This window comes from Fluviicola sp. (genome assembly GCF_039596395.1).
GTDB lineage: Bacteria > Bacteroidota > Bacteroidia > Flavobacteriales_D > Crocinitomicaceae > Fluviicola.
Genome location: NZ_JBCNJT010000001.1, coordinates 288,357 through 346,027 on the forward strand (window position 1 = coordinate 288,357; position 57,671 = coordinate 346,027).

34 protein-coding genes (2 of these 34 cut by a window edge) are annotated in these 57,671 nt (G+C 43.9%); 9 read left to right on the plus strand and 25 right to left on the minus strand.

The genetic code is table 11. The features are described from left to right. A protein-coding gene (locus ABDW02_RS01170; protein ID WP_343631312.1) for a DUF262 domain-containing HNH endonuclease family protein crosses the window boundary here: on the minus strand, window positions 1-403 show its beginning. Its footprint begins 1,298 nt before the window's first position; the window shows 403 of its 1,701 coding nt (coding positions 1-403); the start codon lies at window positions 401-403; its stop codon lies beyond the left edge, outside the window. 3 nt (window positions 404-406) lie between these two features. Beyond that, a complete protein-coding gene (locus tag ABDW02_RS01175) occupies window positions 407-1,654 on the minus strand; it encodes a hypothetical protein (RefSeq protein ID WP_343631314.1) in 1,248 nt (415 codons plus the stop codon). A gap of 849 nt (window positions 1,655-2,503) precedes the next feature. Between ABDW02_RS01175 and ABDW02_RS01180 the strand changes: the two genes are divergently transcribed. After that, window positions 2,504-5,389: an outer membrane beta-barrel protein gene (locus tag ABDW02_RS01180; RefSeq protein ID WP_343631316.1), complete on the plus strand. Its 2,886-nt coding sequence runs from the start codon at window positions 2,504-2,506 to the stop codon at window positions 5,387-5,389. Window positions 5,390-5,436: 47 nt separating this feature from the next. On the opposite strand, the gene ABDW02_RS01185 is transcribed toward ABDW02_RS01180, so the two are convergent. From ABDW02_RS01185 to fumC, 7 genes are all read right to left on the minus strand, one after another. Beyond that, the gene (locus tag ABDW02_RS01185; protein WP_343631318.1) at window positions 5,437-5,649 is read right to left on the minus strand and encodes a helix-turn-helix transcriptional regulator; all 213 of its coding nucleotides are present in this window, start codon (window positions 5,647-5,649) and stop codon (window positions 5,437-5,439) included. Further along, window positions 5,649-6,638 carry a zinc-binding dehydrogenase gene (locus ABDW02_RS01190; protein WP_343631320.1) on the minus strand — a complete coding sequence of 330 codons (990 nt, stop codon included), beginning with the start codon at window positions 6,636-6,638 and terminating at the stop codon, window positions 5,649-5,651. The genes ABDW02_RS01185 and ABDW02_RS01190 overlap by 1 nt, the downstream gene beginning before the upstream one ends. 24 nt (window positions 6,639-6,662) lie before the next feature. Next, window positions 6,663-7,274, minus strand: a complete 612-nt coding sequence (locus ABDW02_RS01195) for a cupin domain-containing protein (protein WP_343631321.1) — start codon at window positions 7,272-7,274, stop codon at window positions 6,663-6,665. Window positions 7,275-7,389: 115 nt separating this feature from the next. After that, window positions 7,390-8,334, minus strand: coding sequence for an NADP-dependent oxidoreductase (locus ABDW02_RS01200; protein ID WP_343631323.1), 945 nt, complete (start codon window positions 8,332-8,334; stop codon window positions 7,390-7,392). Window positions 8,335-8,378: 44 nt separating this feature from the next. After that, window positions 8,379-9,116: an AraC family transcriptional regulator gene (locus tag ABDW02_RS01205; protein WP_343631325.1), complete on the minus strand. Its 738-nt coding sequence runs from the start codon at window positions 9,114-9,116 to the stop codon at window positions 8,379-8,381. A gap of 100 nt (window positions 9,117-9,216) precedes the next feature. Then, window positions 9,217-9,807 (minus strand): hypothetical protein, encoded by a 591-nt coding sequence (locus ABDW02_RS01210; RefSeq protein ID WP_343631327.1) that lies wholly within the window; start codon window positions 9,805-9,807, stop codon window positions 9,217-9,219. A gap of 125 nt (window positions 9,808-9,932) precedes the next feature. Next, window positions 9,933-11,321, minus strand: coding sequence for a class II fumarate hydratase (gene fumC, locus ABDW02_RS01215; protein ID WP_343631329.1), 1,389 nt, complete (start codon window positions 11,319-11,321; stop codon window positions 9,933-9,935). 269 nt (window positions 11,322-11,590) lie between these two features. Between fumC and ABDW02_RS01220 the strand changes: the two genes are divergently transcribed. Beyond that, window positions 11,591-12,514 carry a lipid A deacylase LpxR family protein gene (locus ABDW02_RS01220; RefSeq protein WP_343631331.1) on the plus strand — a complete coding sequence of 308 codons (924 nt, stop codon included), beginning with the start codon at window positions 11,591-11,593 and terminating at the stop codon, window positions 12,512-12,514. A gap of 33 nt (window positions 12,515-12,547) precedes the next feature. On the opposite strand, the gene ABDW02_RS01225 is transcribed toward ABDW02_RS01220, so the two are convergent. The 9 genes from ABDW02_RS01225 to ABDW02_RS01265 form a co-directional block, all read right to left on the minus strand. Further along, window positions 12,548-18,805, minus strand: a complete 6,258-nt coding sequence (locus ABDW02_RS01225; RefSeq protein ID WP_343631333.1) for a hypothetical protein — start codon at window positions 18,803-18,805, stop codon at window positions 12,548-12,550. Window positions 18,806-18,815: 10 nt separating this feature from the next. Then, a complete protein-coding gene (locus ABDW02_RS01230) occupies window positions 18,816-24,650 on the minus strand; it encodes a hypothetical protein (protein ID WP_343631335.1) in 5,835 nt (1,944 codons plus the stop codon). 489 nt (window positions 24,651-25,139) lie between these two features. Further along, the gene (locus ABDW02_RS01235; RefSeq protein WP_343631337.1) at window positions 25,140-29,546 is read right to left on the minus strand and encodes a hypothetical protein; all 4,407 of its coding nucleotides are present in this window, start codon (window positions 29,544-29,546) and stop codon (window positions 25,140-25,142) included. Window positions 29,547-30,032: 486 nt separating this feature from the next. Further along, window positions 30,033-31,421 (minus strand): SUMF1/EgtB/PvdO family nonheme iron enzyme, encoded by a 1,389-nt coding sequence (locus tag ABDW02_RS01240; protein WP_343631339.1) that lies wholly within the window; start codon window positions 31,419-31,421, stop codon window positions 30,033-30,035. Beyond that, window positions 31,414-31,935, minus strand: coding sequence for an RNA polymerase sigma factor (locus ABDW02_RS01245; RefSeq protein WP_343631341.1), 522 nt, complete (start codon window positions 31,933-31,935; stop codon window positions 31,414-31,416). Before ABDW02_RS01245 ends, ABDW02_RS01240 begins: the two co-directional genes overlap by 8 nt. Window positions 31,936-32,072: 137 nt before the next feature. Beyond that, window positions 32,073-34,019, minus strand: coding sequence for a T9SS type A sorting domain-containing protein (locus tag ABDW02_RS01250; RefSeq protein WP_343631343.1), 1,947 nt, complete (start codon window positions 34,017-34,019; stop codon window positions 32,073-32,075). Window positions 34,020-34,136: 117 nt separating this feature from the next. Further along, window positions 34,137-34,802, minus strand: a complete 666-nt coding sequence (locus ABDW02_RS01255) for a MarC family protein (protein ID WP_343631346.1) — start codon at window positions 34,800-34,802, stop codon at window positions 34,137-34,139. A gap of 196 nt (window positions 34,803-34,998) precedes the next feature. Further along, complete coding sequence (locus ABDW02_RS01260) at window positions 34,999-37,677, minus strand: AsmA-like C-terminal region-containing protein (RefSeq protein WP_343631348.1); 2,679 nt, start codon at window positions 37,675-37,677, stop codon at window positions 34,999-35,001. 579 nt (window positions 37,678-38,256) lie between these two features. Then, a complete protein-coding gene (locus ABDW02_RS01265) occupies window positions 38,257-40,086 on the minus strand; it encodes a VWD domain-containing protein (protein WP_343631350.1) in 1,830 nt (609 codons plus the stop codon). 213 nt (window positions 40,087-40,299) lie between these two features. Between ABDW02_RS01265 and ABDW02_RS01270 the strand changes: the two genes are divergently transcribed. The 5 genes from ABDW02_RS01270 to ABDW02_RS01290 are packed head-to-tail and all read left to right on the plus strand — an operon-like array spanning window position 40,300 to window position 44,869. Then, window positions 40,300-41,229: a PfkB family carbohydrate kinase gene (locus ABDW02_RS01270; RefSeq protein WP_343631352.1), complete on the plus strand. Its 930-nt coding sequence runs from the start codon at window positions 40,300-40,302 to the stop codon at window positions 41,227-41,229. Between the two features lie 37 nt (window positions 41,230-41,266). Further along, a complete protein-coding gene (locus ABDW02_RS01275; protein WP_343631354.1) occupies window positions 41,267-42,964 on the plus strand; it encodes a DUF349 domain-containing protein in 1,698 nt (565 codons plus the stop codon). 3 nt (window positions 42,965-42,967) lie between these two features. Further along, a complete protein-coding gene (locus tag ABDW02_RS01280; RefSeq protein WP_343631356.1) occupies window positions 42,968-43,633 on the plus strand; it encodes a hypothetical protein in 666 nt (221 codons plus the stop codon). A gap of 2 nt (window positions 43,634-43,635) precedes the next feature. Next, on the plus strand, window positions 43,636-43,977 hold the full coding sequence (locus ABDW02_RS01285) for a hypothetical protein (RefSeq protein WP_343631358.1): 342 nt from the start codon (window positions 43,636-43,638) through the stop codon (window positions 43,975-43,977). After that, window positions 43,970-44,869, plus strand: coding sequence for a DMT family transporter (locus ABDW02_RS01290; RefSeq protein WP_343631360.1), 900 nt, complete (start codon window positions 43,970-43,972; stop codon window positions 44,867-44,869). Before ABDW02_RS01285 ends, ABDW02_RS01290 begins: the two co-directional genes overlap by 8 nt. Window positions 44,870-44,906: 37 nt before the next feature. Here the strand turns inward: ABDW02_RS01290 and ABDW02_RS01295 are convergent, their stop codons facing one another. The 6 genes from ABDW02_RS01295 to ABDW02_RS01320 form a co-directional block, all read right to left on the minus strand. Next, complete coding sequence (locus ABDW02_RS01295; RefSeq protein WP_343631363.1) at window positions 44,907-47,270, minus strand: TonB-dependent receptor; 2,364 nt, start codon at window positions 47,268-47,270, stop codon at window positions 44,907-44,909. 95 nt (window positions 47,271-47,365) lie between these two features. Further along, window positions 47,366-48,091: a head GIN domain-containing protein gene (locus ABDW02_RS01300; protein ID WP_343631365.1), complete on the minus strand. Its 726-nt coding sequence runs from the start codon at window positions 48,089-48,091 to the stop codon at window positions 47,366-47,368. 173 nt (window positions 48,092-48,264) lie between these two features. Continuing rightward, window positions 48,265-50,145, minus strand: a complete 1,881-nt coding sequence (locus tag ABDW02_RS01305; RefSeq protein ID WP_343631367.1) for a hypothetical protein — start codon at window positions 50,143-50,145, stop codon at window positions 48,265-48,267. Further along, the gene (locus ABDW02_RS01310; protein ID WP_343631369.1) at window positions 50,133-51,083 is read right to left on the minus strand and encodes a FecR domain-containing protein; all 951 of its coding nucleotides are present in this window, start codon (window positions 51,081-51,083) and stop codon (window positions 50,133-50,135) included. The genes ABDW02_RS01305 and ABDW02_RS01310 overlap by 13 nt, the downstream gene beginning before the upstream one ends. After that, window positions 51,080-51,649 carry an RNA polymerase sigma-70 factor gene (locus ABDW02_RS01315; protein WP_343631371.1) on the minus strand — a complete coding sequence of 190 codons (570 nt, stop codon included), beginning with the start codon at window positions 51,647-51,649 and terminating at the stop codon, window positions 51,080-51,082. The genes ABDW02_RS01310 and ABDW02_RS01315 overlap by 4 nt, the downstream gene beginning before the upstream one ends. 81 nt (window positions 51,650-51,730) lie before the next feature. Continuing rightward, a complete protein-coding gene (locus tag ABDW02_RS01320; protein ID WP_343631373.1) occupies window positions 51,731-54,211 on the minus strand; it encodes a DUF5916 domain-containing protein in 2,481 nt (826 codons plus the stop codon). A 14-nt stretch (window positions 54,212-54,225) separates the two neighbouring features. Between ABDW02_RS01320 and ABDW02_RS01325 the strand changes: the two genes are divergently transcribed. Next, complete coding sequence (locus ABDW02_RS01325) at window positions 54,226-55,113, plus strand: hypothetical protein (protein WP_343631375.1); 888 nt, start codon at window positions 54,226-54,228, stop codon at window positions 55,111-55,113. 95 nt (window positions 55,114-55,208) lie between these two features. Here the strand turns inward: ABDW02_RS01325 and ABDW02_RS01330 are convergent, their stop codons facing one another. Then, entirely contained in the window at window positions 55,209-57,155 is a 1,947-nt protein-coding gene (locus ABDW02_RS01330; RefSeq protein ID WP_343631377.1) for a ComEC/Rec2 family competence protein, read from the minus strand. Between the two features lie 112 nt (window positions 57,156-57,267). Here ABDW02_RS01330 and ABDW02_RS01335 point away from each other — a divergent pair, with 112 nt between their 5' ends. Then, window positions 57,268-57,671: the 5' end (the start) of a hypothetical protein gene (locus ABDW02_RS01335; RefSeq protein ID WP_343631379.1), read on the plus strand. It continues 451 nt past the right edge of the window; the window shows 404 of its 855 coding nt (coding positions 1-404); it begins with the start codon at window positions 57,268-57,270; its stop codon lies off the right edge, out of view.

Below are 57,671 nucleotides of genomic sequence, written 5' to 3' on the forward strand. Positions count from 1 at the left end.
TCTTTTTGTCTTCTACCAATTGAGAAATGGAATCTACATCCCAAATGCAAGGTGCAATTTGTCCCATTAATCCATTCACTCTTGGGTCGGATGTCATTTGTTCTAATCGGGTGTAGAATGCTCTTAATAGTAGAAAAAAAGAGGTTATCCGTTGTTGTCCGTCAATAATGTCGACCTCTTTATCATTGTCCTCACTTTTATAGGAAACAATTGTACCTAAATAGTATTCTTGTTTTTGAGAAGTGTCTGATTCATAAAAATCAAGAATATCCTGCCAAAGAGTTTCACACTTTTCAATGTTCCATTTGTAAGGGCGCTGGTATTCCGGAATAATGAATTTCTTTCCTTGCATATCAGTAAATAGTTTTCTGATATCCTTTCTGCTTACGTTAAGTTCTGCCATGATTTATATTATTTTTATATAATGATTGTTAATTGAGGTATCGTGAACAACAGGAAATAAATTAGTGAAGTGTTGAACAATTCCTATTAAAGGATGTCCGTATCTTCCACCAGCTGAAATAACCGCATCCGAAGCTCCAGGGATATCAATAGTATTAATTAATTGATAAGTTCCTGCATTTCCGCCATGATGAGGAACTACAAAATTGAATTTAGTGTTAGTGCAATTTGGAAGTACATAATTCATTAATTGTTCATAATAGTGGTCTCCCGGAAAAATAAAATCATCATTTTGTGAATGAATAGACAAAACCAATCCTCGTTTATTTCTGTTATAACATTTGGTTCCTTTGTATATTTTTAATACACTGCTGTCGTAGATATTCGTTAATCTATGGGCTTGACCATTACCAACAACTTGTTCGCTCATGGTTATCGGAATAACCTGGGAATGTTGTACTAATCGATTGTATACGCGTCGCGTAGTTTCATTCTCGATTCTTGCAGGAACAATACAATACTCAAATAACTGTATTTGTTTATCTGTTAATGAATTTATACCAATATAGTGGTCGGTGTCCCAATGACTGATAATTAGTATTTTTCTGATTTCTGCTTTGTCTATTCTTTCTAATATTTCTCTTACCCGCCGTGCTCTGATAATGCTTTTTAATAATCTTCCAAATACCTGGGAAGAGGATGAGCCGAAATCATAGGTGATAATAAGTTGATCGTCAAACGAAATCTCATTCCAATTTCCCTGCCCCACATTATAAACACCAATATGGATGTTATTGTTCGTTAGTTTATCAAACAAATTTGAAAGAAAACTATTTAATGCTAAATTATTTGGAGAATCTGTATTTTGAACATAACGTGAATAATTCAGGGCACGATTAAAGTACAAAGGGCTTTGATACGTTGCCTTGAAAGCAAGATATGTCGCTCCAAATTCTTCATCTTCTTCAACTGTAATCCAATTAACGTTCGTCATTAATGCATCGGGTAGCTCGTAAAAGCTACCTTCCCTGGGCGTTCCATATTTTTCAAATGAAATATAACTTATTTCTATCATTGACTTATTCTCAGGAAAAGTCAGTTCTGTTCGACGGATAAAATTTTCCTTTGATTGTGGATCAATGGTGAAGTCGAAAATCATGGTATAAATAAATCTACCTGCTTCCTTTCCAATTTTCTCCAATCTTTCGATAAAGACAACAACTTCTCTATCTATTCCTGTTAGGTTATTCATCTTAAATAGTGGTTAATTCGGTAATAGGGAAGATGCCATAGTTCAATTCAGTTTTATCCCCCAAACATGCAAATTCCCCTTCAACCCACAATCATTTTTAGTTGAAATCTTCCCGGGTAACCATCATTTTCAGTATTTACCACATTTTAAACTTCTCAAAAATGTGGTTTTCCGAATCTAAAATCCCTTCCTTTTCCTTTTCAATCCGAAACGATAGGAACCTCACTTTAACTTCCCACACCTGTAACCATTCTAACCCTCCAAAAACCCATCCTCCAACCCCAAAATTCCCTCCGCCGACCCTCCCGTATGGGTCAAGTACGGGTCAAGTATAGGTCAAGTACGGGTATAGTATCAAAACGTTATTCCTCTAACAAATCACACTATTCTTAACAAGTTAACTGGTCGGCCCAGGAAAACCCGCCAGGACTGGGCTTACTAGAGATGACTGCTCGTTACAAACATCGCTCACCGAAGAGATAGGAAAGTCAAAAAGACTTCAACAAACGGGGCAAATTCCCGCAGCCAATTCCTTTTCAAAACCTGAATTCATTACACATAAATGCGTATTAGATAAACCGAATTTATATGCCGAAGTGCTCCTCTGCCGGAAATTAAACATTTGTCTGCCGAAGGCGGACACTTAATTACTCTTGAACATCCCCGAAATCTGTGAAATCTGCGTGAAATAAAATGAGTTCACCGAAATCTGTTCCTCCGTAACCAATACCGGCCCTGAATCTTCTCGAACCCGCAGGGCACGATTTTTGCTACCACCCACAGATTTTTTTGCTGTCCCGGTAAACCTTTCGGTCGCAAAACAATCCAAGCAGTAAACAAACCCATTTTATGCAAATTCGCTTCATACTAGTTACACTTCTCACATTGCTTTTTGCCCTCGGTGGCTACTCACAAACACAACTTTCCGGGAAGGTGCTCGACTCCAAAACCTCCGAAAAACTCATGGATGCCCGCGTAGCATTGTTATCAGCGGCAGATTCCTCCGTGGTGAAAGCAGCCAATACAGACGAGAACGGGGCCTACACACTTGACAGTCTAAATCCCGGGAATTACATCCTCAAAACAACCCTCTTCGAATACGTCGACCAGTTCCGGAACGTAACGCTTCCCGAAGAAGATACAGTACTCGATGTCATCCTGAAAACCGATACGAAACTCGAAGAAGTAACCGTGGAAGCCAATGCGGTACGCGTCGAGCAAAAAGGCGATACCACGCAGTATAATGCGGATGCCTATAAAACGAATCCCGATGCGACGGTGCAGGACCTCATCACCAAAATGCCCGGAATTACACTCGAAAATGGCGTGGTGAAAGCGCAGGGAGAACAGATCACCAAAGTGATGATCGACGGACAGGAATTCTTCGGCGATGACGCAGCAGCGGCCATGAAGAACCTGCCGGCCGAGATCGTTTCGAAGATCCAGGTCTACGACCAGGCAAGCGACCAGGCAAAGTTTACCGGTATTTCAGACGGGAACGAAGCGAAAGCCCTGAACATCGTCACGAAAGCGGGGAAGAATAACGGCCAGTTCGGGAAGATCTATGCCGGTTACGGAACCCCCAACGATTTGTACATGGCAGGTGCCAATGTGAATTTCTTCAAAGGAACGCGGCGTTTCTCCATCGTGGGAATGTCCAATAACGTGAACCAGCAGAACTTTTCCACCGACGATATCCTGGGAGTAACAGGTTCTACGGCAAGCTCGCAAAGCAGGGGAGGGCCGGGTGGTCCGGGCGGACGAGGTGGTTTCGGTGGTCCGGACAACGAGAACTACCTGGTTTCACAGCAAAACGGGGTGAGCACCACTCACGGACTGGGCCTCAACTTTTCCGATAAATGGGGAAAGAACAAGACAACGAAAGTAACCGGAAGCTATTTCTTCAATGCATCGAACACGAAAAATTCCCAGCAAACAAACCGTACCTATGTGCTCTCTACAACAGCCGGGCAGGTTTACAGCGAAGACTTCCTGTCAACAATGAAAAACGCCAATCACCGCCTGAATTTCAAGTTCGATATAGCACTCGATTCCATGAACTCCTTGGTGATCAACCCGAAAGTGAGCTACCAGGGAAATGAAAAAGCGCAAACCACAGATGGAACTACGGCCGATGCAAGCAATGTGCTGATCAACCAGATCAATAATCGCACGTTCAACGAAACCAAAGGGTTGAATGCGAGTACGAGCGTATTGTGGCGTCACCGGTTCGCAAAGCCAAGACGTACCTTCTCGGCAAATATTACCGGTACATACAACATAAAAGAAGGCGACAACGGACAGCTTTCTTCCTCGCGTTACTACGACGAACTCGGCCAGGATTCACTGGCGGAAATCGATCAGCATACAGACAATAATACCAATGGTTACGGGGTAAACGGACGTTTTTCCTTTACCGAACCGTTGAGCAAAACATGGTCGAGTGAGTTTTACTATGCTCCGGCCTATACGGTGAGCAATGCAGACAAGCGCACCTACGATTTCGACACGGTAACGAATTCCTATTATTTCATGGATACGACCCTTTCGAATGTCTTTGAGAATCAAACGATCGTGAATGAAGGAGGAACGAATTTCCGTTTTCAGAAGAACAAAGTAGGATTGCAGCTGGGACTAAGTTACCAGAATTCACTGTTGATGAACGTGCAGGAATTCCCGACCAATCGCGATGTGAACTTGTCCTTCAATTCCATCCTGCCGAACGTACGTTTCAAGTATGATTTTACCAAATCGCGAAGCCTGATGCTGAACTACCGCGCCGGAACTCGTAACCCCACGATTGATCAGTTGCAGAACGTGATCGATAACTCGAATCCTTTGTCTTTATCTTCCGGAAACCCGGATTTGAAGCAGCAATACAATCACCGCGTATTCGGTCGTTTCAACAACACGAATATTCAGAAAGCTACAAACTTCAACATCTTCTTCGGAGGGGAAATGAACCAGAACTACATTTCGAACGCAACCATCATTGCAACAAGTGATACGGTCGTGAACGGGAATGTCCTGTTGCTGCGCGGAGCACAATTTCGCCAACCGGTAAACCTGCAGGGAAGCTACAACGCCCGCACCACGATCTCGTATGGTTTCTCCTTGACGAAGCTGAAACTGAATCTGAATTTCTACCTGGGAGGAGCGTATACCGTGGCACCGGGATTGATCAACAATGTCGTAAACAAAGCGAAGACTTCCAATGCGAACGGAGGTCTGACCGTTTCCAGCAACATCAGCGAGAACCTGGATTTCACGGTAGGTTATACCCTGAATTACAACAACGTGGTAAACACCCGCCAGAATGTGGCGCAGAACGAATACTTCGTACACAACGTGAATGCCCGTTTCAACTGGATTATCAAAGAGCGTCTGGTGATCAACAGTACTTATTCCGTGAATGCCTATGCCGGTCTGGGATCAGGTTACAACCAAACGATCATGTTGTGGAACGGTGGAATCGGTTACAAACTCCTGAAGAAAAAACAGCTGGAACTGCGCGTTTCCGTATTCGATATCCTGAACAACAACAACAGCATTACGCGTAACGTTACCGAATCCTACATCGAAGACGTGAAATCGAACGTGTTGAACCGTTACTACATGGTAACGCTCACTTACAACCTGCGCAATTTCGGAACGAAAGCTCCCGAAACCAAAGAAACAAAACCGGCACATGAAGGTGGAATGGGAGGCCCGCCGTTCGGCCCGCCAACATATTGATTCATAGTAAAAACGTAGGTCTGCGATTAATCGCAGACCTAAAAATATCAACAGGGCTTAAAAAAATCGTCGTTCGTACATTTCAAACACGAAAGGATTTTATCCAGGTAATCCAGCGTTAAATTGATTTTCCCGGTTTCAATTTTTGAAACATACTGGCGGTCCGTATGTAACAGGTCCGCCAATTGTTGCTGCGTCAATTGCTTTTCCATCCGGTGTTTTTTTACCAGCAGGCCTACGAGTATTTTAGTACTTTGCATCAAACCCGGACGATCGTTTTTCCGGCACCTTCGGAGTGTTGCAATGCCTCGTGAATAGCTTCAAACCGGAACTTTTCACCCATCCTGGTTTTAAAATGAGGCTTGACCAGCAAACGGCTGATATCTCTCAGGGCTTCTTCCAACTTTTCCGGGTCTTGGACGGTTGTCGTTCTGTAATTATTGAAACCTCTGATTGTAAGACCCTTCATCAGAAGGCTGGTATGAAAGGTTAAAGGAATTCCTCCTCCCAGCCACCCGTAGGCAAAGATGGTAGAACCGAATGGCAGCAGGTCAATGATGTTATTCAGAACAGCTCCGCCGACTCCGTCAAATACCGCAGTAGCCTGCAAATCCTGGGCTTTTTGCTGAAATAACTGCTTGAAGTCGGGTTGGTCCTGTACCAGGATATGCGTTGCTCCCAATGCTTCCAGTTCTTTTCTCCCCGCTTCGTTTCTTACGATGGAAATAATCGGGAAATCGGATGCCTGGCAAATCCCCAGTAAAGCAAGCCCGGTAGCTGAAGTTCCTGCCGTAGCGATCAGACCTTGATGGCCTTCTTCGCGTGCCTGTTTGAAAAATCCGTAGGGTGTAATGATATTGACCAGTGAAGCTGCATATTCTTCCGGGTCCAGGCCGTCGGGAATGATGGCACATTGCAGGTAATGCAGGTGTGAATACTCACTCCAGGTCCCGATAGTATCATCGTCGAATTGCAACGAGCGGTAAATGGTGACGTTTCTTCCCTGGTATTCGGCTGGTACTCCTTCACCGGTTTCAACAATGGTTCCCACACCGCTGACTCCTGACAGGTTATACTTACTCTCGGGAATCGTGCCTTTGGGAAACACGCCGTTGATAAAAGCGTGATCTCCGGGGTTGATTCCAAAAGCCAGCATTTTTACAACGACATGCTCCTTGCTGGCTTTAGTGGGTTGCGGAATGTCGGTTATTTCAACGGTGTGATTGCCCGTTACTTGAATTGCTTTCATGTGTATTCTTTTTGAATGATTGGATTATTTGTCTAAATAGTTGGGCGGATATAACACCTGTCCATATTTCCGGGAAATTTCAATAGCTTTTTGAATGCTCTCCTCGTCCGGGTGAGCGGGAGCTAAAAACTCACCGGCTTTCACGGGAGTTCCCACTTCTTCAAAAAACTCGTCAAGGCCGGCCGGAACCACCGTGCAGAGCATGTGAGCCATTTGCTGGCTGGTGTTTTTAAAACAGTGTATGGCTCCGCCTTTCGGAATAGTCACCAGGTCGCCCTTTTTAGCAATGAATTTCCCTTCTTCCGTACTGAATTCCAGTTCCCCTTCCAGGATATAGAACGATTCGTGAATGGAAGCATGTGCATGCGGGGGCGGTCCGCCACCCGGAGGTACCTGCATGTCAATGATGGCATATTCTCCGTTGGTTTGCTTCCCGGAGATAGCGATGCGGTACGTATCACCTACTAAAGAGATGTGATTTCCCTGGTTTTCATGAATGATGTTGACGTTGTTTTTCATAGTTATATGAGTTGGATGAATTTGCTGGATACTGTCTGTCTTGGTTTGGGCATATGCCCCGGGTCCGGTTAATGGAAAAATGATTCCGATGACCCCTAGTTTGAATATTGTTTTCATAATTGGTTGTTTTTTAAATAGATTGGTGTTGTTTCTTGTGTAATGCAAAGATTGGTTACCACGCGGAGAGAAACTTGTATCAGATCACTGTTCTGTAATCTTGGATTGTGCCGTTTTAGTTAAATTCAACGACCACTTTACCCGCAAAACCGCCTTTTTCGGCATACTGGTAGGCTTCTTTGAAGGATTCTAATGGAAATACCTTGTTGATTTCTACCTGCAGCCCGTTCCGGATGGCATCCAGCAACAGCTCCATATTTTTCTGCGAAGGGGCAGAGAGGACTATCACATGTTTCTTGCGGGTAAACAGGTTTTTGAAAAGTGATAAAGGAATTTCGATAGGCTTGGGAGTAGGATTTATAAACAAGGCGCTGGCATTCATAATTTGCTTCGCGTTTTTATATCCCATTTTGCCCGACAGATCGATCACGATATCGTACTTGTTTTTTTGAGTCAGGACATTCACTTTGGAATAGTCGATCAGCGTATCGGCGCCCCATTCTTTTGCATACTTCAGGGTGTTGGAGCCCGCAACGGCACTGACCTGTGCGTTTTGTTGTTTCAGCAGCTGAAGCAGGAACATCCCGAAACCACCGGTTGCACCGTTTACCAAAATCGTGGATTGAGAAGAAATCTTCCCCATTTTCTCCAGGGCGGTCGCGGCTGCGGCACCTACTATCGGAATGGATGCAGCCTGGGTGAAACTGATATCAGCCGGTTTTTTCCAAAGAGTAGCCGGGGTCACAGCCAGGTATTCCGCCGATGCACCGTCTTTCATGGTATTTTTCACCGTACCGAAAACTTCATCTCCTTTTTGAAGACCCGTTACGGAACTTCCAACCTCTTCAACGATCCCGGAAAAATCAGCTCCTGTATGTTTCGGAAATTTAGATCCCGACATGAGCTTCATTTCGCCCTTTCTGATTTTCCAATCCATCGGGTTAATGGAAAATGCCTTTACTTTTATCAAAACCTCATTGGATTGAATAACCGGTTTTGCTTCTTCGATTGTTTGGAGAACATCCGCGTTCCCAAACTGCTTATAAACGATTGCTTTCATCTTTATACTGTTTGAATGACAGTACAAAGTTGAGGATCGCCCGGCTAGAAAACTTGTATCAAATCACTGTTGTGCTTCAATGCCTTGGGTGGCATCCCGAACATTTCATACATGTATTTGTTCAATTGCGGAAGGTCGTAAAACCCGCAATCATAGGCAATATCGGTCAGTGTTTTCTCCTTGTCGGATAAGGTCAGGTAAATAGATTCGCGCAATCTTGTCCAGAGTAAATACTTGGAAAGGCTGCTGCCGGTTTGTTGTTTGAAAAGCGAAGCCAGGCGAGAGGGAGACAGGAAAACAATGTCGGCAAATGTTTGCGGTGTGATATCCTGCTGAAAAGAATTGGCTTTGATGTACTCCACAATTTTGGTAACCCGTTCATCGTATTGAACCGGCTCCTCTTTTGACAGTAAAGCAGACAGGATAGGCTGGATGTCCGGATTTTCTGTACCGGTTTGAAAAAAATCGCTGATTTCAGCTGCAGAACCAAAAACAATGGAATCCTGGTCCTTCTGAAACCGGCTTGCCAGATCCAGACCAACAGTGGAATAAGGTTCGATATTCAAAATGTTCAGGGTTCCTTTTTCGGCAATACAATGGTGCTTAACCTGCGGTTTAATCAGAAATCCATGGATATGTTCACACAAATTCCCGTTAATGGTCGACGTGAAAGGATTATCATTGGACAATACAATCTGGTAAGCCGAATGCCTGTGAATTTCCACCGAAAGATTACGGGCTTTCAGTGCCAGAACAAATGGGTTATGTGTTTGTGTTTTCATAGGCTAATGACTTCGTCCGTCATCAAATATAAGGGCAAAAATCATTCATGTTGTAACCTTGGTATGACTACACCTTGAAACCAGGTCAATAGACAGATGTCTATCCATCTTTGAAAGCTTTACTGTTGGATTTCCCAACTAAATATGTGTGTGTTGTCTGATACTTTTCAATCAGTTCTTTTAGGAAAAGATATTCTTTCTTTACTTCCGGCAGATTCTCCAGCATAATATCCGGATCTTTCATGTTCACGCCCATATTCTGACCAAAGATGCCGCCGGTTGTGATAATGGGTTCGGTCTTACCGATAACGATGTAACCGAAGTTTTTCAGGTTTTCGTGAAAGCTGAATGCCGGGAAGTTCTCGTAAAGCACTTCCTGGAGGATTTTGTGTTTTTTTTGATTGTAAATAACCAATCGGTCGTTATAAAAGAGGTATTGAAGTTGGGAAAGCCGGAGTTTTTTCAAAAGGAAGATGTTTACCAATAGAGAGGAAGACATTGCAAAGACTACGATTCCGAAAATGAAAGTTGAAAGTTCCGGATTATGATCCTTTTGTATACCCATGATGCCTGTAGCTATCATCAGAACAGACATGCAAAAAATCGGGATCAAAACCAGCAGTCGCATGAAAACTGCAAGTGTAAAAGGCATCCGTTTAAGCGGTGAAAGTATTTTAAGCGGTTGTTCCATGATCAGCCAAAATAGTATAAATACCGATCAGTAGAGACATAAAATGTTACGTCCCTACTGATTATGATTCGATAGTATCGTTATAATTCGCAATTGGCAATTGGCAATTGTGAATACGACATTCGTTAAACCATTTTCTCCGGAATCACCCACTGATCAAACTCCTCAGCGGTTAAATAGCCCAGTTTCACAGCCATTTCTTTCAGGGTCGTTCCTTCTGCATGTGCTTTTTGCGCAATCTCAGCTGCTTTGTAATAACCGATCTTCGTGTTCAAAGCCGTTACCAGCATCAGGCTGTTGTCGACATGTTTTTTGATGTTTGCTGTAATCGGTTCGATTCCCACCGCGCACTTATCGTTAAAGGAAACACATCCGTCAGCGATCAGTCTGGCAGAATGCAGGAAATTGGCAATCATGACCGGCTTGAAAACATTCAGTTCGAAATGCCCGTTTGCCCCGCCGATATTGATGGCTACGTCGTTGCCCATCACCTGTGCTGCGATCATTGTCAGGGCTTCACACTGCGTAGGGTTTACTTTTCCCGGCATGATGGAAGACCCAGGTTCGTTGTCCGGAATATGGATTTCCCCGATCCCGCTTCGTGGTCCGGAAGAGAGCATACGCACGTCGTTGGCGATTTTCATCAGGCTCACTGCAACGGTTTTCAATGCTCCGTGTGCCTCAACGATTGCGTCGTGTGCCGCCAGTGCTTCGAATTTGTTTTCCGCAGTGATGAATGGCAAGCCCGTTAAGTTCGCAATGTGTTTCGCTACGTTTTCCGAATAGCCCGGAGGCGTGTTGATCCCTGTTCCTACGGCTGTTCCGCCCAGAGCCAGTTCGCTCAAATGCGCCAGCGTGTTTTTAATAGCTTTCAATCCGTGGTTGAGCTGGCTCACATATCCGCTGATTTCCTGTCCTAACGTAAGCGGAGTTGCGTCCATAAAATGTGTGCGTCCGATCTTCACCACGTGCATGTAGTCCTTGCTTTTTTGAGCCAGGGTGTCGCGCAGTTTTTCAATTCCCGGGATCGTTTTTTCGATCAGGATCTGGTACGCGGCAATGTGCATGGCAGTCGGGAATGTATCGTTGGAAGACTGCGATTTGTTAACATCGTCATTGGGATGCAGAACTTTTTCCTTGTCGGTTAAAGCTCCGCCGTTGATCACATGTGCTCGGTAAGCAATGACTTCGTTTACGTTCATGTTGCTTTGTGTTCCGCTGCCGGTTTGCCAGATAACCAAAGGAAATTGATCATCCAGTTTTCCTGCAAGGATCTCGTCCGCTACCTGGCCGATGAGGTCTGATTTTTCTTTCGAAAGCACACCTGCATCCAGGTTAGTCAAAGCCGCTGCTTTTTTCAGGTAGGCGAATGCGCGGATGATTTCTTTGGGCATCTTGTTGATGTCCTGTGCAATTTGGAAGTTTTCAATACTTCGTTCGGTTTGGGCGCCCCAGTAAGCTTGTGCCGGTACTTTTACTTCGCCCATTGTATCTTTTTCAATGCGGTATTCCATGGTGTTTTAATTGCTGTTTATCGGGCTAAAATTAGCACCCGTTAAATTACGGAATAATCGCTTTTTTGAGTGATTTTTGGGAAAATTTAAACTCAAAGTACACTGAGCGCAGTCGAAGTGTGAACTTTTTAAACCATTTCATTGGTACTGGTTATCTTAAAAATCCCTAAAGCTCTTTTGATACAAACTATTAAGTCCGTATCTTAATAGGTACTTATTTGGTTTACCAGCCAGAGAATCCTGCTTTCAAGACTTAAAAAAGTCAGGACATGGGTATACGCATAAGTTTGGTGTTTTTGTTGGTTCAGTTTGCAGGGTTCGCGCAGTTGGCAGATTCTCTTTATGCATATCAATCTTTTCACCTCACCTGGGAAAACGATATTTTCACGGCAAGCGACCGGTATTACTCCCAGGGAATTTTCTTACAATATGAAAATCACAACCTGGATTTGAAGTGGCTCAATCCGTTTTTCCTGCCGGTTCCAAATTTACACCGGACGCTGAAAACAGGAGTTGATCAAAGGGGATACACACCTTCCACCATTCAGTCGGATACTTTTTTAACCGGCGACCGACCTTACGCAGCAACGATTACTTACGGCGCACAGTTTTTTTCAAGGAGCCTAAGCAGGCACTATACCTTGAACTGGAGCTTTTTTGCAGGCTTTATCGGGAAACCTGCTTTCGGGGAATACACCCAGAAGACCGTCCACAAATGGATCAACAGCCCCAAGCCGAAGGGATGGGAATACCAGCTGAATACAGGGTTTATTCTCGACATGAATATCGGGTACACGAAATTGTTTTTCACCCGGAGCAGATGGCTGCGCATGGAAGTAGGCGATCTGCTAACGATCGGGAACTTAACGAATGACATGCGTATTCGTGGCGGATTGAAACTGGGATACATCGGGAATCGGCGGCAGTTTTACCTGTATTACACCCCCGAATTACGGATCGTCGCATACGACGGAACCTTGCAGGGAGCCATTTTTGTAAAACCGAGTAAAGCGGCCATACCTGCCGGTTCGATCGAGCGATTCGTTTCGGAACAGCAGATCGGGATTTACCTGAGATACAAACCATTTTATGCCACCGCCCATTTCCATTACCAGTCCCGGTTGTTCAAATATGCCATGAATCACATGTGGGGCGGGATATCGATCGGTTATATCCTTTGGGATAATCAGTAAGGGCGTCCCGGCTAAGTCAGGACGCCCGGCGCGTTAATATTTAACGGTAAATGTATAACTTCTTCCGCTGCTGCAAAGGTCCGTGTAAAGAACCAGTGTCACAAAATAGGTTCTGTGCGGATTGCTGTTGTCCAACACCAGGTTTCCGTCTCCCTGGTTAAAGGTGACTGAACCTGCGGCCGTAGAAATGGTTTTTATAAAAGCACCGCCCAAATCGTCCTCCAGGATAACATCCATGTGATCAAACGTATGTCCTGAAGGCAATGCTCCCGAAATCAGGTCTGTCAGGGTAATGCTTCCATTGGGATGAGTAACGGAAGTGATGACGTGGTTAGCAAGCGGGTTGATAGCCGTACCATTATTGTCTCCGAATGCTGCCATACCTGTCAATAATGCCAGATCATCGCATGGAGTGTAGGTGTAACTGATCGAATAACTGGTTTCGTTTCCTGTAGAACATTCGTTGCTAATCAATTTCACATTGACTGTGTAATTTCTGCTCGGATTTGAGTTATCCAGCACCAATCCTCCGTCTCCGTTCTGGAAAATCACGGAACCTGTTGCTGCCTGGATTGTTTGCGTAAAGGTATTCCCCAGGTCGTCCGTAACGGTAATATCCGTGTGATTGAATGTTTGCCCGATTGCCGCTAAATCTGCGATATCGGTAAACTTGAGTTGTGTCGGGTAGGCTACGCCGTTATTGATATTCCCGGAAACCAGCGGAATAACACTGCCGGTCGAATCTTCTAATTTTACCAGGCTGGTTATCTGTTTCAGATCGTAACAAGGACCGGCCAGATAAGCCATCGTAAAACGTTGAACAGCTCCGTTGACCGCAAAATCGGTAAACAATTTGGTCTGAACGGTATAAGTCCTGTTCGGGTTTGATCCGTCCAGTTCCAGGCCACCGTCTCCCTGATAAAAGACCACATGGTCTCCTGCATTGGTAATGGTTTGCATATGACTGTTCCCCAAATCATCCGTTACGGTGATTTCTATTTTCACAAAGCTGTTATGCCCGGCAGGCAATGGCCCGTTTAAATGTGTAAAGGTCATGTAATCCGGCTGGCTGGCCCCCGAAATAAAGGAGGCCGAATTCAATACGGACAAACTATTGCCGTTTCCATCGTCATAGCTGAGAACACTGTCGATTTCCTGCAGGTCGGAAGCTCCCTTGGCCAGGGTCAGTTCAAACTCCGACAAGTTAAAGAGCCCGGAGGAATTTTCTACCTGGACACGGTAACGGTGATAAATCGGATTGCCGTCTGCATCTACCCGTGGTAAAAGTACTGTTTCCGGGTATCCGGTAAAGTCAGGACCTGATAACGGAAAGGTAGGCGGGTACTGCATGTCGGTTGATGTAACCTTGGTACTGTAAAATTCAACCCAGTTTCCGCTTTCGTTGAGCTTTTGTAAACGATACGTACCGTTGTAACAGGTCGGTTTCCACTTCAGGATTACGTGCTGAAGCTCTGTCGGTGTTGAATACCCGTTTTGAGAAGTCAATACCGGTGCCGGTGGATTTACCACATCCACAATGAGTGTTTTTGCCACATTGGAAGGCAGTGAAGGAAGGTCTACAATAACGGTTGGAATAGGAGTTGCCGGATTTAGCTGAGGCGCTAAAATAACATCTTCCACATCCTCTATTTCACGGATGGCTACTAACCGGTAATGCAATTCTTCTCCATAAGGAGGGAATGTCAGGTCGGTAAAATCATCAATGAACGGATCTCCCCAATTCAGGGATTTCGCTTTTTTCATCGTTCGGATACTTAAGGCGTCCGTTTCATTGAATGCCCGGTAAATTTCCATTTTCGAAATTTTTTCGATTTCCGGATAATCATTGAGCTCAATGGCAATGGATGACGGAATGCTTTGAATATCGTCGCGTAAACGGGTAACCAGTTTTTTGATCTGTGGTTTCAGCGGATGCGCTGCATTGACCATCAATACCGGACCAACCGGCAAACTGGAATCACTGAACTTGAATTTGTCATCCATTTCCAGTGCCCGGTAGAAATACAAACTTTTGGATGCGCCGTCAAGCGTGTAATCCGTATATCTCAGATAAGTATCTGAACCATTGGTGTATTTCCGGATCATCGGGAAAATATCATTGGTCTGAGGATCCAAAAGATTTCCGAAGTTGTCACGCATTTTTGCTTTTACGGCAGATGTCTGCTTACCTGTTTTCAGATAATTGTACAAAGGCGGTTGTTCATTCAGCGGGATAAAGGCATCTTGTATTGCGCTCTTTAAAATGGCTTTTGCTGTCAGTGGTTTTCCATAAACGGTAAAAGTTTGGTGCAGCGCAAAATTAAAGGAAGCATCAAAGGGATAAACAAATTTTCCGTTCGGAGGGGGATTGGTAGTCCCGAATGCCTTATTGGATAAGTATGAAAGGTAAAAATCCGGATTATCGGGTAGTGGCCAGGTAAACGAACCTGCGCTGGTGGTATAAGTCACAAATCCGGGGTTCGATCCGCCACCGTTTTCTCCTTTAAACAGGATTTCCCACAATAAAGGATCGTATTTCGCCTTCGGATCGGTTAACGCATCCAGGTCGTTCCAGATCGCTGTTTGCGTGCTCTTGGTGTAAAGAATATCAAGAAGCCGGTCTTCACTGGCTTTGTAAAAGACTACGCTGTAGGGAACTCTTCCGTTGGTGGTGTCCAGTTTCGTATCGAAAGTATAGGTTCCTTTCCCGTAAAAATCCGGACGTGTCGCATACAACGGTCCTGTAGGCTTGGCCGGTGGAAGCGGAACGGAAATTTTTTGAGCCAGCAATACCACCGGACTAGACAGGAATGATTCGTAATCATTTTTAACGTCGTAAGAGCGGATACACATGTATGTTTGCCGGTTTCCTTCATTCGGATCCGTGAATACAGGCAGGATTTCAGAACTGTCAAAATTGATGGTGTTGGGAGCAATCGGCGCTCCGGTAACAGGATTCAATCCGTCATCTGCTGTGATATAGAGTTTATAAGACGGATGATAATTGACTTCCTGGGCAACATTCAGATCCAATGTGTAAATATCTGCTCCGGTGTTGTTGGTCGGTTCACTTTTGGGAACAAAACCGGGATCCTGGATAATGACGGATAAATGACCGGTTCCGGTATTGGCCAAATCTCCGATAAAACTTACCGGATAAACCTGCATGGTGTTCGATACATCTCTTAGTCTCACCGTCCCTTTGTACCAGGATATTTCCGTATCCGGGTGTGGCTGCAGATCGTAATTCTGGAAATCCAGCTGGATGAACCCTGTACCTTCTATAGTTGATGGATTGGGATTGGAAGTCAGCAAAGGAGTAAAGCTTGCCAAATCATAGATTCCGCCTGCAACAAAACGGGAAATACTGCCGTCCGTTTCGGTGTGGTATTCACAATGCGCCAGGTTTATCTCTGCAGTTACATCTCCTGAAATAACAAAGGTATTGGTGAGTTGGTCGATAATGGATATATTTCTCGTTACCACCACTTCAATGATACCATCAACTGTATTACTCGGTATATTAGCCACCACCACTCTGGTTTCGCCAAGTGTAAATATGCTCGACTGGACGGTGTATAACTGATCTTTGAGCTTACTTCCAAATACCCGGAACGTAGTTCCCGGCATGAAATCGGCCAGGGAATTTCCATTAAATGCAAAATAGGAAGACGAAGCAAAAGGAGAAACTACGACTGAAGTGATTTTATACTTTACAGCATATTCCAGCGTAAGGCCTCCCGGCGAAGTGTTAGTGATCGGTTGCACAACATCCACGAAGGTATCGCCCGAAACCAGGTTTACTTCTTTGATATCGAATACGACTTTTCGCGTAGGTGATGTGCGCAGGGTTATTTTGGCATTGTTATAGAATTTTTCGAGATATACCCTGCGGCTGTGTTTTAAATTCCAGTTGCCCGGATCGCCCATGTTTTCCACGGCAAAGAACAATTGGCCTACAGCCGGTGATTTGAATGTTTCATTGGATACGAATTGGTTTTGGTTAGTCGGATCAGGTGCCATTGCGGTCACTGCTTTGATCTGTTTTACCACAAAAGTCGGATTTGCACCACCGGAAATAACGTTTTCAATGACGAAATTATCTTGCCCGTTATTGAAAAAAGCTCCGGCAAATTTCGGGGTATCAGTCGGAGAAATAACCGGTGAAACGGTTGTGGCCGGGAACGTACTCGTAATTTGATAACTCGTTGTGGTAATCTGGGCTCTGTTTCCCGGCAGCGTTACCACGGAACTGATTTTCCCTTTAATCACAAGTGGTTCCTGTCTGCGGAAAAACATTTCGGCATAATCCGCATACTGATGTGCATGATGATGCACATGGTTCCAGTCAAATGTAGTTCTTACCAGTGTTTTATCCGGTGTGGATACGGATGCCAGAAGCTGCTGCTCTGCGGGAGTGGTGAGAATAAGTGTTTTGTCGGCAATCACTGCTTCGGCAGGATCTTCATCCTGGATCAATTGTACGGCAAAATTAAACGGAGGCAATAAATTGGTTTGCACCGGAAAAGTTGTGGTAGCCGAAAGTGTATTGCTCAGAGGTGAAACCCGCGAAAACCAGTTGATTGCATAAGCACTGTACTCGTGAACTCCTTCTTCTGTTTCCTGATGCGTATAAATTTGGGGAGTTCCGCCTTCCAGGATAGGCATTGTTTCCGGGGTGTTGGCCAGATCCCTGTAGTCGTTGTCATGACTGATTTCCGGTTTTCGATAACCCGCTTCATTGATTTCCTTGTATTCCAAACCATAAGCAATCGGCTGTGTTTCATCGCATAAACAAAATTCCGTGGGCTCAATGTAAAAAGGACCGAAAGGCTTTTCAAAATTGTAGGGGCCGCGATTGATATTGATGAAACGTATATTCCCGAAAGGTGCATATCCCTGTGCATCGGTCAGTAAAGTCGGTTGCGAAGTTCCGTTGGGAACAGAAATGCCGTAAGTCAACGGAGTTAAAGTTGGAGCAGCCGGAAGCTTGTAATCGGTTTTGCCGATAGGGCAGGTCATGTATAAATGCGCTCTTCCCTGTTCATCGGTATGCGGTGCTTCAAGTCCTGTATAAGTGAGGTACTCGAAACAGTAAACGTACCTCTCATTTTCCTTCGGATGAACATCCAGGTGTCCTAAACCCAATACACGTGCGATGTGATAATCAAGTGACATCAACCGGATCATGTCCACGTAACTGATGTCCTGGGTAGACGGATCATCCGGGATATCGGATGGAATGGCTACCAAAGCGCGTTCATCCGTTGTACTCAGTTTCATGTAGGTATGCACAAAATGCTGCAGGCCTTCCGGGTCATTGGAGCTTTCATAGATCGGATCAAATGAGTAGCCTGGCCGTGACCACCTGTTCCAGTAATTCGTTTCATTTACGGTGAATTCCCGGGTACTTTGATCGTCCTCATTGAATTTGGGCCAGAACAGGGCCGCTTCGTTCATCGTATTGAACTCAAACCGTTTTTCTGCCAGGTCGTTATCGGTGGTTAATGAAAACCGATCAATCAACTCCCAATTTCCTTCTTCTGCTTCGTTGTTTACCCCTTCGATGAAGTATTCGTAGCAGTAAATCCGGAGATCATACCATTGGGCATTCGCATAATCAAAACGGGTGTACTGGATGTTTTCACAGGATACTTTGGTTGTTCCCATCACAGTGAATTTTTTCCGGCAGGAAACCTGTTTGTTGGCTGTGTCACCGGAATCCGGCAAAGTCACAGACTCTACTCGCAGGTATCCCGCTGATTCCGCCGTTAAAATAATCCCGTATTCTACTAAAAAAGACAGTTTACCGGGAGTTTCCACTTCAACGATGCCGGTATAGGCATTTAGGATTTGAGTAAGATGAAGGCTCCCCGCGGCAGCTTTTGCCAAATCGTAAAGAAGTGCGTCCATGAACCTTATGATTACTTCTGCACTTTGGCCCGGCAGGTTAGTTACGGATGTACTGAAATGCCATTCCCGCTTATTGCCGGTAATCCGTTCTTCCGGTACATCCTTTTTGAAGTCGACCGAGAGGTAGTAATCCTTCCTGAAAGTGGTCCGGTAGATTTTAATGAAATCGTTTTCCCGGTTGAATCCAAGCGAAGATTGATAAGGATCTGAAAGGGTGTAATTTCCTTTCGCCAGGTGTTTATCTCCCAAAACTTTCAGGAAATCCCAGCGAAGATGCACTCCAGGAAGTGTATGGTCGGAACCGTCGGAACCTGCGGCCTGTAAATAGGCATATGGTGTTTGAAAAAGAGGATTCGTGATAATATCAACTTTTGACATGATCGTAGGTTTAAATGTTAATAATGTTAGAGTTTGGTTGCGTGTATGAGCTTAAGTTGATATCAACGACTACGGAACTTACGGTTGCGTAAGTGATTCCGTTATACAGCTTGTATGTAAATGTAAACTGGTAAGTTGCAAATGCATCCATGTCGAAATTCAGGTTCCGGCCGGTGACAAACATTTTTGACCGGTCTTTCGAATGGATGACATAGAAATCAGAAGCATTCCCCAGGGATGCCATCCTGGTGCCCGCCCATTGACGAACTTCCAGTGTTTCGGTAGGTTCCGTACTGGAAAGGTTCGGATCTGCTTTCGGCAATTTCGGATCATTGAACGGTTCCGGGTTGCGGATCAAAATTCCCAGAACTTTGTCTGTATCCGGGTGACGAATGATATTGAACTCCGTGGAAACCACACCGTGCAGTTTGTTGTAATCGATGTGGAAAACTCCGTTCATTAAGCGGTCAAACTGGTCGGCATACTGTTGCACCAATAAATCCGGAATCATCGGTAAATTATTGGTGAGCACGTGTTTTGCAAGATTGAGATCAATTTGAGGTGTGGGGATACCTGCTTTCTCTGCATGGATCACAAACACCGCCTCATTCAAAATGATGTCGTTAATATCCTTCTTCAGGATGTAACTGTTTACCTGCTCCCCGAAATTCGCGTAACGCGATGTCTGGAAAACATAACTGTGTACTACGGACTCATAATCCTTAGCAGCAAAAGCTCCGCCTATTTTCGGATTATATTTAGCAATAAACTGAGCAGTGTACAACTTAAGCGGTTTCAGGTCCAGTACCTTTTTAGTAGAGACATCAATCGGTGTCAGCGGCGTATAGCTCACACATGGATTTCCGTTGATCATCAGGTTGTTGAGCGTCATCACGTCGTTGTTAATACTATTGATATTAACAGGCGGAGTATTCAGCGCGCTAAGATGCGGAATGCTGTTGCCCACAAAGCTAAGCTGAGGATTTACCTCCGGAATGCCTGAATCTTCCGGGTCACGGATCAATACATCCAATGCGGATTTGGCAATTAATGGAACGTTTGAACCGGTTACGTGTTTGTAATCCACCCAATTGGAATAGAATTCATACACGTAGTTGTAGAGGTAGAACAATCTCAATTCAGCACCGACATAAAACAATGGTTTGGCATTGTGAATATCACCATCGGCGTTCGGATAGCATTTATCATAGTCGATGTAGTATTTCAGGGAAGACAATTTGAAATCATCCTCCCTGTCTTTTAGCTCCAAAGCAGCATAATCTTCCCGTTCCTTTTGAGGATCTGTCGCTCCCGAACTGTTATTGACCGGGTAATTGTGGTAATGGCCGATCGGACCGCCGGTTCTGAAACCATAAGCCATGTCCAGCGAGTAAGAGCCCATGGAAGCAGATCCGTTTTCACGGAACAAGCGGTCGGAAGTTTTTACCCGGATAGCGTAGATCGTATTCGGGCGCCAGATAGGTTGCAGGGTTTTATTGATCGTGTCTAACAAAGTTTGGTTATTGGCACTTTGCTGGGATGAAGTCGGAACGGTTGAATTGATCAGGCTGCTCTCGTGACTCAGATAACAAATGCGGTACAAACCGGTGCTGCAACTATCAAAACAATAGGACATCGGCAGGCAGGATCTTCCGATCACGTCAACAATGCGTTCTGCACCATTGATTAGGATCCGTACTTTCATGATAAAGTTGTAATTGATTCCTGCAGTAGCCCCGGTTGTATAAGGCAGAATGCTTTGTATACTCAAAATGTTATTGAAATCAAATCCTGCTTCAAAAACAAGCGGCCTGAAAGCATAATCGCAACGGTATCCGCGGTCATCGGAAATGGTCCACAACAGCCGCGACCCGGAAATGTAACCCTGGGTCAAAGTAACCGTGGTTTCCGCATAGTTCTGGTTCGAATACAAGCGGGTTCCCATATACACATTGGTGTATGTTACATGATCCAGTTCCTGGGTGTGTGTGAAGTGATTGTGGGAAATCAGTGTATTGAAGAACAGTTTCAGTTTATTCAACAAGTCCGTCGTTGATTCGGTCGTATTTAAACAGGTAATGTTCCTGGTCGTATCATCTTCTTTGTAACAGCTTACACTGGTGATTTTGATGTAATCTACCGATGATACCGGGTGTTCATATTCGATTTCACTAGCCCAATCCCCGGAAAAATAAGTCAGCGATTCGATCAACTCGTATTCGTAAGACGGTAAACCGCCGTTCAATACCGGCTCATCTGATCCGTCCACAATCGTTTTTTTCTCGTAATATTCGATCTCTACATTCGGAGCGGCAGAATTCAGAAGCATGAACACTTTGCGCATCGGTTCGGAGAAGAATACTTCCAGGCTTTCTCCCGGTTGAATAGCCAAAGCGTTCGGAACTCCCTGGTAAGGAAGCGGAAGAACGATGCCATTGCTGGTTAACCGGAACATGATTCCTTTATAGCTGTTGAGATCGCCGGCAGAGAACTCGTGGTAGACCTGGTCGTTGTCGAACGTGATACAGGTTTTTTTAATCTCATCTCCGGGACAGAAAATTGTAGAGGAGGTTATCCCCAGGTTTTCTACCGGAAGAGAACCCGTTTTCGCCGCGTAGGAAAGCGGAGAAGTCGCTAACAAACGCAATTTGTTATTGTAACCCGGTTTTTGCTGCTGCCAGTATCCCCACTTCATATTTTGCAGGGTTGTTGGGTCAATCAGCGCACCCACCGTATTCGGTGTATTCGGGAACATCGGAAGCAGTGCATTGTAGAAATCGTAGTCCTCCCATTTCGGAACGGCCGCATTTTCGTCCCAGTACTTGATTTCAATACTTTCAAAGAAGTACTCGTGCCTTACCCGGTCGGATTTCCCTTTTTGCGGCGGCACATAATCAATGTATTCGCTCGGACTGGAGATTCCACCCAGCTTCTCCAGGTTTCCACCTGTTCCTGTTACGTTCAGTCCTTTTTTGAATTCAATGTCAATAAACGTATCCACCGGCACACGGAAATCATCCAGTTCAAGACTTTCTATCCAGCCGCCGTCACCAGGATGTGGAAGTGGCGTCGCAGGAGCATTTCCCGGACCATCGTACAATATTCTTGCATCCAGGTTCAACGTTTCGCCCGTAACCATGTGATTGGACTTCGCAATTTTGTTCAGATCACTTGCTTCGGTTGAATTCGATCCTTCCGGAACATTTCCAAGCACGGGATTTCGCGAATTGTCCAGGTTGCTGTCGTAATTCCAGGTAAACTCAAAGTGTGCACATCGTTTCTTTTTCAGTACCTGCACACAAACTTCAAATTCCCCGGTAATGATATGCGGTTTAGGAGCTTCGGCTGCTAATGTGGCAGCACCGGAAACACTGAATCCGAGTCCGCAGCATTTCAGGGAAACCGTACCACCTAGCTGAATCGCACCACCGATCTGTTTCGGTCGGAAAGCAATTCGTCCCTTGGTATCCAGGTAGGCGGAAAGTTCGGCTTTCAACGGTCCGAATGATTTCTTCAGGGCAAAACTCACACCTGCTCCCGCGCGAATTCCGCTGTTCGAGATCATGAAGTAGAAGTACATGTTCAGGATGTCGAGTACACGCGCCTGAATGCGGTAAGAATCCGGTGATTCACGACCAATGTTGAAGTACCATGCTGCCGAGTTTCCAAAGAAGAAGCCAAGTTCTGTAACACCGTCAACAGTCACAACTTTCCCCGTTTTAGGACCGGTATCCGGCATTTTGTAATTGATTCCGAATCCGGCCTCGATGGAATGTTTGGTAATGGCAATAATGGCAAAGAATGGCGGATCGGGATTGGCGTCCAGCTTAATCCGGTCTTTCAGGAATTGTGCCTGGCCCTGGAACAGGAATACATCCGGCAAAGAAAGGAGGAAGAATAATTTCGAAGAAAAGGTTTTTCCGGCATCGCTTGATGTAGCCAATGAAACACCCGCTCCGAAACTAAATCCGTCCTTGATCAGGAACTTGGACGTTTGGATTCCTTCTTTGAAATCCGGGTCTATTTTGGCCTTGTAGTATTGCCACCATTCTGCATCTGCAGGAAGATCGGCTGCAAACTTGTCGGCCACGTATTTCTTACCGAACAGTGCCCGGAAACCATAAATTCCAAGCCCGGTTGTTCCGAGCAGGATAGGGGTAGAGATCTCAATTCCCAGGTCGACAATAAATGCCGGTACTTTCGGGTTCATGCGCATGGATGCACTCGCTTCCAAACCTTTGAATTTCGGAATGGACACATAGACACCTCCGGCGTATTCCGTACTGTTTTTCAGTACTTCTACCAGGGCCGGGGATGCATTCGGTGGGATTTTAGGATCCTTCATGGACAAGAATCCTTTAATGATCACAGCGGCGTCTTCCGGTTTCGCACTTCCCGGAATGATGATATCAATGGCCAGGCTTTCCAACCGGATAAACCATTCGAATTTATGATTGGAATTGAACGGGCCATCCACGGTGTAGTAATACTTAATCCCCTTTCCATTGGCATTGAAACCGCCCGGATTTGCACTCACGCCACCGTCGAACCCGAAGTATTTGTATTTTCTGTCGTCTTTTTCGAAGGACCCCAGGTGAATTGCAGTGATCGCAATTTTGGCCGGTCCCATTTTCAATTCGAATGCTTTCGGCAAATGGATGGAACCACCTTCGATCTCAAATTTACCATCATCGTAAATGATCAGCTTGTTGATATCGATCTTATCCGGCAAAAACTTCCCGATAGGCGGCTGCAGCAGGAAGTCGATATCGCCCGAACAACCCGCATAAAACCGCCCGTCTTCATGTTTTCCGAAGAAAAGGCTCTTCACATCAAACGCGAATACATTCGGAATAGTCAATACCGGAATGGCCTGGTTGACGGAAGCTGTGATGTCGAACTCGCCATTCTGCGCAATGTGGATATCGATAAAGATCTTCGCCGGATTCCCGGATGGATCTTTGAATCCCGGAATGGTCATGGCTCCTTTGATATCGGATTCCGTGATCGCATTCTGCTGGAAAGTCATGGAAAACGTATCCAGTTCGACCTCAAATCCGCTACCGAATTTAAGCTGGATCAACGGAGCAGGATCACCGGCAGTTAAGGCTCTTAAACCAATCGTTCCCGAAATACCACCGGTCCCAGCCAATAAATTGTCTACATACAATTCTCCCGTTGAAGGTGTAGTACCTGAATTATGCCCCCAGTCGGCAGGAAAACCGATAGTTCCATTCTTAATATACACCCCGATAAAATCATCCGGCCGGCCATCAGCTATTGCCTCCGGAATATTTTTGGTGCGGGAGAGGTCGAGTTTGAGGTCATCGAGTTCTAAGGTGAATTTCGTGCCTAGGATGAAGGATTTGGGGAAGTCGATGTTGGGATTAGGACTTAAATTGAATTCAAAGTTATTTTCAGTATCGTACACAATGCTTCCGACATCACAGGTTAAAATTGTTTTAGGTCCATGTGTTGCTGTATCTACCGGTTTAAAGATATTTTCGGGGAATTGTATTCCTAATGTTATATCTTCCAGTGAAAAGCCAAATTTGGGAAATAATAAACGATTCGCTAATTCAGATAAATCGAATTCCCCAAACCATTTTTGAAACAGCGCTTTAATTCGATCGATAATTTCTCCAATACCATTTATGGAGATGAAATCATTAAAAATGATTTCATACAGATCCAGGTTATTATTTGATAACTGTTCCAGGATATCATTGATCACTTGTCCAATATCGGAGTAATCAGAGATATTGAGTGTAGTTGTTGGATACCGGGTATTAAAATCAGAAACAAATGTTTGAAACGGGGTAATTGAATCCGAAAAAATAGTCACTGCTTCGTTTAAGAAATCTTCTGCCGAAATATTTAAAACATCTAAAAAAAGTTCATAATAGGCGCTCGGATTGCTCGAAAAACTAGCTGTGTTAAAATCCTTAATATATTTTAAGACTTCCCAAGAGTAATTAAATTGAACTGGAAATTCTGTTGTTTGCCCTGTTGATGAAGGGTTTAAGATAAGAGCTAAACCATTTGTACCTGGTATTTCAACTGAGATAGGGTTGAAGGTAACCAATTTCAAAGAGTAAAAAGCTAGATCACCATTTTGGTTTTTTTGTACTTGAAGATCCTTGTAAAAAATGTGATCTAAAAATCCAAATATATTTGAATCGAAGTCACCAAATTTTAAAGGTATTTGGTCAAGGGATACAAGATCGGTTATGGAAGGATAAAAATTGCTTATGGGATTAGTTGGCATAATATTCAGTTTAATTGAGAATTGTGATTTGAGTTATAAATTAGTTAGAAAAGGAGTGATTAATTTTTAAAGTGTACCACCTTGACCATACGCTTCCAAAATGACTTCACGGTTTTTAAATTCGGTGTATCTTAACTTAAAAGAGACCAATTTTATTCCACGAATATCATTTCCGTTACCTATTACTGGTGTGACGGCATTGGTATATATGTTATAGGTGATTTCAATGTCGTTAGCAAAACTACCTGTGTGTCCAGGTGCATTAGGAGCAGACCCTGGTCTGCGTTTTACAATGACGTTGGATAAGTTATTTGATGTCAGTGTCCCTTTTAATCGCCATTTGTATAAATCTTCAGCAGAATCAGCTGCGGTTTCATAATAACTTCCACGAACGTTCCAAGTACTTTGTGCCAAAACTTCAAGTTGATTGTTTGTATTTACTCTCAAGTCAAAAAATTCATCATTTTTGACTGTTTTGTCTAATTCACGAAGGTCTGTTTTACCATTAAATAGTTCTGCGGCTTTTGCAATAAGGTTAGCATTTGCCCCATTTAGCTGTGTTAAAGTATCTACAAGAGTATTACCGGAACCTCTTGGATTTGCGGTTAAGTCTGCTGTTGCTAGAGCAATCATTAATTGATGAATTTGTATAAGTTCTTCCCCATCAAGTTGCATTACTAGATTATTGATTTTTGATGGATAAGCTCCGCGTCTTCCTCCTATGCAAACATTGAATCTTTTAGCCGCGTTAGAGATATCACCGATTTTTTTTAAAAATTTAATTTGTTCCGGTAGCCATCCCATTCCTAAAATACTGGTGTTCGCACGTTCGAAAAGAGATGATTTATAGTTAATTGACGGGAAACTGGAACCACTATTCGGCGGATGAACATAGGAGTCATTGCCATTAAATGTATCAACTCCCCAAGTTAGTTTGCTAGTTGGATATCCATCAGAATTATAATCGGTTTTCAAAGATTCCGACCCGTTATTGGCTACTTGAATACCTGCCCAATCAAACCTGAGTTGTGTGTAATTAATAAGTTCAGAGTTGTATTTAAAAATCAGGCTGTTGTTATCAGGAAAGTTTTGACGTTTATTAACTCCGGAATAGACCCCTTTATTTTTGTTTTCGTTGTGGCCTCCAGCTTGAGCGTTGTTATTAATGATTAACTTAAATTGCTGTTCTGTAATTAAGATGTTTAATTTACTATAATCAGGAGGTAATAATCCTAAAACATTCTCTATTGGTCTTTTAGATGAATATAGCCCCTTGTAACTATGCCCACCGGGTGGATCTGGTAATGGAGACTCAAAAAAATAAGTATAGTTATTCACGAATATTTCTGCCGGATCAACTAGGGGATCGACAATAAGGGGGTTGTTTCTTTTTGCAGCTATATATCCATCAGGAAATACTCCAGTTTGTGTCGACATCAAATTATGTCTCCAGGCGTATTGAATAACGTATTCAGGATCATATTCAGGATGTATGGCAAGTGAGGTTGAAGAACTTGAATTCCCCCCAGCAGTAAATTGATTGTGAAGATAATCATTCCCGTTCCTTAACACCATTAATGCTGTGTATCTGTCAGATAATCCTAGAACGTGCCCCCATTCATGTGCAGGAACATTACCATTAGTTGAAAGATAAGGATCAGGATTCGTATGTTCAGGTTGTTTTTTATTGTCGAATACCATTCTACCCACTCTATCACCGTTATCATCATTTCTGATATATGATCTGCCACCAAGTTCTGCATCAACAACTATAATGCACTCCCCATCTATCAATTTCAGATAGTTATTTGGGCTTGGATTTGTATCAATGATGATAGTAGCATTGGTAATTACATTTCCATTCGGATCTCTAACTGTGACTTTGTCGTTACGAAGTATTCCGCAAATCGTATTAATGACAATACCGTCATGATTTGTTACAACGGGATTTTCAATATCAGAAAGGTCAAATGTACTATTCAAGTATCTTGGTAAGCCAAGATTAGTGTCTGAATTCCAAATTTGTTGGATATTTTCCGCAAAATGTTTTAAATAGATGGCGAAACTTGCGTCTGAAATATTGTTCTGGACGAAATAAATTTTAGAACAAATGGAATAAGTTGTTATACCTGAAGTAGGTGTGTCATTTTCTTTTAAAATCTTAAAACCACGTTCACTGCTTTTAAATGATGGATTAAGAGCAGTCCTTGTACGAACAAGTATTGGTCCATCGTCCAAACGACTTGCTTTTATTTCGGCGCTATTCCCATCTGTTCTATCATACAATAAAACCCTTGAAAGAACGTCGTATTTTGTTAGAGTGGTTCCTGGGATTTGAGCATTCAAAACATCATATTCCGGAATTTGAACTTCTTTTACTTCAACGTTACCACTAGTGCTTAAATAATATCCTCTTAAGACCAATTCAAATTTGGCATAATAAATAGTAAATACATCTGAAGTATAAATGTCAGTGTACACCTGGCTGCCCATACTCAGTTTTTTGAAGCCCAGAGAAACTCTGAAACCGTTTAAAAAACCAGCATTTGAAGCGGTAGTCGTGATTCTTTCAAATTCTGATTTGCTTAAGTGTACTTGTTTGAAGTCGAGCGGGGTGCTATTAAAAAAATCTTCCAGTGCTGTGGAACTTTTAGCTGCAACAATCCTTAGTTTAGGATAGTCTCCGTGCGAATCTTGAGGCTCACCGGTTAACTCAATTTCTGTGTAATCAATATTATTTAGGTTCTTAATTAATTCGTCAATTCCTGGAGAATTATTGGAATGTCCGATTTTTGAAGCAAAAGAGAAGAAACTGTTCTTTTCTTTCTTGGAATTATAATTAGTTGTGGCATACGTAAACAATATTTTGTTCTGATTTGTATCCTCTGTAATTCCGATATTGGAAATGCTGGAGTCAAAATTATGTCTGAGATCATTGATGCACCTTTCTGTATAGTATACCTGTGTTCTGGATTTAGCAACTGTTCCGGTTGCTTGGGGTAGAATCATGTCAAGTGGCTGGAAAATATTATCCAGAGGTTCTCTTGACCTTAAGATTGTATTTAATCCGAGTGGTTCAGGAAGGGATTCTATAATTCTGAGGTATTTAATTTTAATATACGTTGAAATAGGTTCTGTAACATTATTAGCATTATAATTAGGGACTAAAACCTCTAAAGCAGTTTGATTTTCCGATTTAATCGAGGTAAAATCCGCCAGTGGCTGCCCAATTTGATTGAAATAAAATAAATCAATGAATTTTTTACTTCGTTTTTTGCGTTCGAAGAATTTGGCTTTATCAGGGACTTCTCCGGATGCAATATATATGAAAGGACTATAGTTATCTCCCTTAGGGAAATTTATGAATAAGTGATTTTTTGAATCTGAATTATTGGGATTTCCGGAGATAAAATCTGACAAATAAAATTTCAGAAGAGGCCATGAATTGACGTAGTAATTTATTGGAACAGGAGAATTCGTATTGGCAGATGCATAGATAATTCTATTACCATTAGTAGCATAGTTACCGAAGTAATCTAACGAATAATCTAATTCATTTCTAATATCCAGATAAACAGTGTTTTTATTAAAAAAGACAACTTTACTCCCAAGACCCTTAATTATGTTTTCATAAATTTCGTTTCCACTGCATTTTGTAGAAGAGGCATTTCCGGAAGAGTCTGTGGTATTAAATTTAAGAGAGGAATAATAGAAACATCCAAAAAATGCACAGGGATCGATATAATTCAAGATTATTTCCCGTTTGTTGTTATTTTGAAAGACATCAGCCTGAGAAGAAGATGCAGGTTGAGGAACATGAATAATTGTTTCCAGTTTTGTAGCATCATTAACCGTAGGTTCGAACCCCATTACTTCTAATATGATTTCAAACCCCAAACTTGCGTCGTCAAAAACACCAAGAGATTCTCCAGAATTGATATACTGATATTGAGAGCCGGAATCTTTAAAAAACGTCTTATATAATGGAGTTGTACCACCGGAAATTTGGTTTGGCAAAAACTGAGAGAGCTCAGGAATAGCCGGTAATGTATTATTTGGCTGATTCAGTAATTTTTGATAGTTGGAATTTATCCGTCGTAAGAGATCAATATTGTTTGCAGGTACTGACGAGTTAAAAGGTTTAATAGTGTTAGTCGAAGTATCAATAATGGAACTTTTTTTAATTCCTTTATATACATAGTACTTAATATACCCAATATCTATCTGTGGTTGATTTTTAGGTTTTAATACGATATTAACAAGGTTGGGTAAGGCATTTCCTGAGGTATCGACCACGTTGTCAATGATAATAATATCGCCTTCAGTTACAGCATAAGCATACGCGTTGTTTCCTGAGTGCATACTTGTTACACGGTACTTTTCGGTTGGAGTTGTCTGGTCAGGTCCGTATGCTTGAACAACCGTTTGATTATTTAATTTATCAGGGTCAGTGAAGAAAAAAAAGTGTGGCATATTTATTTTTTTATAAAATGATTATTAAAGATGATTAGGATGACTGTCAAAAAAATTCTGGGAAATAAAGAGGAGAATTGAATGTTCTGGATGCTTTAATAAATCAACATCCGTAAAAAAGAAAAAATCAGCCATGGTTAGTGGTTTTAAATGTGGCGTTAGTTAATAAAAAATCAATCACAATAGGTATGAAACTGCATACGTTTCCGCAGAGAAAATGAGGGACCCATAACGGATGCCAGATAATATCTTAAGAAGTAAACCCAGAAAGTAACTTGACCAGACTTAATGTAAGGAGAGGTTTTTCAATGAATAAGGTTAGAACTGTGTGGGTAGTGATCTAATAAAACTAAAAGTAAGGAATATTATTGTATCGGCAAGGAAAGAAATTGTTAATTAACGAATAAAAATTGCAGAAATGAGCAGTGACGCGGGTATCACGTCACTGCTAAATACGAATCGGTTATTTGGGAGAAATCGTGTTGTTTAATTCCCTGTTTTGATACTTTTTATAGTCAGCGTCAGGAAGGTGCTCACTACCCGGAAACCAATTGTGGGCTTCGCTTCCGTAACTCCTTTGTAAGGATCTGGCGCGTAGATTTTAATATCATCGCCGTAACTACGCCATGAGCCGCCTGCTGTTCCGGGTTCACTTCTGTCCATTCCTTCATAAACCATTTCGGCAGCATTTCCGGCCATGTTGTATAAACCCAGTGCATTCGGCCAAAAGGATTTGGAAGGTGCAAGAATGTCTGCGTTGTCGTAGATTATCGTGTTTCGCCATCTTGAGGTATCAATTTGATCTTTCACAATATCGTGGGTGAAATTTGCCTGGAATGAACCGCGAGAATTGCGGCGGTATTGCCCGTCCCAGGGATAAGGAAGCTGCTTGCCTTCATTGCTGGCTGCTTTTACCCATTCCGCGCGGAGCGGTAAGCGCACATCATTGAACTGGGCTTCTTTATCCGTTCCAACGTATTTGCGAACCTCTTCTGAAAGCCACTTGCAATACAATTCGGCTCCTTCGCGGCTTATATTGACTACAGGGAAATCATTGAAAGCGGGATGTGAGAAATACTGTTCTTCCCAGGCTTTTCCACCGTCTTTGAGTTCTTTGTTCCAGGCCGATTGATCCGGTTTTGCTTTCAGGAATTCGCTTTTTCGGTCCTGGATGAGCAAATCAAACAGGAATGTGCGGTACTCGAAGTTGGTGACTTCACCCGTTCCGATGTAAAACGCCTGCACGGAAATCAGCTTCCCGTTGTAATCGAAACTTCCGCTTGGAACGTAAACATAAGTGCTTTTGTCGTGCTTGGCCAATGCTTTCAGCATGGCTTTTTTCTTCTTTCTGGTAGTTGCGATTTCTTCTTCGGTCAGTTTCGGGAACTGGTAGGCAGGATCGTCCAACGTTTTAATAGAAGCTGTTTTGCGGTCGTACCCATTTTCCCGGATTTCCACGCGGTCATTTTCAGGGTTTAGGGTTAACGGCAATTCCGTAACCAGTTCCTGGATGGTTGCCAGGAAAGGCGCTTCTTTCGGTGTGTTGATCTGTTTGGAGGGTGGTTTTGGGGTTTGCTGAGCAGGAATGGAAGTGTTTGAAGATATACGGGATTCTGTTTTCGCCGGTTGGGTTTGCTGAGGTGTGTTATTCGTTTCTCCGCTGTTCCACAAAAGGAAGAGGGAGATGCTTAAGGTGCTTACAGTTGTTAACATGATGATCCATTTTTTGGTGAATACTTGTTTCGTTTGGGGTTTATTCACCGCAGGATTGTTCAAAGAAGCAAGGAATGTGTCTTTGGTCTGTTCAAACGACTGCATCACCGGATCCTGTTTCGCACCGGCGAAAAGCTGATCTAATTGTTGTTGCTTATCCATGACTTTGTACTGTTTTTAAAGAAGCTTCATACGTGAGGATTTTCATCAGTTTTTCACGTCCCCGCTTCAGGCGTTGTTTTACAGCTGATTCGGATGCGTTTTGAATGACAGTAATCTCCTGGATGCTGAATCCCGATATTTCGAAAAGGATGATACTTTCCCGTTGCTCTGCCGACAATTGAGCCAATGCTTCATACAAATAATGAACGTCTGCATGAGATTGCGGATTGGCGTTCCTGTCGCGGATTTGCAGGTGCATATTTCCTTCCGGAATGCGGTTTTCGCGCTTCTTTTGGTGATAATTCCCTAAAACACGTACACAAATGCTGAACAAAAAAGAAAGAAAGGCTTCCGTTGACCGCAGGGAATCAAATTTTTCATAAGCCACCAAAAGGGTGTCGTTCATCAAATCCCTGTAATCCATTTCCGTATAAACCCGCGCCCTGCAGAAGCGTTCAAACCGTTCATGAACCGGTTCGTAGAGTTTTAGAAATGCGTCCTGTTTGTCCTTCATGCTTGTTGATCACGTATTGGTACAACTGTATGTTTGACAAAAATGGAAAAAGTTACATGAAAACACGTAATGACGTCCCGTATGTACGGGATTCGCCCTTACGTGTTTATTGGATCAATTATGGTGGTCTTTATGTTTTAACTCGTTCTCTGAAGCACCACTTTCCCGCTCAGCCAATGGTTGTTCTCGTCCAGGTAGCGGATGAGGTAAATACCCGTTGCGTAACCGGAAAGATCGACCTGGATGCGTTCGTCTTTTTTCAGTTTTGGAAGTATTTGAAGCACTTTCCCGCTCAAATCGGAAACATACAATTCTTTGATATCCGTATTCGGCAGAATGGTAATGACCCCATTGGTCGGATTCGGATAGTAACTCCAGGTAATATTCAATGCTTTCGGGTCCGGTTTTACGGCATTCGTGTCGGTTGAATCTACTTCCGGAACGGTTGAAACGATCGAATCTGGAATGTCTAAAGCCAGATCGGGGATGTTTTGCTGGCAATCCGGCATGTAAGTATAGCTTTTCAGGATGCGCACCAAAATGGCATTCAGCGTTTCTACCTCATAATGGTCTGTAGAAGGCTTGATATGGCTGTTCCCGATTCCGCTGTGATCGGTCAGGAAAGTATACGTTCCGTTGGTGCCCAAAGCCAAAGCACGCATCAGGTATTCGGTGCTTTTGTCGATTCCGCTTGCCCCCACAGGAACAATGCGGATTCCTTTTTCGGCTGCCTGGAGGATCAACCGCTGCAACCGCTCATTGATCTCTGAGCCCTGGTGCGGAGGTGCGTCTAAAATCAGGAACAGGATGCGGGCACGTGCACTTTCACTCCAGCTCAGGTTGTTGATCGCGGAGTCCAGGCCCACGTCCATTGCTTCCGGGAAGTCACCGCCACCTCCCGCGGATTGCTCGTTGATAAAAGCATCCGATTCGGACAGGATGCGGTTAAAATTCATGCTTTTAGTAACATACGAATCGCCTGCGTCCCTGTAATAGACATTCGCGAACCGGAAATTCAGTTTGTTACTAATTTGTTTTGACTGGAAAATGACATCGCTCATTTCCGCTTGCAGGAAGCTGATCTCGTCGCCCATAGAACCCGTAGCATCGACTACAAAAGCCACGTCGACATTCTGAATTTCCTGGCAGGAGATATTTAATTTCTGGTGGTTTAACCCGTTTTCAAAAGCGCTTACTTTATGAATGATGGATACTTTTCCGTCGTAAGTGATTTGAATAGACAATTTCCCGTTTACTTCCGGGGTTTCGTTTTTGATGGTCAGCCAGCATTCCGCTTTTCCGGTGTTATCGGTGCGGGTCGTAAATACGACTTTGCGGTTTAATAATAACTGCACAATGGCATCCACGATCGGAATTCCGTTTTCTGATTGCAGCATCACCGTATATCTTCCTGACGGAGCAATTTCCCAGGTTTTCTGGTAAGTTGCCAATTCACCTTTGTTCAAATCCTGCCACATTTTCCACTTCGAGAAATCGTTGATCTCTCCTGCGGTCAATAGCCTGGAACTTGCTGTTCCATTGTAGGTGCCGGATCCGGGATGGACCGCCATGACGGTTCCGTCTGTGGCAAGTGTTCCACCGGTTGCACCCATGTAATCTCCTCTGCTGCGTGTCGGTGCGCGCCTGATGTCTTCACGTGTAATGGTTGCTGCCGTGGATTTGCTTTCCAGTTTATAGCTGGATACTGCAACTTCCTCAATAGAGCGCATTTCATCGAGCAGCTCACCATCGTCGCGTTTTGCGGCGCGTTTTGGTACAGTGGGGTCTTCTTTCATTTTAAAGTTAGCGATCTCATCTCCGGTAACTTTGATTTCTTTCCGGATAGGAGAATAGCCGGCGTAATTCATCACACAAACATAAGTTCCGGTGTCGAGCGCAACGGCAAAATTTCCCAGTTTGTCTGTCAGAACGGAAGCAACCAGTTTGTCACCTTTGTAAATGTCGACATTTCCGTAACGAAGGGCTTCGCTGTGCGCTTCGGAATTCATATTTCCGGAAATGGATTGGGAAAAGGCAGCGCCCGTTCCGAGTAAAAGGATGCATAGAAGGGTAACGAATCTCATAACATGCAGTTTAGAATTAGTACTCATTACACCTAAGATGCATGTTGGTTCAAAAATCCATAAAAAACTGTAGGCACGCGATTAATCGCGTGCCTACAGTTTTTTAGAACATCGTAATTAGATAAGCGCTTTAATCCCCGTAATCCCGATTTGCAGCCCGACGCAAAAGATCAGGAATGCCATGATGCGGTTGAGGATCTGTTCGCCTTCCTTGCCGATTACCCGGATGATTTTTTTCGTGTTCAGGTAGAAGAAATAGATCAGGGAACAGATAACAATGATTGCTAAAAGAATAGCGCCCGTATTGATCAGATACAAATTAATATGTGCGTTGGCACTGTGGGCACTTAAGGTAAAAAGCACGGAAATGGAACCGGCTCCGGTTGTAATCGGGAAAGTAATGGGATAGAACAATTTATCCTGGATAAGGGCATAATTGGAACTCACCGCATTGCCTCCTTCATCCGTAACGGGCTTTTCTTCTTTTTTATCCGAGGAAAGGAATTCCCAGCCGATCTTACAAATCATCACGCCTCCGGCAAGTTGCACAACCGGAATCGTAATGCCGAAAATTTCCAGGATCCAATGTCCGGCGAAAAGCGCTATTGTGCACAAGATGAATGCATACAAGGCAATTTTCTTGACCGCTTTTCTTTTTTCGTGGATTTCTAAATGGGATAAATACGGATTGACGATAAACGCAGAACCGATCGGGTTTACAACCGGGAAGAGCGTAATAACCCCGATAAAAAGCATGTCGATGAAAGATTGGATCAGACCCATTTAATTCCGTTTTGAATAAGTAATAATAGTAAACAGAATTGAAAAGAGAAAGGTTTTTTTAGTATCCCTCCTTGAGGAGGGGTTAGGGGAGGTGGTAACCCATTCTGGCCGGTGATAAAACGAAGCCAACCCTCTGATACTCGTCAGAGTCGTCAGACCCTCAAGGGGAGAAGATAAAATCCCCATTAAGGATTACTTATTCCACCGTAAATTCTTCTTTCTCGTCCGGTTTTCCTTTTTCTTTTAGTTTCTCACCGAATTTCTTCAAACCTTTCTTCTCCTTTTCAATCTTTTTCTTTTCCTCGTACGGGTTCACTTCTTCTTCCTTTCCGAATTCGATCTTCAATACTTCGTACTCTTTTTTCGGAGGCTGGTATTTTTTGATGGTGGTGTCTTTTTTAAACAGCCCCAATTCTGACTTCAGAATGGAAATAGCTTCTTTTTTCGCCTCTTCCCGGTTTTGTTTGGATTCTTCCTTGCGGGAAGTTTTGTCCCATTCGATCACCGGATCGCTCAGGTTTCCATACATGCGCACGAAGATCTTGAAACCTGTTCCGTCGTCTTCCACGATCCCGAATTCCGATTCGTCTTTTTGCTCTTTTAATTCCCGGAAACGGAAAGCAAAGCGGTAATCGATGTCGTTGTTGAACTTGTGTTTTCCTTCTACACTGATGTTGAGCGCACTGGATTTGATTTCCATTTTAGGAATCACGATCGTACTTTTCTTGATCAGGATGGTGTTTTCCAAAGTCTGGAAGCGGATGTCGTTTAACTTTTCTCCCAGTGCATCAATTTCCCGTCCTTTCAGGATCATTTTGGTTTTGGTCGTTTTCAGGTCTTTGGTAAGCGCGGTAAATGTGCTCACGTTTTTCAATTGTCCGCCGATGATTTTCAATTGGATCTGGGCTTCCAGTTCGTCTTTCAGGATCCCGTAAGTCAGGTCAAACGGTGCTTTCATGTCCAGGATCGCTTCTGCACGGCCGCTGATGTTGTCTTCTTTGATCACTTCCTGGTCAAAATTGTTCCATTCCCGGAAGATCGGTTTGAAGTAAATGTCTTTCGAGCTCAGACTGGTTGCCAGCTGGAAATACTGCGGTGACGATTCCACCACCGCCAGTGTTCCGCGAACGGTGGCATTTCCTGTGATTCCATGGAGTTTTTGAATGGAAATACTTCTGTTTCCCACGGTCATTTCTCCGTTGATTTGTGAAAAAGTGTGATGGTCCATATGGATCGCATCGACATTCAATTTCACATTTCCATTGATCAGGGTCGGCATCATCCACTCGTGATTGGAAGCAGTCGTTTTCGGATCTCCCGCAATGGTATTGGTGAAATCTTTCAGGTTAATCTTTTTGCTTTCAGCAATTACTGCAATATCCAGTGTGTGCTTGTCCTGCAGGAACTGGTCGATGTAATTGAAACTTCCGTTCAGCTCCAGGTCGGATTCGCCCAGATGTACTTTCAGTGCTTCCAGCACGGCATCGCTTCTGTTCAGGATCAGGTTCCCGTAAATGTCATAGAATTTGCGCGAATCATTCTGAAGCCGGAAATCCACATTGTCCATGAGTGCCGTTCCGTTTCCATCCACGATTTCAACCACTGCTTCCTGGTTTTCGAATACGGTTTCGAGGTGGAAATTGGTATTGACTTTCACTCTTCCGGACAGTTCTTCGATCTTCGGTATGTGGAACAACGCGTGAATGACTTCCAGATCGACAGATCCTTTCGCGGCCCCGCGGTAACTGGGTTTGGAGAAACGGCGAATGGCCAGGTTCCCTGAAAAAGGCCCGCTGATCGTTTGAAATGCTACGTTTTTGATCGTCAGTTCTTCCTTGTCTTTTCCTTTCAGAGTCGAATAATATCCTTTCAGGTCAATATTGCGAAGCGTTAAGCCTTTTGTCGGTTCGGTCAGCCTTCCGTTATCAATGGAAAATTGGCAGTCGACTTTCGGATAAGAATCTTTTGCCAGCCCGTTTTGAAAATCCAGGTGAAATGTTCCGGTTCCCGAACCTTTAAGTTCCGAAACGGTTTTCACTTCCTTCATGGCCAGGTTGTTGGCCAGTTCGGCAAGCGGAATTTTGTCGGCGTCTATTTTCAGGCTGACTTCAGTCGTGTCGACTTTCACATCAAAATCAAACGGAATTCCGGCAAGCAATAGTTTTCCGCGGTCAATGGAGAAAGTTTCCGAGATTTGATCGATGTGAATGGCTACTTGTGTGGAAGCCTGCTGATTGATGATGAATGGAACCAGTCCGTTCTGAATGCGCTGAATATAGAAATCGGCATTTGTAGCAATATCGAATTTGTCCTGCGTAAAATTCCCCACAAGCTGAATGTCCTGGACTTTCGTCTTGTAACTGTTCTCGTTGACCTTGTTCGAATAGGAAAAACGGATCCCGGTTGCGTGAATGGATTCCAGGGTCAGGTTGAAATTCGTTTTTTCATCGGATTTGGATTCCTTGAAGATGTCGTAATTGACTGCGCCTTTTTTGTTGACTTTCAGTTGAAGAGTTCCGGGTTTGATATCTACTTTCTTGACATTGTATTTTTCATTCCAGATATCCATCGGGTTGAACTTCAAACGGATTTGTTCGGTGTAAAGCAACGTGTCTCTGCGCGTAGCATCCGGAAATGCGTCCTGGATGAATACACCGTTGAAATCAAGGCTCAAATTGGGGAATGTGGCCCAGAAAGTTACGTCGATCTCGTCCACATGAACTTCTGTTTTCAGGGTTTTGTTGATCTCCGAAATCGCATAGTCGATAATGTCGTCCTTAAAGATGTAAAGCAGGAAACTAATGAGCAAAACAAGGGTAAGCAGGATTCCGAAGAACCATTTCACAGATCTCACCAGCCACTTCTTCCGCTTCATAAATCAAATTTACGCCGAAACCAGCGGTCAAATTCGCTGGCCCTCAAATAGTAATTAACGTTCGATTTTTAATTTGTTTCAGATTTCAGATGATTATTTTGACTACAAAGGTTTATTTCATGCAGATGAGCGTCGAAGGATATTCAATCAAAGGACCATAATAGAACCATAGCTCATATGGTTTTTGGTTTTAATAAGCTAGGTTTGTAATTATAATTAATCCTTCCGGGAACTTGCAAATGATTGGTTTTGGAGAATCTCAACCCGGCGCATTGGTGAACAAGATAGGGCACCTGTGCAGTATATGACAGTAAATTTCTCATACTGTTTGAGGCGTACGCTGAGTTTATGAGAAATTCTGTCATGATCTGCTAACAGGTCGATCGGTTTACCCGCGCCTAGACCTTTTTGGCTCCACCTTTTTACGGCAATGGTAAGAGCCAGCTGCAGCTGGTGAAGACGGAGGTTTTGCCTCACAAGGCAATAAACCGTAGGTAAGGTGGAAGTCGCTGGATATCGAAGCCGAATATGCTTTGATGAGTAAATGAAAAAGGAGCCTGTTAAGACTCCTTTCAGCAATTAACCTCCTCTTCTTATCGGAGAAGTCGTTGGTTTTGATGGGGTTGAAGCCGGTGTCGAAACGGGCGTACTAGCCGGACGCTGCGTTGGTGTGGATACCGGGTTGCTCGGTGGCGGTGTATATCTTGGTTCTACTTTAATCGGTTGTGTTCTCACGGGCTCTGTTCTCACAGGTTCCGTTTTAACCGGTTCCGTATAAACGGGTTTGTTGTAAACCGGTCTTGTAACTTCCGGCTCTTTTACCGGTGGTGTTGAAGTGGATGAACCGGAGTTGTACACACGCGGATTCACCGTTTCCGAAGGTTTTGTTGTTGTTTCGGAAGGCGTATTGGAAGAGTTTTCTCGAACCGGTCTGGTCGAAGTGCCGTTGCTTCCTGTTGTTTCAGGGTCTTTGCTGTTTGCAGAACGGCTTGCGTCCTTATCTACAATCGTTCTCTCGGATCCTCCGGAAGTTTTTTCGTCTCTCGGAACACCGTTGTTTCCTGTATTTCCGCCTGGAGTTCCACTTGTTCTTGGTTCCGGGTAACGCTCTCTGTAAGGTTTTTGACCCGGGTTTACGTTCGGAGAAGGTGTTCTCACCGGTTCCAATTGTCTTCCGGCTGTGCGGTTCGGGATGTTTGGCTTGGGAATTGGTTCGATGCGCAGGAATCCGTTGTCGTAGATACAAGCGCTCAGGTCGCTTCCGGTAAATCCTCTGCGTTCGCATTCTCTCTGGGCTCTTCTGTAATCGTCTCCGTTCATATCGCCCAGTGTGCGATGTATGCGTGGGAAGGATTCATCTGTAAAAGCAAAGGTGCTTTGGTTAAATCCGTAGTCAAACAAAGACTCTTGCGGAGTAATGCGGTATTGGCGGGCGAAATCCTTTGCTAAAAATGCCAGGTATTCTTTTTCCAGTTGCTGGTCGCGGGAATTGGTGGAACCGAAAACTCCCATGTTCCAGTTGGAAGAAGCAATTCCTCCCATGCTGTTGCGTACATCGAAATCATCTGAAGTTCTTCCGTTCGCATTTCCAAGGATTCCGTCGTAAGTATCGGAGCAAGGATAAACCTCCACTGCGATGTTGTAGAATCCCATGCCGCCGCTGGATGAACCGTCCAGTTTTACTTTTTCTCCTGTCGGCCAGGTAATGGTATAATCGTTTCTTCCGGATTGTGTGATCGTTCCGCCGTGCTCCAGGTAATAATTGGTTCCTTCAATGTATACCGGTTCACCGTTGATTCGAAGCGGAGTAGTGGTATTACCGTCCGGTTTTTCATTGGCATAGAAACAAACACGGTCACCGCCCACATTCATGGCTACGGCTGTGTTCAAAGAGAAATCATCGGACTGGTTGCGCTGGCGTACCTGCACATTCACGTTTCCGCTTCCGGATTTTGCCAAAGTAAACTCTCCGACTGTCTGGAAGGAATACGTTGCCCCGTCAAATGATTTCAAATGCGGATCACCGTAAGTTCTTCCCATTACAGGTTTGCAATCGGGTGTTCTGTTTGTAAAGCTGTTCAATCGCGACCATTGTGTGCGTGATACGCTGTCGCTGGTAGTACTCGATCGCTGGATTTGCGAACGGACTTTGTCTTGTGTTGCGCTTGGCATGGCGCCAAACATTTCTGCAGGGGTGTATTCTTCCGGGAAATTGCGGTCCGGAGTTGGTCTTTTATTCGCCATTGCTTCCATCGACTGAGCCAGCCACTCACCACGAACGGCATCCCAGGCAACCATTTCTTTTCTGATTGATTGGAAATCGGTTCCGAAAGCTGTTTTTTCCTGAGCGTTTGCTGTTCCAAGCGCCAGAAGTGCGAATAATCCAAAGAATGTAACATGTTTTTTCATAACAGTTGGTTTAATTCGAGAGCAACCAAACAATAAACGTACCGAAAACCGGATAGATTAAAAATTGTTAAAATAAAAACGAATTTTAACTGATTGAATTAAAAAATTAAAACTGTTTTGGCTTCAAATGAGGAATTAACCACAAATATTGAACGATTTACGCGCCGGTTATACCTAAATATTTGCGTACATTTGCCCAAATAAATTAAGAAAATGAGTCTATTGACAGTTGGTAGTGTGGCATTCGATGCTATTGAGACACCATTCGGAAAAACAGATAAGATTGTAGGTGGTGCAGGAACTTTTATTGCATTGTCTGCTTCAAACTTTATAAAGGATCAACGTATTGTTTCGGTGGTCGGAGATGATTTCCCGCAGGAAACGTTGGATCTTTTGCGTTCTAAAGGTGTTGCTTTGGAAGGATTGCAGATCAAGCAAGGTGAAAAAACCTTCTTTTGGTCGGGCCGCTACCACAACGATATGAACTCAAGAGATACCCTGGTGACCGAATTGAATGTATTGGGTGATTTTGATCCGATTATTCCGGATTCTTACCAGGGAGTTGAATACCTGATGTTGGGGAACTTAAGCCCGCAGGTACAGCGCCAGGTGATCGAGCGTTTGACAAAAAGACCGAAGCTGATCGCAATGGATACGATGAATTTCTGGATGGACATCGCGTTGGATGATTTGAAACAAACCTTGAAATTGATCGATGTATTGATCATTAACGATGAAGAAGCACGTCAATTGTCGGGAGAATATTCACTGGTAAAAGCAAGCCGTGTAATTCGTGCAATGGGTCCTAAGACTTTGATCATTAAAAAAGGAGAGCACGGAGCTTTGTTGTTCCAGGACGACCAGGTATTCTTCGCACCGGCTTTACCATTGGAAGATGTTTTCGATCCGACAGGAGCAGGAGATACATTTGCAGGAGGATTTATCGGTTACATCGCTGCAACGGATGATGCTTCTTTTGAAAATATGAAACGCGCAATTATTGCCGGTTCTGCTTTGGCGTCTTTCTGTGTGGAAAAATTCGGAACAGAACGCTTACTGGAAATTAATCACGATGAGATTGAAGCGCGAATTGCACGCTTTATTTCATTGACAAATTTCGAAATGTCAACTGTAGTTGGTTAAATAGTTGTAAATTGAACTACCACTAAAAAGCTTTATCATGGAAAAGGCAGGTTTATTAGAGTCGTTAAAAAATCTCGTGCAGCAGGAAGATGCGCTGGCTGTGGCGCGTGAAGTGAGTGAATTGCGGAATCAGTTTGAGGATGTGGTTCTGGAAGAGGATCGTCAATTCCAGGTGAAACAGCTGGAAGCCCAGGAAAAGGGTGAGCCGGTTGAAGAGCGTGTTGCTGATCCTGTGCGGGAAGAGTTTTATAACCTGTACAATGAATTCCGTGAGCGTAAAAACGGATTGCAAAAAGCAAAGAAAGAAGCGGAAGAATCCAACTTACGTCGCAAAAAAGCACTTTTGGAAAGACTGAAGGATGTTGTCGAAAAAGAAGAGAACATCGGCGCAGCCATGACTGCATACAAAGAAATCCACGATGCATGGAAAGAAGTCGGAGATATTCCGCGTGAAAAACGCCAGGATATCCAATCCGAGTATTCCCGCTTGCTGGAAACGTTCTTTTACCACATTAAGATTTACCGCGAATTGCGCGAGCACGACCTACACCGCAATCACCAATTGAAACTGGATGTCATTCGCAGGATCCAGGATCTATCCAAGGTAGAGCATGTAAAAGATGTGGAGCAGGCTATCAAAACGCTTCAGAACGAATGGGACGAAACCGGACCTGTTGGAAATGATGCGTGGGAAGGCCTGAAGAATTCCTATTGGGATGCTGTTCGTGCAGTTTATGCGCGTATCCAGGCTTTCTACGATGAAAAACGGACGGAACTGGCCGGAAACCTGGAGCTTAAAAAAGAAATTGCCCGCAAAGCCGCTGAATTGGTAAAAGATTTCGCTTCTACAAGTACGAAAGAATGGGATCAGGCAACTGCTTCTTTACTGGCTTTACAGGAAGAGTGGAAGAAGATCGGCTTTGGTCCGCGCAAGGAAAACGAAGAGGTCTGGAAAGAATTCCGTGCTTCCTGTGATGAATTCTTTGCTAAGAAGAAGGAGTTCTTTGACGGTGTCAGAGGAAAATTCGATGAAGTAGCTGCGAAAAAACAACAGTTGGTTGATAAACTGGAAGAATTGAAACATTCTACCGAATGGAAGAAAACAACCGACCAGATCCTGGCTATTCAAAAAGACTGGAAAGAATTGGGAAGTGCAGGGCAACGATTCGAGCAAAAATTGTGGAAAGAGTTCCGTGCGGCTTGTGATCATTTCTTCGAAGCAAAACAGGCACATTTCAGTTCGAAAGACAAAGAATTTGAAGGGAATCTGGCCCTGAAGATGGAATTGATCGACCGTATCAAAGCGGCAACTATTCCGGAAGATAAAAAAGAAGCAATGGCCTTGCTGAAAGGTTTTGCAACGGAATTCAACGAGATCGGACACGTGCCGATGAAGGAGAAAGACCGGGTGTTCCATGCTTACAAAGAAGCGTTGGATGCGCATTACAAGAAATTGAAACTGGAAGGCGAGGAGCAGGAAAAAATGCTGTTCCAGGCCCGATTGGATACTATGAAAGCAGATCCGAACTCGGAACGCGCTTTGGCAAGAGAGAAATACGACTTGCACGACAAGATAAACAAACTGAAATCGGATATTTTACAATTTGAGAACAACCTTGGTTTCTTTGCGAAATCGAAAGGAGCAGACTTGTTGAAGAAAGAAGTGGAAGGTAAAATTGCAGCGGCTCAACGCAAAATTGAAGAGCTGAAAGCGAAGATTAAAATGATCCAGTAATCGATGAATCGTTCCATAAACATTTTACTGATTTTCTTCTCGTTTCCGGCATTTGCATTTATTATTTGCGTCGCATTCGATATTCATTTTTTCAATATCCCGATTGCAGAACTACCGTTTAAATTTCACATTTTTATCGGAATTGCAACGCTTTTGCTGCTGCTGATCATTCGCAGGTCGGTGAGCCGCTGGGTTGGAGTTGGCATGACACGGAAGCCCGAACGATTCTTGTGGAGTACGCCAGTTTCAGAACCCCGTAAAAAGCAGGTTCGTTTATTCCTGATGATGGAAGCATTGCTCGCTCTTTTTGCGATGATTACCGTGTTTTTACTGACGATGGAAGCATGGCCGGTTGCAGTGGTTTATGGAATCATGTTTCTCGACCAAATCCTGTTTCTTGCTATTGCGCAAGGGTGGTTTCGTGTCGGAGTGACGCATAAAGCAGTAGTGGTTGCAGACCGCGAAGTACGCCTGTTGTTCTTTTCCGGTTTGCGCAGGATCGAAACACATCAGCAAACGCTTTATTTCGAATACATTGAGGATTTACAGTTGTTTTTCCCGGTGAATTGCATCCCGGAAGGAAAATACGACGAATTCAGAACTGCTTTGGAGGAGCGTGTGAACCGGGATCGCGTGTTTTTCTCGGAAGGATTTAAAGCGTTGAACTGATTATGGGAGCATTACTGAAAAGACCCATTTTATTCGGACTGTTGATCGGAGTCATGTTACTGGTGCTCTGCATCTTTGTTACAATCCCAATGTATGACGGGATTTTTCATTACGATCACGAACTGGTTCACATTCAAACCGAAGGAAAAGTGGCATTGAGTTATTATTTCGGGAACGGCCTGGAACGGACAAGAGCCAACGGTATCCTGCCAACCAAAATCGAATTAAAACCGATTGGTTATGTCCTGTTTATCCTGATACACGCCGGGTTGCCTGCTTTGGTAGCCATTCGTTTCCGGATGAGCAATGCCCGAAAGAATATCGAAACACCGCCCAATGAGTAAAGATCTGCGCAGCTGGCTTTCTCTTTTCATTTTAGCAGGTATTTGGGGTGCTTCATTCATTTTGATGAAGCGCGGAATGTTCGATGAAACCGGCGGACATATTTTCTCCGATTCACAGGTCGGAGCACTTCGCATGGCAATTGCCGGTTTGGTCATGTTGCCTTTCGGATTGATGAACCTCCGGAAGATTAAACACTGGAAACAAGTCGTTTATTTATTGATCGTAGGAAGCTGCGGAAATTTCTTCCCGGCATTCCTGTTCACCTTCGCAGAAACAAAACTCTCTTCCGGGCTGGCCGGAATGCTGAATAGTTTTACGCCGTTTTTTACCCTGATTTTGGGCTTTTTGTTCTTTAAGCAAAAGATCCGTTTGAAACAGGTGATCGGATTGTTGATCGCGTTTTTCGGAATCTGCATCCTGGTCGGAATCCTGAATAGTGCGCCCGTTGAAATTTCACTCATACATGTAGGCGCAATCCTTTTGGCTACCCTGATGTATGCAACGAGTTTAAATACGATCAAATTCAAACTGAGCGAATTCAAATCGCTCGAAATTGCTTCCCTGTCGTTTACGTTCCTGGCAATACCGGCATGGATTGTTACTTTGAGCCTGAATACTTCACACGTACTTCAAACCAACGAACATGCATTCGAAGCCTTGGGATACATCAGCATCCTGAGCATTTTCGGAACGTGTTTGGCTTTGCTCTTATTCAACCGGATCATTGCGCTGAAGTCACCTATGTTTGCCAGTTCCGTAACCTATATGATCCCGATTGTTGCGGTGATCCTGGGAGTTTTGTTGAACAACGAGAAATTCTATACGTCCCAGTTTGTGGGAATGCTGGTAATAGTCGGCGGAGTTTATCTGGTGAATTCGAAACAAAAGTAGGCACGCGACGCGTCGCGTGCCTACTTTTGTTTACAGATCAAAACTCCAATCGATAGCTCAACACCGGCAATAATGGCGTCTGATACCAATAATTGACCTGGCCGGTTTTTGCCTCAAAATATTGTCCTCCCACATTTTTGCGGTTTGTGGTGTTCTGAATGTCCAGTGCTACAGTGCTTGTCAGTCTTTTGTAGTTGCGTTTCAGGCTCAAGCGAACATCCAATCGGTAATAATCCGGCATTCTTTTGCTGTAGGTCTGCGTCGTTATAAATTTCGTTTCTCCTGCTGCTACGGAAGCATTCAGATCAATAGGCGTATAACGAAAACCACCGACATAAATGGACTTAATGTTGAAGCCAATGGTCCTGTTTTTCCCTTTTTTGTTCAGGTTCCATTCTTTTCCGATCGTCAGGGAAGTTGCGTAGTTGGTGTTGAAACGCGTATCGTACCAGTTCCCGTTGGCAGCTTTGTATTTAGACTCATAGAGCGAAGCTGAGAGCAGGTAATAGAGATTCCTGAACAGGAACCGCTCGTAAGTCAATTCGATGCCGTAATTCCGACCAAGCCCCGAATTTGTCAAAGCTTCGGAAGGGAAACCGTCCGTGGAATTTAAGATCGAATATGTGCTTGTGGGATCTTTACTGATCGGAACATGGAACAAATGCTGGTAATACACTTCTGTTTTGATGTGTTCATGATCGTTGATCACGAAATCGTACCCGAAAACCACATGATGTGCTTTACTGAGTTTTAAATTCCGGTTTGGAAATGTGGTTGTTCCGTTTTCCGTGCGTTCCACAAAGTAAACGCCGATTGGCTGTAACTGGCTGTGTAACCCGTATCCAATGGTTAGATGATGTTTCGGATGGACATCATAACGCAATGATGCTCTCGGTTCCAGTGAACTGCTGTTATTCAGGAATAACTGAAAGTGATGAATGCCGATATTTGCCGTTAACTTATCCGTGATATGCGTGTTCCATTGGAAAAATGTCTGCAACGTTTGAGTATTCCCTTTTTCGTTGATTTGTTCCAGTAAAACAGTCGAATCGCCCATGTCGCTTTGTTTTAAGCGATAACCCAGTTGGTTCAGAATGAATCCTGCGCGGATATTGTTTTTCGGATTGATCTTTTGGGTGTAAGTGCTTGAAAGCGTTAACTTATTCTGCAGGAACCGCTGTTCATATTCCCTGACCAGAGAACTGTAATCATTCTGCAAACGATCTTGTTTATAACCGTTTTCAGTCCCGGAAAATACCAGGGCCGTTTTTAAATAGGATTTATTGCTGAAAAGTTTCGTATTGGTGATTCCAACTGCTCCCGTGTTGCTGTAAAAATTGGTGTTCAGCCGGAGAAAATCATCTTCCTGCCAGCGCAGGGAATCTTTTTCAGCGGTAGTTGTCTGATAGCTTAATCCGCCGAAACCAAAGACTGTAAATTTGCCTGTTTTTTTGGTCGGAAGGTAGAGATTGAAAGACAGGTCCTGGAAATTGGTATTTGCATCGCCGATCGGAATCCCGATTTTCCCGAGGATGTTCAGGGTCGAATAGCGGTAATTAATCAAATAGGATCCCTCGTATCCTTTTTTGAAAGGACCTTCGGTTGCGACGTCTAATCCCAATATTCCGAGCTGCACCGTGTATTCGCGTCGTTCATTATTTCCTTTTCTCAGGCGCAGATCGAACACTCCGGAAAGTGCATTTCCGTATTCCGCGGCAAAAGCCCCGGTGGAAAAGTCGGAATTACTCAGAAGTTGTGCGCTTAGAATGGAGATTCCACCACCGGCTGTTCCAACGTTTGAAAAATGATTCGGATTCGGAATTTCAACACCTTCCATACGCCACAGAAGACCGTTCGGTGAATTTCCACGGATCGAAATGTGATTGTTGCCGTCACCCGCTGTTACCACACCTGCAAAAGAAGTAGCCATTCTCGCCGGATCATTCACTGCTGCTGCAAACTTTTGGGTTTCTTCCACGGAAAATGTTCGTGTACTGACAGTTGACAGTTCGTTTAGTGGTTTGTTTTTATCCGTTTTGGCTGAAACCACCACTTCGTTTATTTTCTGAATGTCTTCTTCCAGGTTGATAGTCAATACCAATTCCTTTCCTGCGTTTACAGTAACGTTTTGCATCGTAAACGGTTTATAGTCGGTAGCTGAAATTTCAATGGACCTGCTCCCTACAGGAACGCGGGACAAGGTGAATTTACCGCTTTTGTCTGTCACTGCATGGATGACGGAATCCAAGCCGGTGATTTTGACAATCGCACCCGGGATAGAGGATTGGGAAATATTGTCGACAACTGTGCCGCGAACCGTTTGTGTTTGGGAAAAGCAGGTGTTGACAATAAAGCATAGCAATCCCGATACGAAGAATTTCGTTACTTTTTTTTGGAGCATGATGTTGATTTTTATATGTTATGATCTGTAGGTACGCGACGCCTCGCGTACCTACAGAGTGGGCATATCATATACCCACGTAATTTATGTTTTGATCAAATATGAATAACTGATCCTGATCCGCTGATGGTGGTGTTAACGACCGGGTTTCCTCTGTAACGGATATCTCCGCTTCCCGAAATGGTAGCCTTCAATTGGTTTGAAGCCCAAACGGAAATATTCCCGGAACCGCTGATCTTAGCATCTGAATGGTTTGCCGTGAGGTTCTGCATGTCAATATTTCCCGACCCGCTGATCGTTGATTTTTGGTTTGTTGCCGTTCCTCCTGAAGCAGATATATTACCCGATCCGCTGATTTTTGCTTCCAGTTCTGCCGAATGAATCGACGACAAGGTGATGTTTCCGGAACCGCTGACGTTCAATTCCAGTGTGGAAGTTGAAATACCGGCTGCCGATTCGATGTTCCCGCTTCCGCTGATGTCCAGTGCATAAAGATCGGGAGAGTGAACAATGATGTTGATTCCATTGTGTTTGCGGATCCATTTGCGGGAATCTATTTCCAATTCTCCCGAACTGATTTCGGTTGTAATAACATCCAACACATTTTGTTGTGCTGAAATCTCCACATAATAAACCGAATCCTGCGTGTAGAATACATGCGCATCGATATCCAGCGAAATTTTATTGAACCCGCTCAAATCCCGGATTTCTGTCACTGTTTGACCTTTTCCTTTAATGGAATTGAATACCTGTTTTTTACAGGAGGAGAATGGTACAGCAAGTAGTAAAATCCCCGGAATGATCCATCTTAAACTTTTCATAAAGACTTTTATTTGTTAGTTGGTTGTATGACAACTCAGGAATGGATTACCCCTATGAACAGAAATTTTTTTCTCCCCTCGAGGGTCTGACCACTCTGACGAGTATCAGGCTCCGTCAAGAGGAGATTAAGAGGGGTGGCACCCTCCTTGGTCCTCCCTCAAGGGAGGAAACATTAGAAGAACCGGATGGCTAGTTTCCCTCCAACCCACAAATGATTGGTAAAACTCCCATTCACGGAAGTGGAAAGCGCTTTTTGGTGCATTCTGCTCCAGATCGGATCGGTTGCTGCAGTATTTTCCGAGGAATACCAGTTGAGTGTCGGCCCCGCAGCAATACTGAAATTTTTTCCAAAACGATACTCAATTCCAAGGAAACTTTTCGTCAGCATATTATAGCTGAAGTTAGCTTTGTCCAAATACAGTTGTTGAGCGGTAAGGTCGATATCCAGGTACCATTTTCGTCCCAACTGAAAGACTGAGCCCAATCCATAGCCGAAAGTCCACAGGGAACGTCCGCCGGCTATCTGCATTCCACCGATAAGGATGTTGTGGAATTTATCGACACCGGTCCGGAAACTGAGTGTTCCCAATAAATTTTCGTCACAGGCAATTTCAACTTTGTGGTAACCCTTTTTTACAAAGCTCAGGAATCCTATTGGAATTCCACCCATTGAATCGGCAATGTTCAGGAAACCAAGCTGCGAACCATGCACTTTCTCCGCTAAATTGACCAGGCCGGAAAGTTGGAATCCATGAATGATGTGTGCTTTATTTACCAATCCGGCTAGTTGAATTCCGGATACGGTATCGCCCTTGTTTGCAATTCCGGCAATCTGACCGCCGTATACGTTTTTGGAATGGTTGTAAATTCCTGCCACCTGAATTCCTTTTGTATAGGAAGTATTCAAGTTAGCGATTCCACCGATCTGAACGGCTTTCACCGTATCTTTTACGAGGTTGGCAATTCCGGCCACCTGAACATGTTTGACTTTTCCACCGTCTAAATTGATTAATCCCGCTACCTGGACACCGCTTACGTCTTTCGCAACCGTATTCACCAGACCTGCCAGTTGAACTCCGGATGAGGTTCCGGAAACCAGGTTCGTCAAACCAGCAATCTGTACATATCTGACATTTCCGTAATCGAAATTGACCAGGCCTCCAAGCTCAAAAACGTCAATTCCTTTGGATGAACCAACCAGGAGATTGAACGAAAATTTATTCACGGTATTCACGGATAGCAAGCGGTTGGTGCTGATTGGCGGAAACAACGAAAACGACACATTGGTAAACAAGGTGTCAGAGATATTTCGCAGGTTTGCACTGCGTTCTTTGAACCGTTTCCAAAACGGATTGATGAAAGGGAGGGTGTCTGAAACCGGGAAGTGTGACGGTTTCACCGAATCGATAGAAACGGTGATGCGTACGGAATCCATTGATACGCTTACGGGCGCTGATTTGGGTTGGAGATAAATGACCAGTGTATTTTGCTGTTTGGAGAAAATAACCACTGTTGTGTCCCTGAAGTCTTCCTTTGCCACGGAAATGGAAAGTACATCCGTGGTTTTGGGAAACGACAGGTTGAAATAGCCGTATTCATTGGTTACAGCGGATTGTTTGCTTTGTTTGATATAAACACTGGATTCAACGACTTCGGAAGAATCTTCAGCGTTGAGGATATACCCGTTCAGAATCAGGTTGGAGTTGCTCGCAGAAGAATGTTCGGCCTTTGATTTCGCTGCGGACTTGTAATTGACGATTACGTATTTTCCTTTCAATTTATACGAAAATCTTCCGTTGTTGAAAAGTGTATTCAACACGATGCGCAACGGCTGTTTGTCAAACCGGGCTGATACGCGTTGTTGATCATCAAAACCTGTATAGGAGAAAACAACCCCGGTTTGATTGGAAATTTGCCGGAATAATTCTTCATAGGTATAATTTCCGGAGCGGATCGTAACGTCTTTCTCCAGGTAGGGTGTTTGTGCATTCGAACGGAAAACCACCGTGCAGCAAAGGAATAGAATACCTAAAAAACGGATCATTGTATGCATGCCAGTCCTTTAATCACATATTCGTTGTTCTTTTCTTTGAGAATGGTCACTTCGAGTGTTTGAGAAATCACCATGAGAACAGTATCCAGTTCTTCATTCAAAAACTCGGTGGTGATCCGGCAATTTTTTAGTGCAGGATTGTCAATACGGATGTTCACTTTGTAGGTCTTGTTGAGAAGAGTTACCACGTCCTCCAGGCGCTGATTGTCGAGCAGAATTGTTTTATACTGCTTTTTCAGGTTCTCTGCCAGTACGTCCAGTTTCAGATCGCCGCTCGAAATCACGTAGTGTGCACTTTCATTGGCATGAAGGGTGAGTTGCATGCCCTTGTTGTCGTAGATCACTACAATTCCTTCGTCCACACGCACATAAATCGTATCGTCGGCAGTTTTGACATCGAATTTCGTCCCGAGATCTTTGATGTGAATTGGCCCTGCGTCAATAATAAATGGTAGTTTTTTGCTGTGTTTTACCGAGAAATAACCGGAACCTTTCAGCTTTAATGAACGGTTTTGTGTTCCATAGCCCGCGGATAATTCCACGCTTGAGTGTGTTGCCAAACGGATGTCAGTACCGTCCTCCAGGACGATGTTCTTTTTGGTTGTTCCGGCTGCGAAAACAGTATTTTCTCCGTTTGAATGCATGAAATAGAACACTGTACCAAAAGAAATGATGAGGATCGCAGCGACGGAGGAAATCCATGCGACCGAAAGTTTAAGCACCGGAGCCTGGTTCAGTTGGGGATGAATGATGTTCCAGGCATTATCTGTCGAAACAATTTTTTCCGTCAACCCGAAAGCCTTTGCGCTTCGATCAAAATAAATTTGATTTTCCGGCGCTTCGGAAATCCAGTCTTCCAGGAACATAGCTTCTTCCGGGCTTGCTTCTCCGCTGAGGAATTTGCCGATCAGCGCATCCATGTCGTGTGATGTTTTCATAGTGTTTGAATGAAAAAAAGGATGAGTAACGGCAAATAGTCTTTCAACTCTTCACGCACAATTTTGAGGGCTTTCCCCATTTGATTTTCAACGGTTTTCACAGATAAACCCAATTGATCTGCAATTTCCTGGTAACGAAGCTGTTCAAAACGGCTCATTTTGAAAATCCGCCCGCATTGTTCGGGCATCGTTTCGATTGCCATCCCGATCCGTTCATTGAGTTCATTCAACTGAACAGTATCGGAAGAATCTGCAAAAGCAGTGGTTGCTTTGAGTTCATCTGCATACGTATTCCGCACTTTCAAATGCTTGATCTTATTCAAACAGGCATTCTGAACCGACTTGTATAAAACCGCCCGGATCGAAGTATGAATATCAAGTTGTACCCGTTTTTCCCACAAAGAAACAAATACTTGCTGTACAATGTCCTCTGCTTCGTCTGAATCTTTCAGAAACGTGTTGCCATAGCGGACCAGCGGTTTATAATAATCGCGAAATACCATTTCAAATGTGTTTAAATCTCCTGTCACAACTTGTGTTATCACTTGTTTTTCTTCCACCCGCATGTGTATTTCACCGGGGTAAAGTTATCATCTTTTGGTTTATGACAACTGAGAATGATTTTACCCCTAAGTGGGGTGAAGATTTTAGGCTGTTTTCTTACGGAACCACTTTCCAGCGTCGATGTAGAACAAACCTTTCACGGAGAAAGAATTCAAATACGGGTTGTCGAACAGGTTGTTGAAGGTTTTGAAATACCCGTAGTCCAGTCCGTTTTTGGAAGCGTAGATGTTGTATTTCCAGACGAAGCGGATTTCACTTCCCGGATAAACGACCCAGCGCAGGTCAAAATCAACGGTAAACGCATTGAAACTGGTGTTGTGGTAACTGTGACCTGCCGAATCAACTCCGGAATAGGAAGAAGCCTGATAACTTCCGTCGTCCAGCAATTCCATGAAGGATTTGTAGGAAACTTCCTGCCAGTAATGGTTGAAGCGCAGTTTTAAACTGAATGTTTTGGTGAAGTTGTAATCCAGTGCAATGGAGTTGGTGACAATCCAGCGTTCGCGGTTTCCTAAGGTAATCTGATCGGTGTAGTTGGTATCTGTAACGCGAACGAACCCAAAGTTGTTGAAATAGCGGTTGACAGTTGAGCTCAGAACCGTAAATACTTTCGGCGCGATACGGATGCGCGGACTGATATTCAGATCAAGGTTCGACATACCTTTCCTGTCAAACACGCGGTGATAGGCATAATAATCCAGCGCAAAGCGTTTGGAATAATCGCTGGAATAAAAACCTCCGTACTGGAAGGAAGCCGGGAAATGAACCGGGATTCCGAAGGTGCGCGATTCGAAAAAGTCGTGTTCACCCAAAGGATAAACATTCAGGGAGATTCCTGCTGAAAGGAATTTTTTGGTGGTAACGATGTATTCGCTATTGATGGACCAATAACCGAATTTGGTTGGTTTGTATAAGTATTCAACCGTGTTTTCAGCCGAGAAATTCCTGCGCAAAAGCCGTTTGGTAGCTTCGTAACCTGTCCAGCGGTAACGCCCGTAAAACCCGAAGAAATTGTTCCGCGCCAAAAAGCCCAATTCTGTGGGATTGTAGTTGTCGTCGCAATCGTAGTAATCGATATTGAACTGGTTGACTCCTTTTACCTTTTGAAAGCTGATCGAAGAAGAACGGCCTGCAATCGCTTTATTTCCGGAAGAATTGATTGAAACCTGCGTATTAGCCGAAATACCGTAAACCCTGTTTTTGTTGAAAACCAGTCCCTGTAAGGTCGTTACATTGGAAAGGACATTGATTTCCGGCCGGATGACGTTGGTGTTCAGAAGTGAAATATTGGCGTTATTTTTTAAGTTTTGAGATAGAACGAACACGTTGTAATTCGATACGGGATGTGCCAGGATTTTGTGATCGGTTCCTGTTGAGTCCCGGTAATTCAGGTAAGACCGGTTTTCAATTGCATTAAACACACCGATTCCCAATCCGCCTTTGGTTCGACCGGAAATCTTCAGCGCATTGATTAATTGAGCTCTGTCGGGGATCGTGTTGATTGTATTGTTCGGGTCTTTCGCTGCGGAGTCAATGGCCTGTTGCTTCAGGTAAGTTTCCGCACCGATCCTGCGCGAGTAGAATAAATCACCGATTCCGAACAAATCCATTCCTTCCAGGAAAAAAGGCCGGTTTTCGGGATAGCGCACTTCAAAAGGAGAAAGGTTCAATACCAAACGGTCCGAAACGGTTTGCCCGAAATCCGGGACCAACGTAGCGTCGAGGGTGAAAGATTCGCTTAGTCCGACTTTCATATCCATCCCGAACCGCGGCCGGAATCCCCAGTTTTGTGATTGGGAGTTTTCATCGTAACTGTCTTCGAGATACATGGTAGAGTAGGGAGAAAAAGAAAGCCGCAGCGGAGTTCCCAGGTTTTCGATTCCCTTGATATAACCGCTCTGGGCAATTTCGCCGTATTGCTGCGGATCTACGAACGACCAATGCGAAGTTTCCCGGTTGCGGCGTATGTTTCGTACGTAATTGATGCGCCAGTTTTGGACAGTCTCTTTCGGGAAACGCAATTGTGTCAGCGGAATGCGAATCTCGATGCTCCATCCTTCGGCGATTCGCTTCACTTTACTTCTCCAAACGGCGTTCCAGGAGTAATCTTCATTCGTTTGATTGATAATGGCGTCCAATTCCGTTCCGGCGGCGGTAACGTAAAATCCAAAAGCATTTTGCCCGGCGCCATAAGGATCAATTAACACGCCAAACCAATCGGCATTCCCGTAATCGTCCCGTTCCGACAAAAAAGCAATGATGGAATCCGGCCGGTGATCGGCCAATTTTGCCCCGATGTAAATGTATTGATCGTCGTAAAGGAATTTGACTTCGCTTTTGTAGGCACTGGGTGCTCCCGGATTCGGGTAATTGTTGGTGAAATCCCCGGCAGTTTCCGCTTCATCCCAGGCCACTTCCAACAACATTCCGTCCAAAGTAATGGCCTTATTCGTACGCTTTCCCGAAACGGTTTTTTGTGCCGGAAGAACATAAGAAATCAGAATAAAAGTTAGAAGTATACAGTAGCGCAATTTCACCCGGTAAAATTCGTTATTTTTGATCATATAAACTCACAGATATGTCAGGAATAGTCTTTCTAAAACGTTTTACCCTGGTTTTACTTCTTGTAAGTGCCGTTTCTTCCTGTGGGTTGAAATATGTTCCCGGACCAAGTCTGGAGGATTTGGCAAGGAACCGGAAAGAAAGCCTGGAACAGCAATTGGCGCACGATTTTGGGGCTGTGAATAAAAGATATGTGAGTCTTACTTACGGTGAAACGGTCGTTGTGAAGCCACAGTCTTATCAGCGCCTGGATTCCCTGTTTGAAGAGAAATACCGCTTGAGCAAACTCGGGCTATCTTCCAAAGACATTGATCCGTTGATCGAAAACCAGAAAATGGCTTTGCTGGCTGATACTACCGAGGTGTTGTATATGGAAACGCACTGGTTCGAACTGATTAAGGATACAACCTGTGAATTTATCGTTGCGCAATGCTTTTTGAACAATAAGAATGTACTGCGCAAAATGGAGTACGTGGATGAATTCCAAACGGGGAAATCAAACCAGGTTTGGGCGGAAAAATACATGAAAGAAGATTGGCTGACGCGCAATATGGACGGATACACTACTAACGACGACCTGGCTTTTTATGCCATGATGAAAAACAGGGAATTCAATCTGCAGGGCGATGAGAAAAACCGGTTCCTGGAGAATGTCTTCCTGGTAATGCGTTTCGCGAGTGAAAACCAAAGTACGGCAGCACAGGGAATTGCATTGAAACTGGCTGCACGCCAAATGAAAAACGAAATTCCTGGTTTCAAATCAGGAGATTATGTGTTTTCCTTTAAAAAGGACGTTGATCCGGTTTCAAAAGAAACGGTTTACGTAGTGGAAGCTGCTTCCGAAGTGGATAAAAAGGTATTGGTAACGCGACGTTACGATCAGTATTATATGCCGTTGAATTAATGGATAATTGAAAATTGTAAAATTGAAAAGGGGAATTTTCCTGTTTTGAATGGATACGAGTTTATTAAAACTTTTTCCAGTTTCAATATCCATTTTCAAATAGTTAGCTGGACACAAAAAGGCTCAATTGGCTCGTCTTTGTATAAATAGCGCTGAAGCCTCTGGGATAAAAGCGCTTTGTGATGAGATTTCCCAGGAGTTCCTCTTGATTGATAAGTGTATTCCTGTTTACCGATCCTGAATTTCCAGCCGTTCTCTTCCCGGATAAATGAGATTTCCTGTTTGTCCAATTGCACTTTATTCCCGGATTTCAAAACAAGCGATTTGCCCAGGTTCAGCCCTGAATCGCGGACCGCGTTTTTGAGTGTTTGGAGGATTTGCTTGTTTTTGGGAGTGTTTTCTGCAAAAGTGATCAGCATTCCTTTGTACTGGATCATTCCGCAAAACGCTTTCCCTGAAAAGACCTGAAGCTGGTTTTGTTCGAATTTCACTTCGCGTTTCCAGGAAATGAGCAGCAGACAAACAGCTAATCCGGTTAGGGCAATTTTGGAAAAGAGTTGTTTGATCAGCAACTTGTGAAAGCAAAATCCGATCAATCCGCCAACAACCAGGAACTGGATGAAATTCAGTTCAAATCCGCCGGAAACGCCTCCCGGAATTTCGTCCACGTATTGGATGCCGATTACCAGGGCCTGAAGGGAAAGAACCGTCAGGAAAATAACGAGCGTATTCAAATAAGGAATCCACGCCGTAAAAATCAGGATGATCAAAAAGAGCAAAACGACGAACCCGAGCAGCATCACAACGATGTTGGAGAGCAGAAAGTAATTGGGGAACTGGTGGAACCAATACAACATGAAAGGAGTGGTTGCGATCGTAGCCGCGATACCCACAGCACTTCCTTTCCAAAGCCAGTCGAGCCATTTTTGGCGGATGTGGATGAGTTGATAAATCGAATTCTGGAACAAAAGAATGCCGATCAAAGCCACATACGACAACTGGAAACCGATGTCGAATAAGTAATACGGATCGTATAACAGCAAAACAATTGCCGAAAGGATGAGGTTGTTCATTCCGCTGTTTTTACGGCTCAAAAGCTGACCGAGTGCCAGAATGCTGAACATGACCACGGCGCGGATTACGGAAGGAGAAGCACCGCTTAATAATCCGAATCCCCAGATCAAAATGACGGAAAAGAGAATGGCCTGTTTCCGGGAAATCCATTTGCTGAAAAAGCCGAGTAGGTATTGAAAAATGATCAGTATGATCCCGACATGCAATCCTGAAACAGCCAGTACATGCATGGCCCCGGTATTCGAAAAAGAATCCAGGACTTCCTGCTCAATGTCTGTTTTATTCCCCAATAATAAGGCAACACCGATTCCGGAAACGGATGCAGGAAGCCAGGATTTCATTTTTTCGCCGATCTCGTCCTGCCAGTTGGAAAAGAAAATCGTCAGGTTTTCCCGTGTGCCGGTTTTTTGAATGCAATTCGAAGCGATGAAAGCCCGCCCGATGTAATGATGGGTTCCGTAATAGTACGCTGCATCAAAACTTCCCGGGTTTGTTTCGTTCCGGAATGGTTCCAGGATTGTTTTGAATGCTACGAAATCGCCCGTTCGATAGATTCCTTCCAGCGTGTCGAGTGTGAGGATGATATTGCCCTGGATGGGAACTTGTTTGTTCCGGTCCGTTGTTTTTTCAAGCGCCAGATGAATGGTTTGGTAGCCCGATTCAGAGATTTTGCTTTTAAAAACTGTTCCGTAGCTTACTTTTCCGGACATTTCTTCCAGGGAAGCAGTCGTTCTTTTTACGAGCTTCAGCTTCCCGAAACCGATCAGCATAAACAGCAAGCTAAAGGCAAGGACCGGCATAAACTTCGGGAATGATTTGGAAGGAAACAAATACTGGTAAATCAAGCTCAGAATACAGCCTGCAAAAACGCCTGTCAGAACTAATCCGGTAGTTCCTGTATTCCCTTCGGAAGCGTAGGAAAAAAGAATGCCGAGTATCAATCCCAGCGAAATTGGTAATAGTGGCATTTTGTGATAGCGGGTTAAATAATATAGACGAATCTAATAAAATCTTCGATAGATGATATCCCAAATTGAATTTTCTTTGTTTCTTTACAATCAAAACTTTACAAATCCAATTATGTTTAAACTGAATTATTTTGTACCTGCTTTTGCGTTAACCCTAAGCCTGGCGTCTTGTGGAGGTGGTGAGACTGAAAAGAACGCAGTTGCTACCGTAGAAACAACTGATGCATCAGATGATTCTTCCGAAGATGATTACGTATTACCTCCGCCGATCAGTATCGCAAATGCATTTAAAGATGCAGGTTTGCCATATGTGGCAGGTAAAACAAACCCTGCTGCGAATGCAGATAAATATTCCGTAAAAATCGACCAATTGATGAATTTGGGAATTTACTCTACGGATATGGCTTATTGCGCCATCAACTCCAAAACACAGGAAGCACGCGAGTATTTGGTAGTGATTCAGAAAATGGGATCAAAAGTTGGTCTGGAAAGCGTTTTTTCCGATAAAGAACTGAT

What these genes read in the sequence shown, in the direction of transcription:
- ABDW02_RS01175 (WP_343631314.1), bottom strand. Translation starts at nt 1,654, where the DNA reads ATGAATAACCTAACAGGAATAGATAGAGAAGTTGTTGTCTTTATCGAA.
- ABDW02_RS01180 (WP_343631316.1), top strand. Translation starts at nt 2,504, where the DNA reads ATGCAAATTCGCTTCATACTAGTTACACTTCTCACATTGCTTTTTGCC.
- ABDW02_RS01185 (WP_343631318.1), bottom strand. Translation starts at nt 5,649, where the DNA reads ATGCAAAGTACTAAAATACTCGTAGGCCTGCTGGTAAAAAAACACCGG.
- ABDW02_RS01190 (WP_343631320.1), bottom strand. Translation starts at nt 6,638, where the DNA reads ATGAAAGCAATTCAAGTAACGGGCAATCACACCGTTGAAATAACCGAC.
- ABDW02_RS01195 (WP_343631321.1), bottom strand. Translation starts at nt 7,274, where the DNA reads ATGAAAACAATATTCAAACTAGGGGTCATCGGAATCATTTTTCCATTA.
- ABDW02_RS01200 (WP_343631323.1), bottom strand. Translation starts at nt 8,334, where the DNA reads ATGAAAGCAATCGTTTATAAGCAGTTTGGGAACGCGGATGTTCTCCAA.
- ABDW02_RS01205 (WP_343631325.1), bottom strand. Translation starts at nt 9,116, where the DNA reads ATGAAAACACAAACACATAACCCATTTGTTCTGGCACTGAAAGCCCGT.
- ABDW02_RS01210 (WP_343631327.1), bottom strand. Translation starts at nt 9,807, where the DNA reads ATGGAACAACCGCTTAAAATACTTTCACCGCTTAAACGGATGCCTTTT.
- fumC (WP_343631329.1), bottom strand. Translation starts at nt 11,321, where the DNA reads ATGGAATACCGCATTGAAAAAGATACAATGGGCGAAGTAAAAGTACCG.
- ABDW02_RS01220 (WP_343631331.1), top strand. Translation starts at nt 11,591, where the DNA reads ATGGGTATACGCATAAGTTTGGTGTTTTTGTTGGTTCAGTTTGCAGGG.
- ABDW02_RS01225 (WP_343631333.1), bottom strand. Translation starts at nt 18,805, where the DNA reads ATGTCAAAAGTTGATATTATCACGAATCCTCTTTTTCAAACACCATAT.
- ABDW02_RS01235 (WP_343631337.1), bottom strand. Translation starts at nt 29,546, where the DNA reads ATGCCACACTTTTTTTTCTTCACTGACCCTGATAAATTAAATAATCAA.
- ABDW02_RS01240 (WP_343631339.1), bottom strand. Translation starts at nt 31,421, where the DNA reads ATGGATAAGCAACAACAATTAGATCAGCTTTTCGCCGGTGCGAAACAG.
- ABDW02_RS01245 (WP_343631341.1), bottom strand. Translation starts at nt 31,935, where the DNA reads ATGAAGGACAAACAGGACGCATTTCTAAAACTCTACGAACCGGTTCAT.
- ABDW02_RS01250 (WP_343631343.1), bottom strand. Translation starts at nt 34,019, where the DNA reads ATGAGATTCGTTACCCTTCTATGCATCCTTTTACTCGGAACGGGCGCT.
- ABDW02_RS01255 (WP_343631346.1), bottom strand. Translation starts at nt 34,802, where the DNA reads ATGGGTCTGATCCAATCTTTCATCGACATGCTTTTTATCGGGGTTATT.
- ABDW02_RS01260 (WP_343631348.1), bottom strand. Translation starts at nt 37,677, where the DNA reads ATGAAGCGGAAGAAGTGGCTGGTGAGATCTGTGAAATGGTTCTTCGGA.
- ABDW02_RS01265 (WP_343631350.1), bottom strand. Translation starts at nt 40,086, where the DNA reads ATGAAAAAACATGTTACATTCTTTGGATTATTCGCACTTCTGGCGCTT.
- ABDW02_RS01270 (WP_343631352.1), top strand. Translation starts at nt 40,300, where the DNA reads ATGAGTCTATTGACAGTTGGTAGTGTGGCATTCGATGCTATTGAGACA.
- ABDW02_RS01275 (WP_343631354.1), top strand. Translation starts at nt 41,267, where the DNA reads ATGGAAAAGGCAGGTTTATTAGAGTCGTTAAAAAATCTCGTGCAGCAG.
- ABDW02_RS01280 (WP_343631356.1), top strand. Translation starts at nt 42,968, where the DNA reads ATGAATCGTTCCATAAACATTTTACTGATTTTCTTCTCGTTTCCGGCA.
- ABDW02_RS01285 (WP_343631358.1), top strand. Translation starts at nt 43,636, where the DNA reads ATGGGAGCATTACTGAAAAGACCCATTTTATTCGGACTGTTGATCGGA.
- ABDW02_RS01290 (WP_343631360.1), top strand. Translation starts at nt 43,970, where the DNA reads ATGAGTAAAGATCTGCGCAGCTGGCTTTCTCTTTTCATTTTAGCAGGT.
- ABDW02_RS01295 (WP_343631363.1), bottom strand. Translation starts at nt 47,270, where the DNA reads ATGCTCCAAAAAAAAGTAACGAAATTCTTCGTATCGGGATTGCTATGC.
- ABDW02_RS01300 (WP_343631365.1), bottom strand. Translation starts at nt 48,091, where the DNA reads ATGAAAAGTTTAAGATGGATCATTCCGGGGATTTTACTACTTGCTGTA.
- ABDW02_RS01305 (WP_343631367.1), bottom strand. Translation starts at nt 50,145, where the DNA reads ATGCATACAATGATCCGTTTTTTAGGTATTCTATTCCTTTGCTGCACG.
- ABDW02_RS01310 (WP_343631369.1), bottom strand. Translation starts at nt 51,083, where the DNA reads ATGAAAACATCACACGACATGGATGCGCTGATCGGCAAATTCCTCAGC.
- ABDW02_RS01315 (WP_343631371.1), bottom strand. Translation starts at nt 51,649, where the DNA reads ATGCGGGTGGAAGAAAAACAAGTGATAACACAAGTTGTGACAGGAGAT.
- ABDW02_RS01320 (WP_343631373.1), bottom strand. Translation starts at nt 54,211, where the DNA reads ATGATCAAAAATAACGAATTTTACCGGGTGAAATTGCGCTACTGTATA.
- ABDW02_RS01325 (WP_343631375.1), top strand. Translation starts at nt 54,226, where the DNA reads ATGTCAGGAATAGTCTTTCTAAAACGTTTTACCCTGGTTTTACTTCTT.
- ABDW02_RS01330 (WP_343631377.1), bottom strand. Translation starts at nt 57,155, where the DNA reads ATGCCACTATTACCAATTTCGCTGGGATTGATACTCGGCATTCTTTTT.